Annotated in this window: 52 protein-coding genes, 2 tRNA genes, 1 pseudogene and 1 riboswitch (2 of these 56 running past the window's edge); of the genes and pseudogenes, 36 read left to right on the plus strand and 19 right to left on the minus strand. The window is 69.2% G+C overall.

Annotated features, from left to right (window positions below; genetic code table 11):
* A protein-coding gene (locus ABZ382_RS18880; protein ID WP_357090395.1) for a hypothetical protein crosses the window boundary here: on the minus strand, positions 1 to 124 show its beginning. 248 nt of this gene lie to the left of the window's left edge; 124 of the gene's 372 nt are visible here — the first part of the coding sequence; it begins with the start codon at positions 122 to 124; the stop codon falls past the left edge of the window.
* A 413-nt stretch (positions 125 to 537) separates the two neighbouring features.
* Between ABZ382_RS18880 and ABZ382_RS18885 the strand changes: the two genes are divergently transcribed.
* Entirely contained in the window at positions 538 to 1,143 is a 606-nt protein-coding gene (locus ABZ382_RS18885) for a DUF4254 domain-containing protein (RefSeq protein WP_357090396.1), read from the plus strand.
* Positions 1,144 to 1,152: 9 nt separating this feature from the next.
* Here ABZ382_RS18885 and ABZ382_RS18890 read toward each other — a convergent pair whose 3' ends face one another.
* The 3 genes from ABZ382_RS18890 to ABZ382_RS18900 are packed head-to-tail and all read right to left on the minus strand — an operon-like array spanning position 1,153 to position 3,725.
* Positions 1,153 to 1,500, minus strand: a complete 348-nt coding sequence (locus ABZ382_RS18890) for a hypothetical protein (protein WP_357090397.1) — start codon at positions 1,498 to 1,500, stop codon at positions 1,153 to 1,155.
* The gene (locus ABZ382_RS18895) at positions 1,501 to 2,649 is read right to left on the minus strand and encodes an acyl-CoA desaturase (protein ID WP_357090399.1); all 1,149 of its coding nucleotides are present in this window, start codon (positions 2,647 to 2,649) and stop codon (positions 1,501 to 1,503) included.
* A gap of 11 nt (positions 2,650 to 2,660) precedes the next feature.
* Complete coding sequence (locus ABZ382_RS18900; RefSeq protein ID WP_357090401.1) at positions 2,661 to 3,725, minus strand: FAD-binding oxidoreductase; 1,065 nt, start codon at positions 3,723 to 3,725, stop codon at positions 2,661 to 2,663.
* A gap of 223 nt (positions 3,726 to 3,948) precedes the next feature.
* Between ABZ382_RS18900 and ABZ382_RS18905 the strand changes: the two genes are divergently transcribed.
* Complete coding sequence (locus tag ABZ382_RS18905; RefSeq protein ID WP_357090403.1) at positions 3,949 to 4,557, plus strand: TetR family transcriptional regulator; 609 nt, start codon at positions 3,949 to 3,951, stop codon at positions 4,555 to 4,557.
* A gap of 21 nt (positions 4,558 to 4,578) precedes the next feature.
* On the opposite strand, the gene ABZ382_RS18910 is transcribed toward ABZ382_RS18905, so the two are convergent.
* On the minus strand, positions 4,579 to 5,913 hold the full coding sequence (locus tag ABZ382_RS18910) for an MFS transporter (protein ID WP_357090405.1): 1,335 nt from the start codon (positions 5,911 to 5,913) through the stop codon (positions 4,579 to 4,581).
* Between the two features lie 58 nt (positions 5,914 to 5,971).
* Positions 5,972 to 6,934, minus strand: a complete 963-nt coding sequence (locus ABZ382_RS18915; RefSeq protein WP_357090407.1) for a helix-turn-helix transcriptional regulator — start codon at positions 6,932 to 6,934, stop codon at positions 5,972 to 5,974.
* A gap of 102 nt (positions 6,935 to 7,036) precedes the next feature.
* Here ABZ382_RS18915 and ABZ382_RS18920 point away from each other — a divergent pair, with 102 nt between their 5' ends.
* From ABZ382_RS18920 to ABZ382_RS18935, 4 genes are all read left to right on the plus strand, one after another.
* A complete protein-coding gene (locus ABZ382_RS18920; protein WP_357090409.1) occupies positions 7,037 to 8,467 on the plus strand; it encodes an MFS transporter in 1,431 nt (476 codons plus the stop codon).
* 51 nt (positions 8,468 to 8,518) lie between these two features.
* Complete coding sequence (locus tag ABZ382_RS18925) at positions 8,519 to 9,229, plus strand: GntR family transcriptional regulator (protein WP_357090411.1); 711 nt, start codon at positions 8,519 to 8,521, stop codon at positions 9,227 to 9,229.
* Between the two features lie 7 nt (positions 9,230 to 9,236).
* Positions 9,237 to 10,076 carry a sterol desaturase family protein gene (locus ABZ382_RS18930; RefSeq protein ID WP_357090413.1) on the plus strand — a complete coding sequence of 280 codons (840 nt, stop codon included), beginning with the start codon at positions 9,237 to 9,239 and terminating at the stop codon, positions 10,074 to 10,076.
* A 127-nt stretch (positions 10,077 to 10,203) separates the two neighbouring features.
* Positions 10,204 to 10,641: a flavodoxin family protein gene (locus tag ABZ382_RS18935; protein WP_357090415.1), complete on the plus strand. Its 438-nt coding sequence runs from the start codon at positions 10,204 to 10,206 to the stop codon at positions 10,639 to 10,641.
* A gap of 40 nt (positions 10,642 to 10,681) precedes the next feature.
* On the opposite strand, the gene ABZ382_RS18940 is transcribed toward ABZ382_RS18935, so the two are convergent.
* The 3 genes from ABZ382_RS18940 to ABZ382_RS18950 all read right to left on the minus strand — a co-directional run bounded on the left by ABZ382_RS18940 (position 10,682) and on the right by ABZ382_RS18950 (position 14,527).
* The gene (locus ABZ382_RS18940) at positions 10,682 to 12,973 is read right to left on the minus strand and encodes a caspase family protein (RefSeq protein WP_357090417.1); all 2,292 of its coding nucleotides are present in this window, start codon (positions 12,971 to 12,973) and stop codon (positions 10,682 to 10,684) included.
* Positions 12,974 to 12,979: 6 nt separating this feature from the next.
* On the minus strand, positions 12,980 to 13,393 hold the full coding sequence (locus ABZ382_RS18945; RefSeq protein WP_357090419.1) for a hypothetical protein: 414 nt from the start codon (positions 13,391 to 13,393) through the stop codon (positions 12,980 to 12,982).
* A 189-nt stretch (positions 13,394 to 13,582) separates the two neighbouring features.
* Positions 13,583 to 14,527, minus strand: a complete 945-nt coding sequence (locus tag ABZ382_RS18950) for a hypothetical protein (protein ID WP_357090420.1) — start codon at positions 14,525 to 14,527, stop codon at positions 13,583 to 13,585.
* 173 nt (positions 14,528 to 14,700) lie between these two features.
* Here ABZ382_RS18950 and ABZ382_RS18955 point away from each other — a divergent pair, with 173 nt between their 5' ends.
* From ABZ382_RS18955 to lysA, 7 genes are all read left to right on the plus strand, one after another.
* The gene (locus ABZ382_RS18955) at positions 14,701 to 15,279 is read left to right on the plus strand and encodes a PadR family transcriptional regulator (protein WP_357090422.1); all 579 of its coding nucleotides are present in this window, start codon (positions 14,701 to 14,703) and stop codon (positions 15,277 to 15,279) included.
* Positions 15,276 to 17,303, plus strand: a complete 2,028-nt coding sequence (locus tag ABZ382_RS18960; RefSeq protein ID WP_357090424.1) for an NADPH-dependent 2,4-dienoyl-CoA reductase — start codon at positions 15,276 to 15,278, stop codon at positions 17,301 to 17,303. Before ABZ382_RS18955 ends, ABZ382_RS18960 begins: the two co-directional genes overlap by 4 nt.
* Positions 17,303 to 17,887: a VOC family protein gene (locus tag ABZ382_RS18965; protein ID WP_357090426.1), complete on the plus strand. Its 585-nt coding sequence runs from the start codon at positions 17,303 to 17,305 to the stop codon at positions 17,885 to 17,887. Before ABZ382_RS18960 ends, ABZ382_RS18965 begins: the two co-directional genes overlap by 1 nt.
* Before the next feature lie 137 nt (positions 17,888 to 18,024).
* Positions 18,025 to 18,456, plus strand: a complete 432-nt coding sequence (locus ABZ382_RS18970) for a DUF4189 domain-containing protein (RefSeq protein ID WP_357090428.1) — start codon at positions 18,025 to 18,027, stop codon at positions 18,454 to 18,456.
* 126 nt (positions 18,457 to 18,582) lie between these two features.
* Positions 18,583 to 19,014, plus strand: a complete 432-nt coding sequence (locus ABZ382_RS18975) for a DUF4189 domain-containing protein (RefSeq protein ID WP_357090430.1) — start codon at positions 18,583 to 18,585, stop codon at positions 19,012 to 19,014.
* Between the two features lie 75 nt (positions 19,015 to 19,089).
* A complete protein-coding gene (gene cmrA / locus ABZ382_RS18980) occupies positions 19,090 to 19,884 on the plus strand; it encodes a mycolate reductase (protein ID WP_357090432.1) in 795 nt (264 codons plus the stop codon).
* A 132-nt stretch (positions 19,885 to 20,016) separates the two neighbouring features.
* On the plus strand, positions 20,017 to 21,363 hold the full coding sequence (gene lysA, locus ABZ382_RS18985; RefSeq protein WP_357090434.1) for a diaminopimelate decarboxylase: 1,347 nt from the start codon (positions 20,017 to 20,019) through the stop codon (positions 21,361 to 21,363).
* Between the two features lie 11 nt (positions 21,364 to 21,374).
* Here lysA and ABZ382_RS18990 read toward each other — a convergent pair whose 3' ends face one another.
* Positions 21,375 to 23,120 (minus strand): helicase HerA-like domain-containing protein, encoded by a 1,746-nt coding sequence (locus ABZ382_RS18990; RefSeq protein WP_357090436.1) that lies wholly within the window; start codon positions 23,118 to 23,120, stop codon positions 21,375 to 21,377.
* Positions 23,121 to 23,336: 216 nt separating this feature from the next.
* Here ABZ382_RS18990 and orn point away from each other — a divergent pair, with 216 nt between their 5' ends.
* The 8 genes from orn (at position 23,337) to ABZ382_RS19030 (ending at position 29,904) form a co-directional block, all read left to right on the plus strand.
* Positions 23,337 to 23,963: an oligoribonuclease gene (gene orn, locus ABZ382_RS18995; RefSeq protein ID WP_357090438.1), complete on the plus strand. Its 627-nt coding sequence runs from the start codon at positions 23,337 to 23,339 to the stop codon at positions 23,961 to 23,963.
* 66 nt (positions 23,964 to 24,029) lie between these two features.
* Positions 24,030 to 24,102 (plus strand) — tRNA-His (locus tag ABZ382_RS19000).
* 201 nt (positions 24,103 to 24,303) lie between these two features.
* Entirely contained in the window at positions 24,304 to 25,305 is a 1,002-nt protein-coding gene (locus ABZ382_RS19005; protein WP_357090440.1) for an SGNH/GDSL hydrolase family protein, read from the plus strand.
* A 12-nt stretch (positions 25,306 to 25,317) separates the two neighbouring features.
* Positions 25,318 to 26,877, plus strand: a complete 1,560-nt coding sequence (locus ABZ382_RS19010) for a glycosyltransferase family 39 protein (RefSeq protein ID WP_357090442.1) — start codon at positions 25,318 to 25,320, stop codon at positions 26,875 to 26,877.
* Positions 26,878 to 26,963: 86 nt separating this feature from the next.
* Positions 26,964 to 27,956, plus strand: coding sequence for an SGNH/GDSL hydrolase family protein (locus ABZ382_RS19015; protein WP_357090444.1), 993 nt, complete (start codon positions 26,964 to 26,966; stop codon positions 27,954 to 27,956).
* A 111-nt stretch (positions 27,957 to 28,067) separates the two neighbouring features.
* A riboswitch (cobalamin riboswitch) is annotated at positions 28,068 to 28,221 on the plus strand.
* Positions 28,222 to 28,260: 39 nt separating this feature from the next.
* Positions 28,261 to 28,476: a CbtB-domain containing protein gene (locus tag ABZ382_RS19020; RefSeq protein WP_357090446.1), complete on the plus strand. Its 216-nt coding sequence runs from the start codon at positions 28,261 to 28,263 to the stop codon at positions 28,474 to 28,476.
* 22 nt (positions 28,477 to 28,498) lie between these two features.
* Entirely contained in the window at positions 28,499 to 29,335 is an 837-nt protein-coding gene (locus tag ABZ382_RS19025; RefSeq protein ID WP_357090448.1) for a CbtA family protein, read from the plus strand.
* Entirely contained in the window at positions 29,332 to 29,904 is a 573-nt protein-coding gene (locus ABZ382_RS19030; RefSeq protein WP_357090450.1) for a histidine phosphatase family protein, read from the plus strand. Before ABZ382_RS19025 ends, ABZ382_RS19030 begins: the two co-directional genes overlap by 4 nt.
* 26 nt (positions 29,905 to 29,930) lie before the next feature.
* Here ABZ382_RS19030 and ABZ382_RS19035 read toward each other — a convergent pair whose 3' ends face one another.
* A complete protein-coding gene (locus ABZ382_RS19035; RefSeq protein WP_357090452.1) occupies positions 29,931 to 30,545 on the minus strand; it encodes an LppP/LprE family lipoprotein in 615 nt (204 codons plus the stop codon).
* Positions 30,546 to 30,629: 84 nt separating this feature from the next.
* On the opposite strand from ABZ382_RS19035, the gene ABZ382_RS19040 reads away from it, so the two are divergent.
* From ABZ382_RS19040 to ABZ382_RS19055, 4 genes are all read left to right on the plus strand, one after another.
* Positions 30,630 to 31,115, plus strand: a complete 486-nt coding sequence (locus ABZ382_RS19040; RefSeq protein WP_357090454.1) for an Lrp/AsnC family transcriptional regulator — start codon at positions 30,630 to 30,632, stop codon at positions 31,113 to 31,115.
* Between the two features lie 170 nt (positions 31,116 to 31,285).
* Positions 31,286 to 34,780: an indolepyruvate ferredoxin oxidoreductase family protein gene (locus tag ABZ382_RS19045; protein ID WP_357090456.1), complete on the plus strand. Its 3,495-nt coding sequence runs from the start codon at positions 31,286 to 31,288 to the stop codon at positions 34,778 to 34,780.
* A 181-nt stretch (positions 34,781 to 34,961) separates the two neighbouring features.
* Positions 34,962 to 36,032 (plus strand): Glu/Leu/Phe/Val dehydrogenase dimerization domain-containing protein, encoded by a 1,071-nt coding sequence (locus ABZ382_RS19050; protein WP_357090739.1) that lies wholly within the window; start codon positions 34,962 to 34,964, stop codon positions 36,030 to 36,032.
* A 32-nt stretch (positions 36,033 to 36,064) separates the two neighbouring features.
* Positions 36,065 to 37,573 (plus strand): amino acid permease, encoded by a 1,509-nt coding sequence (locus ABZ382_RS19055; RefSeq protein ID WP_357090458.1) that lies wholly within the window; start codon positions 36,065 to 36,067, stop codon positions 37,571 to 37,573.
* 17 nt (positions 37,574 to 37,590) lie between these two features.
* Here the strand turns inward: ABZ382_RS19055 and fdxA are convergent.
* Positions 37,591 to 37,818 (minus strand): annotated as a pseudogene (gene fdxA / locus ABZ382_RS19060) (ferredoxin); the annotation flags it as partial.
* 71 nt (positions 37,819 to 37,889) lie between these two features.
* Between fdxA and ABZ382_RS19065 the strand changes: the two are divergent.
* The gene (locus ABZ382_RS19065; RefSeq protein WP_357090460.1) at positions 37,890 to 38,819 is read left to right on the plus strand and encodes a LysR family transcriptional regulator; all 930 of its coding nucleotides are present in this window, start codon (positions 37,890 to 37,892) and stop codon (positions 38,817 to 38,819) included.
* Positions 38,820 to 38,896: 77 nt separating this feature from the next.
* Here the strand turns inward: ABZ382_RS19065 and ABZ382_RS19070 are convergent, their stop codons facing one another.
* Positions 38,897 to 39,085: a DUF1508 domain-containing protein gene (locus ABZ382_RS19070; protein ID WP_357090462.1), complete on the minus strand. Its 189-nt coding sequence runs from the start codon at positions 39,083 to 39,085 to the stop codon at positions 38,897 to 38,899.
* A gap of 149 nt (positions 39,086 to 39,234) precedes the next feature.
* On the opposite strand from ABZ382_RS19070, the gene ABZ382_RS19075 reads away from it, so the two are divergent.
* Positions 39,235 to 40,089, plus strand: coding sequence for a thioesterase family protein (locus ABZ382_RS19075; RefSeq protein WP_357090464.1), 855 nt, complete (start codon positions 39,235 to 39,237; stop codon positions 40,087 to 40,089).
* Between the two features lie 36 nt (positions 40,090 to 40,125).
* A complete protein-coding gene (locus ABZ382_RS19080) occupies positions 40,126 to 41,079 on the plus strand; it encodes a LysR substrate-binding domain-containing protein (protein WP_357090466.1) in 954 nt (317 codons plus the stop codon).
* Here ABZ382_RS19080 and ABZ382_RS19085 read toward each other — a convergent pair.
* Positions 41,028 to 41,933 (minus strand): serine hydrolase, encoded by a 906-nt coding sequence (locus ABZ382_RS19085; RefSeq protein ID WP_357090468.1) that lies wholly within the window; start codon positions 41,931 to 41,933, stop codon positions 41,028 to 41,030. The genes ABZ382_RS19080 and ABZ382_RS19085 overlap by 52 nt on opposite strands.
* A gap of 154 nt (positions 41,934 to 42,087) precedes the next feature.
* Here ABZ382_RS19085 and ABZ382_RS19090 point away from each other — a divergent pair, with 154 nt between their 5' ends.
* Together ABZ382_RS19090 and bla are read left to right on the plus strand one after the other, a co-directional pair.
* Positions 42,088 to 43,866, plus strand: a complete 1,779-nt coding sequence (locus ABZ382_RS19090; protein WP_357090470.1) for a penicillin-binding transpeptidase domain-containing protein — start codon at positions 42,088 to 42,090, stop codon at positions 43,864 to 43,866.
* A gap of 47 nt (positions 43,867 to 43,913) precedes the next feature.
* Positions 43,914 to 44,822 (plus strand): class A beta-lactamase, encoded by a 909-nt coding sequence (bla, locus tag ABZ382_RS19095; RefSeq protein ID WP_357090472.1) that lies wholly within the window; start codon positions 43,914 to 43,916, stop codon positions 44,820 to 44,822.
* Between the two features lie 17 nt (positions 44,823 to 44,839).
* On the opposite strand, the gene ABZ382_RS19100 is transcribed toward bla, so the two are convergent.
* A complete protein-coding gene (locus tag ABZ382_RS19100) occupies positions 44,840 to 45,268 on the minus strand; it encodes a helix-turn-helix domain-containing protein (protein ID WP_357090474.1) in 429 nt (142 codons plus the stop codon).
* 84 nt (positions 45,269 to 45,352) lie between these two features.
* Here ABZ382_RS19100 and ABZ382_RS19105 point away from each other — a divergent pair, with 84 nt between their 5' ends.
* The 3 genes from ABZ382_RS19105 to ABZ382_RS19115 all read left to right on the plus strand — a co-directional run bounded on the left by ABZ382_RS19105 (position 45,353) and on the right by ABZ382_RS19115 (position 47,370).
* Complete coding sequence (locus tag ABZ382_RS19105; protein ID WP_357090476.1) at positions 45,353 to 46,189, plus strand: class I SAM-dependent methyltransferase; 837 nt, start codon at positions 45,353 to 45,355, stop codon at positions 46,187 to 46,189.
* A gap of 1 nt (position 46,190) precedes the next feature.
* Entirely contained in the window at positions 46,191 to 46,838 is a 648-nt protein-coding gene (locus ABZ382_RS19110) for a cyclase family protein (protein WP_357090478.1), read from the plus strand.
* A 115-nt stretch (positions 46,839 to 46,953) separates the two neighbouring features.
* Positions 46,954 to 47,370 (plus strand): hypothetical protein, encoded by a 417-nt coding sequence (locus ABZ382_RS19115; RefSeq protein WP_357090480.1) that lies wholly within the window; start codon positions 46,954 to 46,956, stop codon positions 47,368 to 47,370.
* 83 nt (positions 47,371 to 47,453) lie between these two features.
* On the opposite strand, the gene ABZ382_RS19120 is transcribed toward ABZ382_RS19115, so the two are convergent.
* On the minus strand, positions 47,454 to 48,662 hold the full coding sequence (locus tag ABZ382_RS19120) for an Ig-like domain-containing protein (protein WP_357090482.1): 1,209 nt from the start codon (positions 48,660 to 48,662) through the stop codon (positions 47,454 to 47,456).
* A gap of 218 nt (positions 48,663 to 48,880) precedes the next feature.
* On the opposite strand from ABZ382_RS19120, the gene ABZ382_RS19125 reads away from it, so the two are divergent.
* A tRNA-Lys gene (locus tag ABZ382_RS19125) sits at positions 48,881 to 48,953 on the plus strand.
* 53 nt (positions 48,954 to 49,006) lie between these two features.
* Here the strand turns inward: ABZ382_RS19125 and ABZ382_RS19130 are convergent.
* Complete coding sequence (locus ABZ382_RS19130; protein ID WP_357090483.1) at positions 49,007 to 49,234, minus strand: SelT/SelW/SelH family protein; 228 nt, start codon at positions 49,232 to 49,234, stop codon at positions 49,007 to 49,009.
* 42 nt (positions 49,235 to 49,276) lie between these two features.
* Positions 49,277 to 49,762, minus strand: coding sequence for a carboxymuconolactone decarboxylase family protein (locus ABZ382_RS19135; RefSeq protein ID WP_357090485.1), 486 nt, complete (start codon positions 49,760 to 49,762; stop codon positions 49,277 to 49,279).
* A gap of 46 nt (positions 49,763 to 49,808) precedes the next feature.
* Between ABZ382_RS19135 and ABZ382_RS19140 the strand changes: the two genes are divergently transcribed.
* Complete coding sequence (locus tag ABZ382_RS19140) at positions 49,809 to 51,257, plus strand: PLP-dependent aminotransferase family protein (RefSeq protein WP_357090487.1); 1,449 nt, start codon at positions 49,809 to 49,811, stop codon at positions 51,255 to 51,257.
* Between the two features lie 50 nt (positions 51,258 to 51,307).
* Here ABZ382_RS19140 and ABZ382_RS19145 read toward each other — a convergent pair whose 3' ends face one another.
* Positions 51,308 to 51,601 carry a hypothetical protein gene (locus tag ABZ382_RS19145; protein ID WP_357090489.1) on the minus strand — a complete coding sequence of 98 codons (294 nt, stop codon included), beginning with the start codon at positions 51,599 to 51,601 and terminating at the stop codon, positions 51,308 to 51,310.
* A gap of 165 nt (positions 51,602 to 51,766) precedes the next feature.
* Between ABZ382_RS19145 and ABZ382_RS19150 the strand changes: the two genes are divergently transcribed.
* On the plus strand, positions 51,767 to 56,262 hold the 5' portion of the coding sequence (locus ABZ382_RS19150) for a carboxyl transferase domain-containing protein (protein ID WP_357090491.1). It continues 976 nt past the right edge of the window; the window shows 4,496 of its 5,472 coding nt (coding positions 1-4,496); its start codon is at positions 51,767 to 51,769; its stop codon lies beyond the right edge, outside the window.

The following is a 56,262-nucleotide window of genomic DNA, read 5'->3' on the forward strand; positions in this document are numbered from 1 at the left end:
CAATTCGCTCCGGGTCTTCCAGCGCGAACATGAAACCGAACCGCAGCTCCGGCGACGAGGCATAGGCGGGCATGAATATCGAGGCTAACCGACTTCGGCGCGTCGCACCCTCGGCGCGCCGCAAAGTTAGCTATTCATAAGCTTCGGTAACCGAACCGGCCCCGGAAAGCCCCACCCCGGCAGCGACGCGCCCGCCGAGCCGTCCCACACACCGCCCGCGCAGGTGTCGATCAGCCTTCAACCGCAGCGCCCATGTGACCGTCTTGTAATGCTGTATAACGATTTTCAGGCAGCTTCGCCGATCACGCGCCGGATGGTTGCGCCCCTCCGACTATCGCGCTTTCCTGAATATGTCCCGCATTATCGGACAGTCTTCTCATCGCATCGTCGCGGATTTCCCGGTTACTTCACCGTGTCGCTGGTGGTGGGCTGTTGCGTTCCGGGTGCGGGGCTGCGCCGGAGCCGAGGGGAGCCCCTCCCCGAATCCCCCTCGGCCCTGGCGTATCCACACGCATGCGCCGGCCGAGGGTGGGATATATGGCAATCGACTACACCGGAGCGGGTTTCGGCGCCGAACTTCCCTCGCCGGACACGCTCCTGCGCGCCTTCCGAGAACCGATAGACACCGCCCGCCGCGACCGCGACGTCCTGGAATCGGCCCACGAGCTGGTGCGATGCCACGAACGGCGGCAACGCGCCCTCGACTCCGCCCACGCCGCCAACGCCACCCCCGACGATGTCGCCGCCAGCGCCCACCACATCGACCGGATCGACACCCGCCGCGCCGAGCTGGTATCCCGCATCGACGACTGGGTCGCGGTGAACATCCCGCACCGCGCCGGGGCCTCCCTGCACACCGAGACCCTCGGCGCCGTCATCGACCGCATGGCCGCGAAATGGGTTGCCGCACAACAGGCCCTGGGCAACGGTGGGCCTCCGGCCCCGGCCAACGGCGTTCCGAAAGCCGCCGACGGACGAGCCCGGCGCCGCGCCAAGGCGCACCGGGTGAGCGAGGACCGGCCCCACCGCGGGGTGGACACCGAAGCCCACCTGCAGTGGTACCGGCTGGCCGAGCTCGCCGACGGCTATCGGGATCTGATCACGGAAGTCGCCCAGCACCGGCGGCGACTCCCCACCTGGTAGAAACCCCGGCTAGCGGGGGTCGACGACCTCGGCGTCGATGACGTCCGACGGCGTCACGCGCTCGGCGGGAACCGGCTTGGTCGCCGAATCCTCCTGTGCGCGTGGCGGTTCCGGGGTCTCGTCGAGATCGTCGTCGAGGTCGTCGGACAGGTCCGCGGCGCGCTGCGCGGCGGCGTCCTTCTCCGCGGCGGCCGCGGCTTCGCGCATCTCGATGGCGTCGGTGATCCAGTCACCGATCTCGCGGGTCACCTCGGCGACCGTGCCGGTGATGATCGATGCGATATTGCCGACGTGCCGTGCTCCCGACGACGTCAATTCCTGGATCAGATCCTTGTTGCTCTCGAATTTGGAAATCATCTATACGCCCACCTCACTCGCCTGCCCCCGGCGCATCACGATAACACCGGCCTGCTCTGAATTCTTGACCAGGAACGGCGGCAGCGCCAGCTTGAACAGTTTCGCCCACACCGAACCGATCTGCTTGGAGAAGCGGCCGGTGTTGTACGGCAGGCCGTGCTTTTCACACAGCGCCCGCACCTCGGGCGCCAACTCCGGGTAGCGGTTGGCCGGAATGTCCGGGAACAGGTGGTGCTCGATCTGATGCGACAGGTTGCCCGACATCACATGGAACAGCTTGGAGCCCTTGATGTTCGCCGAACCCAGCATCTGGCGCACGTACCACTCGCCCTGGGTCTCCTCGGCGGTCTCATCCTTGGTGAACGTCTGTACGCCGGAGGGGAAGTGCCCGCAGAAGATGATGGAGAACGTCCACAGATTGCGCACGATATTGGCGGTGAAGTTGGCCGCCAGCGTGGACAGGAACAGCGGACCGGTCAGCGCCGGGAACACCACGTAGTCCTTGAGGACCTGCCGACCGGCCTTGCGACCCTGCCCCTGGAGCAGGGCCTTCACGTCCGACCACTTGCGCTTGCCGGTCAGGATGTTCTCGATCTCGAGGTCGTGCAGCATCACGCCCCACTCGAACAGCACCATGAGCGCGAACGCGTAGGCCGGGTTCCCCAGGTAGTAGGGGTTCCACTTCTGCCCCTCGTCGATCCGCAGGATGCCGTAACCGATGTCGCGGTCCATGTCGTGGATGTTGGTGTAGGTGTGGTGCATGTAATTGTGCGAGTGCCGCCACTGGTCGGCCGGGCACACCGTATCCCATTCGAAGACACGGGAATTCAGGGTCGGCTCACGCATCCAGTCCCACTGGCCGTGCATGACGTTGTGGCCGATCTCCATATTGTCGAGGATCTTCGACACGCTCAGCGCGGCCACGCCCGCCAGCCAGAACGGAGGCAGGAAGCCCAGGTAGAGCAGGCCGCGCCCGGCGATCTCGAAGCCGCGCTGGGCCTTGATCACCTTGTAGATGTAGTCGCGGTCGCGCTCGCCCAGGTCGGCGGTGACGCGGGCGCGCAGCGCGTCGAGTTCGCGGCCGATCTCCTCGACCTGTTCGACGCTGAGGACCAGCGGGCCCTCGGGAGTTTCGGTAAGAATCGCCATGATCTCTCCGTTCACAGAGCGAGGTCGACGTCCCCGACGGGGGCGTTGATGCAGATCTGGATGGGCTGATCCGGGTCGCTGTCGAGCTCCCCGGTGCGCAGATTGCGGGTGCAGCCGCTGCGCTTGACGGCGGTGCAGGAGAAACAGATGCCCATGCGGCACCCGTACTCCGGGTTCAGGCCCGCGGCTTCGGCCTGTTCGAGCAGGGTTTCACCGGTGTTCTCGGCGACCACGCCGCTGCCGGAGAAGGTCACCTTGCCCTCGGCGTCGGACGGGTCGACGACCGCGGTGGTGAGGGTGAACTCCTCACTGTGCAGGCGCGGGCCGAGCTGTTCGGCCTCGTAGACGGTGCGCACGGCGTTCATCAGGCCGGGCGGGCCGCACAGGTAGGTCTGCGCGGTCGGGAACCAGGGCGCCAGCGCCTCCAGCTCGTCGTAGCCGAAATGGGCGTGACGCTCGGTCTCCGGGTAGCGGAACTCGACCCGCACATTGCCGTGCTGCATGGCGATCGCCTCCAGCTCCTCGCGGTGCGGGACGAATTCCGGAGAACGGTTGTAATGCAGGAACAGGATCCGGCCGCGGTAGCCCTCGTTGGCGAGGGTGCGCAGCATGGACAGCACCGGGGTGATGCCGCTGCCGCCGCTGATCAGCACGACCGCCTCCGGGCGGGTGGCGGGCAGATGGAACACGCCCGCGGCGGGCTCCAGATCCACCACCGTGCCGGGGATCGCGTTGTCGTGCAGGTAGTTCGAGACCAACCCCTGCGGGTGGGCCTTGACGGTGAGTTCGATGTGCCGGTCCCGACGTCCGTCGGCATTGACCGGGGAATAGCAGCGGGTGTGGCGCACGCCGTCGATCACGACGCCGATCTGCACGTATTGCCCCGCCACGTGCCCGGTCCACTGCCGGGCGGGCTTGAGGGTGAGAGTGACCGAACCGACCGCGCTGCGCCGCACATGGGTGATCTCCGCGCGCATCGAGCGCCGGGTCAGGGTCGGGCGCACCAGCTCGAGGTAGCGATCGAGCGGGTGCGGGGTGGTCATTGTCTTCTGCACCAGGTCGAGTAGTCCGACCATGTGAGCCTCCTGTCGCGTCGCCGGGCTCAGCGACGCCTCTCCACGTTCGACGCGCTGTCCGAGCCGGCGTCGCCGTCCACGCTGACTTCGACGCCATTTCGGTGCACATCTGTACACTGAGATAGTGTGCCCGGTGAAGCCACTCCAGTTCAACCGGCAGTTCGTGTGACCCACGCGACATCTCTCGAATGGAACGAATGTGAACGCATGTATGCTCATCGAGATGAGCGAGCAGGCAGCTACCCGAGGCGAGCGCAAGGAACGCACCCGTGCGGCCCTGCTCGACGGCACCCTCGCCCTGGCCGCCGACCGCGGATTCGCCGCGCTCTCCCTGCGTGAGATCGCCCGCTCCGCCGGCATCGTGCCCACCGCCTTCTACCGGCATTTCGCCTCCCTCGACGAACTCGGCACCACACTGGTCGAGGAAGGCGTGCGGCAATTGCGGCTGGCGCTGCGGGAAATGCGGCGCACCCCCAATCCGACGCTCTCCCACACCGTGCGATTCGTCTTCGAACAGGTCGACGGCAAGCGCGATCTGTGGGGCTTCCTGATTCGCGAACGGCACGGCGGCTCGGCGCCCTTGCGCGGGGCCATCGCGGTCGAGATGCAGCTCATCGAACGGGAACTGGTGGTCGACCTGTCCCGGGTGCGGGCCCTCGACGACTGGTCGCCCGACGATCTGGAGCTGGCGGCCGACCTCATCGTGTCCACCGTCGCCGACCGGATCGCCGACTACCTGATGGCCGAACCCCGTGAGAGCGCGCGCACCATCGACCGCGCGGTGCTCCAGGTGCGCCTCATCGCGCTCGGCATGGGCGCCTGGCGGCCCTGAGACCGGACCGTTACGGCGAATTCACTTGTCGTGCAGGTCATCCCCGCGTACCGGCAGCAACAGCATGAGTCCGACGATCAACACCAGTAGCAGGCCGACGATGCCCGCGCGCTCGGCGTCGAACGCCCACACGAAGAATCCGAAAAGGGTTGGGGCGAGGAAGGATACGGCGCGACCCGTGGTCGCGTAGAGACCGAACATCTGGCCCTCGCGCCCCGGCGGGGACACCCGGGCCAGGAACGAACGGGCCGAAGCCTGTGCGGGACCGACGAATACGGTCAGCAGCAGGCCGAAGATCCAGAACATCAGCGGACCCGACAACACCAGCAGGAACGCGCCGCACACGATCATGCCCAGCAGCGAGGCGACGATCACCGCCTTCGGGCCGGTACGGTCGTCGAACCGGCCGCCGACCAGCGCACCCAGCGCCGCAACCACATTCGCGGCGATACCGAACAACAGCACGTCGGCGTCGGCGATGCCGTACACCTTCACCGCCAGGATCGCGCCGAAGGTGAACACGCCCGCCAGGCCGTCCCGGAAGATGGCGCTCGCCAGCAGGAAACCCACCGTGCGGCGATCGGTGCGCCACAACTCCCGCACATCCCGGAACAGCACCCGGTACGACGACAGGAACGCCCGGCCGCGCACCGCCGCACCGGGATCCGCGTCGGTGCGCGGCACCTCCGGGACGAACAGGAACAGCGGCACCGCGAAACCGGCGAACCACACCGCCGCCAGCACCGCGACCAAACGGATGTTCAGACCGTCCTCGATCGGGACGCCGAGCAGGCCGCGATTGTCGCCCTTACCCGCGATGAACCCGACATAGCTGATGAGCAGCAGGATGATGCCGCCGAAATAGCCCATGGACCAGCCGAATCCGGACACCCGGCCGACGTTCGCGGGCGTGGACACCTGCCGCAGCATGGCGAAATACGGGACATGCGACAACTCGAACGACGCCGAACCGACCGCCAGCAGCACCAGACCCACCCACAGGTAGTGGTAGTCGTCCTTCACGAAGAACATGGCCGCCATCAGCAGCACCGTCACCGAGGTCAGAATGCCCAGGGCCAGTTTGCGTCTCGCGGTGGCGTCGAACCACTGCCCCGCCACCGGCGCGGTCAGCGCGACCACCAGGCCCGCCGCGCCCAGCGCCCACCCCAGCCACGCGCTCGCCGAGATCCCGCCCGGCAGATCCGCACCCACCTTGTCGGTCAGGTACACCGAGAACACGAAGGTCAGGATGACCGCGTTGAACGACGCGCCCGCCCAGTCCCAGAATCCCCACGCCAGTACGGTTCCCCGCCCGGTCGCCTGCCCGACGGTGACTTCACCCGACGCCTCGGTCATCAGCGCAGACTAAGCGACCGAACGCGACTCGCGTGCGACATCCACGCCGGGTGGCGGGTCAGGCCAGCGTGCGGCCGTGCACCTGCTCGACGTGCTCGGCCCACGGGCGGCGGTATTCCTCGGTGGTCATGGCGAGCAGGGCGTGCAGCTGATCCCAGCCCTCGGGGTTGGACGGCGTCCAGACCTGCATCCACGCACCCGCCATAGACGGCAGGGACATGCTGGTCTTGTACATCTCGAGCATGCCGACAGCCAGATTTCGGACCACGCGGGTACGGCCCAGCGGGAGCGCGACATCATTGCGGGCCCACAGTTCGGCGAACTGCGGGCTGTCGGCCACCATGCCGTCGATGAACTCGGACCATTCCGGATCACCCAGATTGCGGGCGTACGCGGCCCGCAGGTAGCCGACCATGCGGGCCAGGTGATCCGGCTCCGAGTCCGCCGGGTACGGGGTGCAGCACTCGTCGGCCAGGAAGACCTTGCGCAGCGCATTGCGGTGGCCGACCACGAACAGCGGAAACATCGCCGCGTACGCCGCATTGTGGGCCAGCACATCGTATTTGGAGCTGAACAGGGTGGCCGGCAGTGGATACAGATGATCGAGAATGGTCTGCACCTCCTCCGGCACCGGCTCCTCGACCACCGTGTCCGGCGCTGTCGGCACATCGGCCAACCGATACAGGTGCGCGTGCTCCGTCCCGTCCAGGCACAACGCCCGGGCGATCGCATCCAGCACCTGCACACTGCAATTGATGTCGCGCCCCTGCTCGAGCCAGGTGTACCAGGTGATCCCCACCCCGGCTAGCTGCGCCACCTCCTCCCGCCGCAGTCCCGGTGTGCGCCGCCGCGGCCCCACCGGCAACCCCACATCCTCCGGCCGAATCCGCGCCCGCCGCGACTTCAGGAACGTCGACAACTCGCCCCGCCGAACCTTGCGCACCGACCGCGGATCACCGGCGCGCGCAGCCGCTCCGGCGGTCCGCTCCACGAGGACGTTGTTTCCCGCTGCTGACACCATCTCTCCATGGTGGCGGTTTTCGCTAGGGGTATCCAGGTGGTGCCAGTACCCGTATAAGCGGACTCCTGTCAGCGGAGTCGGTCGCCGCGCACGCTGAATCCCATGTCTCAGGGCCTCACCCACACCCCACCCGCCGCGCCGCCGACCACGCCCGCTCTCAGCGGCGTTCGACGTCCGATCGCGGTCCTCACCGTCATCCTGCTCGGCCAGTTCATGGCGGTCCTGGACGCGTCCATCGTGAACGTCGCCATCCCGTCGATCCGAATCTCCCTGCACGCCACGGGTTCCGGGCTGCAACTCATCGTCTCCGGCTATGTCATCGCCTACGCGGTGCTGCTGGTCACCGGCGCACGGCTCGGTGATCGGTTCGGGCAGCGCGGGATGTTCGTCGCGGGGCTCACGCTGTTCACCCTCGCCTCCCTCACCTGCGGGCTGGCGTGGAATCCCGCCTCGCTCATCGCGTTCCGCTTCCTCCAAGGCGTCGGGGCCGCGGCGATGGTGCCGCAGGTCATGAGCCTGATCCAGATCACCGCCACCGGGAACACGCGGGCTCGGGCGCTCTCGGTGTACGCCGCCGTCATCTCCGGGGGCATGGTCGCGGGCCAGATCCTCGGCGGGGTCATCGTGAGCAGCGATATCGCCGGAACCGGCTGGCGCGGAGTGTTTCTCGTGAACGTCCCGATCGGGGTCGCACTGCTCGCGGTCGCGCCGCGCGTCCTGCCCGCCGCCACCCCGCGCGGCGAACGCCGACTCGATCTGCCCGGGCTGGCGGTCCTCACCGCCTCGGTCCTCGCACTATCGGTGCCGCTCGTGCTCGGGCACGAACAGCAGTGGCCCGCCTGGACCCGGATCGCGTTGGGCGCGTCCGTCTTCGGCTTCGCCGCCTTCGCCATGGTGGAGCGCTGGGTGCACCGCCGAGGCGGGGAACCGCTCTTCGCCGACCGCGTGGTCCGCGCCCCCGGCCTGCTCGCCGCCGCGGCCACCCTCTTCCTGATCATGTGCACCTTCGGCGGCTGGGTCTTCATCCTCACCATCCACCTGCAATCCACTCTCGGCTACTCCCCCGTCCACGCCGGACTCCTGTTCGTCCCCAACGGCATCACCTTCGGCCTGGTCAGCCTGAACTGGACCCGCATTCCCGCCCGCTTCCACCGCGCGATGATCCCCGGCGGCCTGCTCCTCGCCGCCGCGACCACGATCGCCATGGCCCTGTCCCTGCGCGACGGCCACTCCGTCAACCCACTCGACCTGGCGATCCTGGCTGTCATGGGCATCGGCTACGGGCTGGCCTTCAGCCCGTTGATGACCCGCGCCACCAGCAAGATCCCCGTCACCCTGGCCGCCGACGCCAGCGGCATCCTCGTCACGTGTGTCCAGCTGGGCGTGGTGATCGGCGTCTCCAGCTTCGGCACGCTGTTCCTCGCCCTCGCCACCACCCCGCTCGACGCGGCGCACGCGGTCGGCACCACCGCCATCGCCGAGGGCCTCACCCTGACGGTCGCGGCGGCCCTCGCTGCGAAGGCCACCCGCTGACAACTGGTTGAACCAGTTGATCTGTTGATGACTACATGTCAGTATGGGGGCATGGAGTTCGAGCCTGTTCAGCGGTCCGCGGTGTCGGACATCGTGTTCGCGCAGCTGCTGACGCAGATCCTGGCGGCGGACGTGGCGGCCGGGGAGACGATTCCGTCGGAGCGGGAGTTGTCGGCGGCGTTCCAGGTGAATCGGCATGCGGTGCGCGAAGCGCTCAAGCGGTTGCAGGCGCTGGGGGTCGTGGAGATCAATCAGGGTGGGAAGACCCGGGTGCTGGATTGGCGGGCGCACGCGAATCTGGACGCATTGTCGGCGCTCGCATTGGCCGGAGCGATACCGCCGGTGCACGTGTTGAGCGATGTCATGGTGTTGCGGCGGACAGTCGCCGCCGATGCCGCGCGGCTGTGCGCGGTGAACGCCTCGGAGGAGCAGGTCGCGGCGGTGGCCGCGGCCGCGCGGGCGTACCCGGAGACACCGGATCCGCGGGTGCTGGCCGCCGACGCGGCGTTCTGGACGGCCGTGATCGACGGGTCCGGGAACATCGCGTATCGCTTGGCGCTCAACACGATTCTGTCCGCCATCGGGGCGCTCGGGGCGCGGGTGCTCGCCGCGCAGAACTTCAGCGCCGAACTCCTCGACCGCGACGGTCACCTCGCCCTGGCCGACAGCATCGTCGCCCGCGACGCCGAAACCGCCTACCAGCTCGCCGATACCCTGCTCAGCCGTGTCGTGACCGCGGTCGCGGACGCCGCCTCACGCTAGGAACGCCATGTTCGACCTGATCGCCCATGCCATTCCGGTCTTCCTGATCTGCCTGCTGCTCGAAGCGGCGTCCTACTACTTCCTGCCCGACGACGACCAGCTCGGCTACCAGAGCCGCGACACCCGCACCAGCCTGCTGATGGGACTGGGCAATGTGGGCATCAACCTCGGCTGGAAGCTGGTCGTGGTCGCCGCCTACGCCGGGGTGTACCTGCTCGCGCCGATCCACCTGCCCACGAACAATCCGTGGACCTGGGTGGCGCTGTTCTTCGCCGACGACCTCGCCTACTACTGGTATCACCGCACCCACCACACCATTCGCGTGCTCTGGGCCAGCCACGTGGTGCACCACTCCAGCCAGTTCTACAACCTGTCCACCGCGCTGCGGCAGCCGTGGACGCCGTTCAGTTCACTGCCGTACTGGCTGCCGCTGGCGCTGGTGGGATTCCCGCCCTGGATGATCCTGCTCCAGCAGTCGGTGAACCTGCTGTACCAGTTCTTCATTCACACCGAGCGCATCGGAAAGCTCTGGCGGCCCCTCGAATTCGTCCTCAACACGCCATCACACCATCGAGTTCACCACGGCACCAACGACCAATACCTCGACCGCAACTACGGCGGCATCCTGATCGTGTGGGACCGCCTGTTCCGGACGTTCGAACCCGAAGGCGAACGCGTGCGCTACGGCCTCACCAAGAACATCGAGACCTACAACCCCGCCCGCGTCGCCACCCACGAATTCGCCGCCATCGGGCGAGACCTGCGCACCGCCCGCGACTGGCGCACCCGCGTCGGGCACGTGTTCATGGGCCCGGGCTGGGCTCCCGGCCTCGGAACCGCCGACTAGGCAGATCCGCGCGGACCTGGTCCAGCGACCGGCGTGACCGGGGCCACACGTCGCCGATGTCACGACCCGACCCCCGGGCGGTGTCTACGAGCATGTCCGGGTCCATCGGGGAGCAAGGAGCGTGGCGATGAAAGTTCTGATCGTGTGTGTTTCGGTGTCGCACGGCAATACGCGGCGAGTGGCGGAAGCCATGGGCGAGGTGCTCGGGGCTCGGGTGGTGGAGCCCGAGGAGGTGACCGCGAGCGAACTCGGCGACTACGACCTGGTGGGATTCGGGTCGGGGATCTTCAACCAACGGTTCCACCCCCGGCTCCGCGGATTCGTGAAGTCACTGCCGCGGGAGCCACGCGGCCGGGCCTTCGTCTTCACCACCAGCGGGTTCCCTCCGCAGATCTGGCCGATGACCCGACTGGTCCGGCGCGCCGGATTCGACGTGGCCGACACCTTCTCGGTGCGCGCGTTCGACACCTGGGCTCCGCTGCGATTGGTCGGCGGCATCAACAAGGGGCGGCCCGACGCCGCGGATCTGGCTGCGGCGCGGGCCTTCGCTACGGAACTCGGCTGACTGGCCGACGTGGTGGGTTGCCCGAGATGACTTGGGCCGGTCAGGGGTACCGCTTCTGGAACCAGGCGAGCAGGTCGGATTCGGTGGTAATCGAAGTCGGGGGAGCTCCCACCGCCGCGGCGCAGAATTCGCGCAGAACCGCCCTGTTGTCGAGGATCGCGAGCAAGCAGGGCTGATGGTCCTCGGGGTGGATCGAATCGCCAATGGACGGGTAACAGGCGAAACGTCCCACCGGCTGATTCTGCTGGGTCCAGAGGCCGTCCTGCCCCGGTCTGCCGTCGCACGCATGTCCCCCGTGTTGGTTGATCGTGCGGCGGTACACCGACAGGGCGTCGTCGGCGGTGGGATAACTCAGGAACGTTGCGTCAGGGTAGTTCACCGGTACGTCACAGGAGATTTCCGCCGTCTCCGGTTTCGAAGGATCCGCGTGCCGGCAGTTCACGCGGGTGAAGTCGCGCCCGAGCCCTGACAGCAGTTCCTTGTCAGCGGAGGTGAATACGTCAGGGTCGCTCCTGTCGTCCGGAGCACGAAACGGCCGGTAACCCCGCACCGCGTCGAAGTCGCGCATTTGTTCGGCGAGAGGTGAAGGCCAGTCGGCGGGCTCGTAGAAGAATACGCTGACCGCGAGGTTGGGTTCGTCGGTCACGATCAGCACCGAAATGGCCGGGCTGACTGAACGATTGACGCCACACGCTTTACGGCCCACCGGCTTGTGCTGATTGTCGAAGGCGGGCCCGTCAGGTCCTGGCGGGTCACCCGGGCAGTTGCCCGCGTGCATGAAGTGATTCATATACTGGTAGAAGTCGGCCAATTTGTCGCCATTGGAGAATCGGAAGAACCGCGCAAAAGGCGCACCGGCTGCTTTGTTGGTATAGCAGGCGATATGGGCGGTCTGACCCGGGTCCGGGTCGGCATGGCCGCAAGTGCTGCGGTGTCTGCCGTTCGCTTCGACCCGCCCGAGCAATTCGATGTCGGGCCCAACGAGTGCTTGTGCGTCAGCGACGGCGTGTCCGGCCACACCTCCGGTGGCGAAGTGCCAGCCGCCTACCGCCGCCGCAGTGGCGATCGCCACTGCGGCGACTGTCGCCGGTATCGCCCACTTCCGTTCGCGGAGCCTGCGACGCGCCCAGCCGTAACGGCCTTTGGGTGCAAGGGTTTTCGGCGGGAGCGACGGCTCAGGTTCGCCGAATAGTGCTGCCGGTGCGGTCACACCGTCGTCCTCGGTGGCGGGCCGCTGTGCCGCCTGGTCGCGTGTCGGCGAATCATCACGTTGCACAACATCATTGGTGCGCTCCGGCGCCGTTGCCGGGGTGGTCTCGCCGACCGGGAGGGAGTCTGATTTCGGGGCTGTCGCGTCGCCACTACCGGCGGGCGCCGTTGCCGCGTCGGGAGGGTGGGTGTCGAGCCAGGCGGCGGCCGCGGCGGCGATGGCGCGGCTGTCGTCGTTCACGAGGTGGGTGATGGCGTCGCGGACTCGGGTTCGGACGGTGGCGCCGCCGGTGCGGTAGAGCTGGTCCAGGTCTTCGAGGGCGTTGCGGCGGTCGCGGACGGCTGGGCTGTCGAGGTCGGATCGGATGTGTTGGGGTACCTGCCAATTGCGGTTGCGGGCGAGGATGGTGCGGCCTTCGACGTTGTCCTGTTTCTTGGGGCGCTGGCGGGGGCGTTCGGCGACGACGTGGTCGTGGACGTAGCTGTAGAGCTCGTCGACGGTGATGTCGCCGTCCTGGTCGAGGTCGGCGCAGCCGTCACGCAGGCCGGTGACCAGGTGGCGGGTGAACACCGACTGCGGGGCCTGGCCGTGCGGGGTGTCGCCCTCGAAGGCGAACTGGGTGGCGTCGGAGGCGGTGAGCACAGTGCGGCCGCGGCCACTGAAGCTCTCCAGGGCGTGGACCTGGTCGTCGGCCTTGGCGATGGCGCCGACCGGGAACGCGCCGCTGTAGCAGCAGTCCAGGATCAGCACCTGGTGATTGGAGTGGCAGCCGGTCATGGCGTGGTCGACCTGATCCGCGGCGACCGAGGTGAACAGCGGGTTGAGCGTGCGGGTGTCGGTCATCGCGAGGTAGAGCTTGCCCGCGTCGTCCTTGAGACCGTGGCCGCTGAAGTACAGCAGGGTCAGGTCGTCGCGCCTGCGGTCGATGAAGAAGTCACCGACCGCCGCGCCGACCACGTGGTGCGGCTGGTTGATCAACGTGGTGACCTCGAACCCGCCGATGGCCGGATCGGCCAGCACCTCGGCGAGCGCCTCGGCATCGTGCGCGGGTGCGGTCAGCTGCCGCAGTCCGGAATCGGAGAAGGTGTAGGTCGCCACTACCAGGGCGAATCGGCCGGCCATGACAACTCACCCCGCCACCGCGCCGTGTCGTCGCAGGAAGGCCTCGACCAGCGCGTGCTGCTCGGCGTCACTGGCGGCATCGATTTCGATGCTCTCGCCGTCGATGGTGACCGTCACCCGGCGGGACCCCGGATCGCGATTCAGCCAGTGGTGCACCGTCTCGATCAGGGTGGTGAACACTCCGCCGGAGGTACTCAAGGCCAGCACGATCGCGCCGAGCGTGACCGGGTCGGCCACCTTCGAACCCGGTGCGGCCCCGGCGGTGTCGCGCGCCAGGACCGCCGATTCGACGCCGTCCATCGCGGCCAGCTCCGTCCGTAGGAGGCGGGTCTGCCGGTCCCTGTGCTCGTCGTCGATCCCCGCGGCGGAGATCGATACTCGAACCGTCACGCCGCTGTGGTCGTTCTGTGTGGTAGCCATCGGAGCCTCTTTCCCGAATCGACAAGACCGATTCTCATCGCTCGGATCCGCGGTCTCACGGGTACAGAACTACCCGAACCAGGCAAAACGGTCGATGGCGCGTACGCAGCGCCACCCGGGAGGTGAACTCCACACCGTGGCGTGCGGGTAGTCGACTACCCGCGCGCCGCAACCGCGGAGCAAAGAGACTCAGCTGACGGTGAAGCTCAGGGTGCCCGCCGGTTTCTCGCCCTTGGCGGCGTCGAAGGAGAGGGTGTACGGGCCGGTGCCCGGCGACGGGACCAGGAAGACGATGACATTGCCGGCCTTGTCGATCGTCTGATTGCGGCCCAGCAGTTCGATGACGGCGCCGCGGAAGTCGGCCACCTCGGTGGACCCGGCCGGGGTCTTGGCGCTGAAGTCGGTGTAGGAGATGTTGGTGCCGCCCGCGGCGATGCCCGCGCCGCCGATGAACTTGACGCGCAGCGCCAGCTCCATCTTCCCGGCCTCGTTCTTGGTGTAACTGGGAGTCAGTGTGGCGCCGGTGATCTCGACCGTCGTCTGATCCTGGGTGAGCTTGCCGGTGACGTTGAGCGTGCGCGGGGCGACGCTCTCGACCTTCGCGTCGGTCTTCAGCGGGAACTTGGTCTGGTTCTCCGCGGCGCTGCCGTAGAGGATGGTGATGGTGTCGAGCAGGTGCTCGGGGGTGTCGTACGACTTCACCGAAGCGGTGATATCGCCCGTGGCGGAACCCTTTCCGGGCACCTCGGGGCTGTTCCACCCCGCGCCGGCATCGATCGCGCCGCCGATCTGGACGGCGGGCACGACGGCGAGGGTCTTGTTGGCGGTGGTGGTGTTCTTGTAGGTGATGTCGACGCGGATCTTCGCGCCACCGAAGCCGTCGGCGGTGACGGTGGCCTGGTCGATGGTGATCTCGAAGCCCTCGTACCAACCGGTCTTGCCGATAGTGCGCAGGAACGCCCGGGTGTCGACGCCACCGGGCTTGGTGGCACCCGGCTGCCCGGCCCCCTGCGGCGCGGCGCTGACCGATGTCACCGGCACCGGGGTGCCCGTCTTGTCATTGCACGCGGTCATCAGAACCGCGGATGTCGCGATGAGGACTGCCGCCCCCACCGTGGCGAATGTCGAACGCATATCGGCTCCCCTGAGGTTCATCCCCGCCCGAGTATCTCCCCCGGGGCGAGTGGTTCGCTCAGAAATCAGCCCCGCTACCGGCCGCGTTAACCGACACGCCGACGGCTGCGCGCCACACGCGAGCTCTATGCACTGAATTGCATAGTACGTCTCGTAGCAGTTACCCTGGCGGCATGGCTCTCGAACACGCGCTGCTGGTATCGCTGACCGAACGCGCCAGTTCGGGCTACGACCTGGCCCAGCGGTTCGACAAATCCATCGGCTTCTTCTGGCACGCCACCCACCAGCAGATCTATCGCGTCCTCAAGCGCATGGACGATCAGGGCTGGGTGATCGCCGAGACCGTGCCGCAGGACGGCCGCCCGGACAAGAAGGTCTACACCGTCTCCGACGCCGGCCGCGACGAACTGATCCGCTGGATCGCCGAGCCCGCCGATCTGGAACCGCTGCGCAGCGACCTCGGCGTCAAGCTGCGCGCCGCCTCCCTCGGCGATCCGAGCGTGATCGTCGGCGAAGTGCAGCGCCACCGCGACCAGCACGCCCACCGCCTCGACCTGTACCGCGCCTTCGAGAAGAAGGACTACCCGGCGCCGGATCAACTCACCGGCCCGAAACTGCACCAGTACCTCGTCCTGCGCGGCGGCATCCGCGTCGAGGAGGGGTTCATCGACTGGTGCGACGAAGTACTCGACGCCCTCACCCGCGACCCAGCCCGGTCGCAGGCGTCCGACCCGAAAGGCACTCGCCGATGAGCGCGTACCCGCACCTGTTCGAACCCCTGGACCTCGGCTTCACCACCCTGCGCAACCGGGTGGTCATGGGTTCCATGCACACCGGCCTCGAGGATCGCGCCTGGCACACCAACCGGCTGGCCGCCTACTTCGCCGAACGCGCGAAAGGCGGTGTGGGCCTGATCATCACCGGCGGCTACGCCCCCAACCGCACCGGCTGGCTGCTGCCCTTCGGCGCGAAGCTGACCAACAAGACCGAGGCCTACCGGCACCGCGCCATCACCAAGGCGGTGCACGCCGAGGGCGGCAAGATCGCGCTGCAGATCCTGCACGCGGGCCGCTACTCCTACATGCCGACGAGCGTCTCCGCCTCGGCCATCAAGGCCCCGATCAACCCGTTCAAGCCGCGCGCGCTGTCCGGCAAGGGCGTCGAGAACACCATCGACGATTACGCGCGCACCGCCGCCCTGGCCAAGTTCGCGGGATACGACGGCGTCGAGATCATGGGCGGTGAAGGCTATTTCATCAACCAGTTCCTCGCCGAGCGCACCAACAAGCGCAAGGACAAGTGGGGCGGCTCGCCGGAGAACCGCCGCCGCATCGCCGGGGAGATCGTGCGCCGGGTACGCCAGGCGGTCGGCCCGGACTTCATCATCGTGTTCCGACTCTCCATGGCCGATTTCGTGGAGAAGGGCCAGACCTGGGACGAGATCGCCGCGGTCGCCAAGGATGTGGAGGCCGCCGGGGCCACCATCATCAATACCGACATCGGCTGGCACGAGGCCCGGGTGCCCACCATCGTCACCTCGGTGCCGCGCGCCGCGTTCGTGGAGTGGACCGCGAAGGTCAAAGACCTCGTGGACATTCCGGTGTGCGCGTCCAACCGCATCAATATGCCCGAGACCGCCGAGGAGATCCTCACCCGCGGCGACTCCGACCTGATCTCGCTGGCCCGCCCGCTGCTCGCCGACCCCGACTGGGCCCGCAAGGCGCAGGACGCCCGCACCGACGAGATCAACACCTGCATCGCCTGCAACCAGGCCTGCCTGGATCACGCCTTCCAGGCCAAAACCGTTTCCTGCCTGCTGAATCCGCGCGCCGGACACGAGACCGAGCTGAAGCTGCTGCCCACCCGCCGCACCCGGAAGTTCGCCGTCGTCGGCGCGGGCCCGGCCGGGCTGTCGGCCGCGGTCAGCCTGGCCCAGCGCGGGCACCACGTGGACCTGTTCGAGGCCGACGACAAGGTCGGCGGACAGTTCGACATCGCCCGCCGCATCCCGGGCAAGGAAGAGTTCACCGAGACCATCCGCTACTTCACCCGGCAGCTCGAACTCACCGGCGTGCGCGTGCATCTGGAGACCCGCGCCACCGCCGAGCAGCTCATCGCGGGCGGCTACGACGAAGTCATCCTGGCCACCGGCGTCAAGCCGCGCATCCCCGACATCCCCGGCATCGACCACCCGAAGGTGCTCACCTACGCCGAACTGGTGCGCGACGGCAAGCCGGTCGGCAAGAAGGTGGCCGTGATCGGCGCGGGCGGCATCGGCTTCGACGTCAGCGAATTCCTCACCGTCGACGGGCATCCCAGCCTCAAGCTCGACGAGTGGAAGGAGGAGTGGGGCGTCTCCGACGACCCGGCCGTTCCCGGCTTCGTCACCACCCCCAAGCCCTCCCCCGCCGCCCGCGAAGTGGTGCTGCTGCAGCGCAAGTCGTCGGCCTTCGGCAAGGACCTGGGCAAGACCTCCGGCTGGGTGCACCGGGCCGCGGTGAAGGCCAAGGGGGTCGAGCAGATCGGCGGCGTCAACTACGAGCGCATCGACGACCGCGGCCTGCACGTCAGCTACGGCGAGAAGCGGCAGCGCCCGCAGGTCATCGAATGCGACAACGTGATCCTGTGCGCCGGTCAGGAATCCGTGCGCGACCTGCACGAGCCGCTGCAGAACGCGGGCGTGAAGGTGCACCTCATCGGCGGCGCCGACCTGGCCGCCGAACTCGACGCCAAGCGCGCCATCAACCAGGGCACCCGCCTGGCGGCGAGCCTGTAATGCCGAACCTCACCCGCCTGGGACTGCCCGGCGACGAGCAGTCCTGGGCGGCACTGGGTTTCACCGTCACCGACGGCCGCTTCCGCGTCGGGCAGGTCGAATGCGTTCTGGGCGAAGCGGCCTGGGGCTTCGACGACACCCACGCCGACCCCGCGACCCTCGGTGTGCCCCACCTGGAATCGGCGCAGACCGGGGCCGGGGCGGCGCACCCCAACGGCGTGACGATCGTCGACCACGTCGTCTACTGGGTTCCCGAATTGGACTCCGCCGTCACCGATCTGACCGCCGTCCTCGGGGTGCCGCCGCGCCGCCGCTTCTTCCCCCGCGGCCCGGAGGGGCCCGAGATGGCCTTCTACCGCGTCGGCGAACCCTTCATCGAAGCGGTCACCTCCGGCCTGCCGCCCGCCCTGGTCGGCGTCGCCTTCATGACCGCCGATCTGGACGCCGCCGTCGCCGCCATCCGCGCGGCGGGCGGCCCGATCGGCGACCCCAAACCTGCCGTACAGGGCGGCCGCATCGCGGGAGTCTGGCGCGGACACGTGCAGTGGGGCGTCGCGTTCATGGAGCCCAAACCGCGGTCCTGACCCCCGCGCCCCGGCACCGCCGCCATCCGAACGCGAAATGACCTATTCGGCAACCGATTCGGATGGCGAGCGCTGTCGCACCCCTCTGACATGATCGCGTAGCACGTGATTCGTTCGATCCGGGGGAGAAATTCTCTATGTCCCTTACCCGTAAGGCCGCGCTGAGTGTCGTGGCCTGCACCGCCGGCGCTCTGCTCACCGGCACCATGGGCACCGCCCACGCCGACGGCGACCTCTACGGCGCCTTCGCCATCGCCAACCTCGACGACTCCACCCACATCGTCGGCCGCTGGAACTACCCGGACCAGGCCTCGGCGGACGCCGCCGCCATGTCCGAGTGCGGCTACAGCAACTGCTTCATCAAGCTGCGCTGGGTCAATGGCTGCGCCGCCTACTCGCGCCGCGACAACGACCTGTTCTGGGCTATCGGGGCCACCCGCGCCGAGGCCGAACGCAATGCCCTCGCCGCCGCCGGCCCGGACCCCAACCCGCTGCTGGTGAGCCTGGGCAGCGCCGAGCCGAGCACCGCCAACCTCCGCCACTCGGCCTGCACCGCCAACGCGGGCTGAGCAAACCCCCGGGACCGGATGGGAGATGACCCATCCGGTAACCGATTCAGATGGTCGGCGGTGTCGGATCACCCTGTCATGATCACGGGGCATTTGCTCCAACGATCTTGCGGGAGAAAAACCTCTATGCGTCTCTCTTCGAAGGCCGCCGCCGCTGTGGTGGCCTCGACCGCCGTCGTCCTGTGCTCCGGTGGCATGGGTACGGCCAACGCCGCCGTCGACTACTACGGCGCGCTCGCCGTGTCCTGGGACTCCACCGGCACACCTCACATCGTCACGGCGACCAATTACCCCAGCCAGGCCGAAGCCGACGCCGCGGCCCTGGCCAACTGCGACTTCTCGCCCTGTGACGTCCAGGCGCGTTTCGTCAACGGCTGCATCGCGGTCGCCAACCGCGGCGAGGATTTCTGGTTCGGCACCGGCCGCACCCGTGAGGCCGCCATCAGCAAGGCCGTGGCCGCCACCGGCCAGGACCCGAACCCGCTGCTGGTCAGCCTGGGCAGCGCCGAGCCCAGCCGCGCCGAGGTGATCGGGTCGGACTGCTCCGACGGCAGCTAGCCGCGCCGGGCCGGGTGCGCCGCGCGCGCCCGGCCCGTCCGTCCGGTTCGGGCGAACATCGGTAGGCTCTGCGCCGTGAGCCTGCCTGCACCCACCGCCGACAATCGTGCCGTCGTGACCGGATCCTCCTCCGGGATCGGGGTCGCCCTCGCCGAAGAGCTTGCCTCGCGGGGCTACTCGCTGATCCTCGTCGCCCGGCGCGGCGATCTGCTGGCCGACCTGGCGCAGCGGCTGACCGAGCGGTACGGCATCATCGCCGAGGTGCGCGCGGTGGATCTGTCCGACCGCGACCAGCGGGCCCCGCTGGCCAAGGAGCTGGCCGCCCGCGATATCGCAATCCTGTGCAACAACGCCGGCGTCGCCACCTTCGGCGCGCTCGCCAAGCTCGATCTGGACTACGAGCGCGACATCATGGAACTGAACGCGGTCGCGGTGCACGACCTCACGCTGGCCGTGCTGCCGGGCATGCTGGAGCGCCGCGCGGGCGGCATCCTGATCACCGGTTCCGCGGCCGGCAATATGCCGATTCCGCACAACACCACCTACTCGGCGTCCAAGGCGTTCACCAACACCTTCTCCGAGTCGCTGCGCGGCGAGCTCAAGGGCTCCGGCGTCAATGTCACCCTGCTGGCCCCCGGCCCGGTTCGCACCGACAACCCGGACCAGGAGGAGATGGGCAGCAAGATCCCGGAGTTCATCTGGGTCACCGCCGCCCACACCGCCAAGATCACCATCGACGCGCTCGCCCGCAACAAGATGCGGGTGGTCCCGGGCCTGATCAGCAAGGGCATGAGCATCGCCGGGCAGTTCGGCCCGCGGTCCATCACCTCGGTGGTGGCGGGCGCCGCCTACAAGAAGCTCGGCGGCTGATCAGCAAAACGTCAAGATCGGACCGGGGCTCGTAAAGGGCACGTACCGGACCGGTTCACCCGCATCGATCCGGCGTAGTCCTGGTGACGGCCCCGCAGAAGAGAAAGCGGGGAGCTCTCACCAGGAGACGCCTTGACGCTGCTCGAGATCTTCCCGTCGCTGCGGGACGGGGGCCTGGTCCCCCGTCTCGACCCGGCCGTCTGGCCGCGCGACACGCACTACGACGCCGACGGGCGCATCACCGTCGGCGGGGTCGCGCTGGCCGACATCGCCGACCAGTACGGCACCCCCACCTACGTCCTCGACGAGACCGAGGTGCGGGACCGCTGCCGCGCCTACCGCACCCGATTCCCGGACGCCGAGATCATCTACGCGGGCAAGGCCCTGCTCACCCGCGCGGTCGCCGAATGGATCACCGAGGAGGGCCTGTCCCTGGACGTGTGCTCGGCCGGGGAACTGGCGGTCGCGCTGTCCGGCTGGGCCGATCCGGAGCGAATCGTGCTGCACGGCAACGGGAAACCGTTCGCCGAACTGGAGACCGCCGTGGGCTGCGGGGTCGGGCGCATCGTGGTCGACTCGCTCACCGAGATCACGCTGCTGTCGGCGCTGGCCGTGAAACCGCAGCGGGTGCTGGTGCGCGTCACCCCCGATATCGACATCGACGGGCATCCGGCCGTCCGCACCGGCGTGACCGATCAGAAGTTCGGCTTCCCGATCGGCGGCACGGCGGTCAAGGAGGTGGTGGATCGCATTGTGCGGCAACCCAATCTGGAACTCACCGGCCTGCATTGCCACATCGGTTCACAGATCTACAACACCTTCCCCTACGGCGAGGCGGTGCGGCGGATGGTCGCCGAGATGGCCCGCATCCGCGACGAATTCGGCGTCACCCTCACCGAATTGGATCTCGGCGGCGGGCATGCGGTCGCCTACCGCGGCGGGGACGCGGAACTGAACCTGGCCGAACTGGCCGACATCATCGAGGACGCCCTGGACGCGGCGTGCGCCCGGCACGGGTTCCCGCGCCCGCGCATCGCCCTGGAACCCGGTCGCGCCATCGTCGCGCGCGCGGGCGTCACGCTGTACCGGGTGCTGTCGATCAAGCACGTCGAGAACGGCCACACCTATGTGACCGTGGACGGCGGCATGAGCGACAACCCGCGCGTCGCCCTCTACGGCGCGCGCTACGACGCCGTGGTCGCCAACCGGCATCCCACCGGCCCCCAGATGACCGCCACCATCGCGGGCCGCCACTGCGAGGCGGGCGACATCCTGGCCCGCGACGTCCGGCTGCCCGTCGATCTGCGACCCGGCGAGGTGCTGGCGGTGCCGTGCACCGGCGCGTACCACCACAGCCTGGCCTCGTCCTACAACGGCATCGGGCGGCCGCCGATCGTCGCGGTCCGCGACGGCCAGTCCCGGGAACTGGTCCGCCGCGAGACCATCGACGATCTGCTCAGCCGCGACATCGGGCACTGAGCCCGACCGGCCTACCGCCGCCGGGTGCCGAAGATGCTGCGGCTGATCTCGCGCCCGGCCACGGTGGCCGCCGACCGCAGGAAGTTCTTGAACGCCGGATTGTTGACGATCTTCTCCGCCATCGAATCCTCCTCCGGCGCCGGCTTGGCCGAGCGCGAGCTCTTGGCCGCCGCCTCCTGATCGGCCTGTGCGGCGGCGGCCTCGATCTTCGCGGTCAGGATCTCGTACGCCGATTCCGCGTCGATGGTCTGGCCGTACTTGCCGTACAGCGTGGATTGCTGTGCGCGAGAACGGATCGCGTCGTCGCCGATGGTGTCCATGAGCGAACGCGGCGGCTGCATGCGCGCCCACGCGACCGGGGTCGGCGCGCCCTTCTCCGACAGCACCGTCACCACCGCCTCACCGATGCCCAGCGAGGTGAGCGCCTTCTCCAGGTCGTAGGTCGCGGTCTTCGGGTAGGTGCGCACCGTCTTCGACAGCGCCGCCTGGTCCTCGGGCGTGAAGGCGCGCAGCGCGTGCTGGATGCGCGCACCCAGCTGGGAGAGCACCGCATTGGGGATGTCGGTGGGCAGCTGGGTGCAGAAGAAGACGCCGACGCCCTTGGAGCGGATCAGCTTCACCGTCTGCTCGACCTGGTTCAGGAATGCCTTGGACGCGCCGTTGAACAGCAGGTGCGCCTCGTCGAAGATGAACACCAGCTTGGGTTTGTCCATGTCGCCGACCTCGGGCAGGGTCTGGAACAGGTCGGCCAGCACCCACATGAGGAAGGTCGAGAACATCTGCGGCCGCGCGGCCTGTGCGCCCAGCTCGAACAGGGTGATCACGCCCTGCCCGCCCGCGCTGCGCATGAGGTCGGCCGGATTCAGTTCCGGCTCACCGAAGAAGGTGTCGCCGCCGTCGGCCTCCAGGTTCACCAGCGCACGCAGGATCACGCCCGCGGTCTGCGCGGAGACGCCGCCGATGCCCTTGAGATCTTCCTTGCCCTCCGGGCTGGTGAGGTACTGGATGACCGAACGCAGGTCCTTGAGGTCCAGCAGCGCCAGGCCCTGCTGGTCCGACCAGTGGAAGATCAGGCCGAGGGTCGACTCCTGAGTCTCGTTGAGCCCCAGCGCCTTACTGAGCAGGATCGGCCCGAACGAGGTGATCGTCGCCCGGATGGGCACGCCGATCCCGCCGGTGCCGAGCGAGACGAATTCACACGGGAACCCCTGCGGCTTCCAGTCCGCGTCGCCGGTCTCCTGGGCCCGCGTCAGCAGCTTCTCGTTGGACTGTCCCGGCTGCGCCAGCCCGGACAGGTCGCCCTTGATATCGGCCACCACGACCGGCACGCCGGCCGCCGAGAGCTGCTCGGCGATGCCCTGCACGGTCTTGGTCTTACCGGTACCGGTCGCCCCCGCGATGAGTCCGTGCCGGTTCATGGTCTTCATCGGGATCCGCACCCGCGCGTCGGGATGCACGGTGCCGCCGACGATCACGGTGCCCAGCTCCAGCGCCACCCCCTCCATGGCGTACCCCGCCGCGATCTCCCGGGCGGCGGCCTCGTCCTTGCTCGCCGGATCGGCGTCGGCGGCAGCCACTTTCGCCTTCCCCGCGGCCTTGCCGTCCGAATCCGCCGCAGGCGCAGCCGCGGTGGCAGCTTCCTGCGCGGCGGCCTCCTGTTCGGCGGCTACGGCCGCGGCCGCCGCTTCGGCCGCGATCCGCGCCGCCTCCTCGGCGGCCTTCCGAGCCGCCGCTGCCTTCTCCTGCGGGGTGGTCATCGCGCTTCCTCCGTCTGCCGTGCCGACTGCTCAGAAACTGCCCGACCCACACGCCATCCGCTCGCCGCGCGTGAGATTCGACCGCAACGATACTGCTCGTTCGCACGTCCGAGCGGCCTCGACGCGGGTTGCCTGCGGTTAACCAATCGGGTTCGGGCCGCGCGGACGGTCCGACGCAAACCGGGTGGGGATCCGGCGAAGAGTTAGTGTTTGGCGGTGACCGACAAGTACGTGGTGTGGATGGACTGCGAGATGACCGGGCTGCGGCTCGACAGCGACAAGCTGATCGAGGTGGCCGCGCTCGTCACCGACAGTGACCTCAATATTCTCGGCGAGGGCGTGGACATCGTCATCCACGCCGACGACGCCGCGCTGGCCGCCATGCCGCCGGTGGTGACCGAGATGCACGCCAAGTCGGGGCTCACCGAGGAGGTGCGGCGGTCGGTCGTCACCCTCGAGGAGGCCGAGCAGCAGGTTCTCGACTACATCAAGCAGTACGTGCCGACGCCGCGGACCGTTCCGCTGGCGGGCAATTCGATCGCCACCGATCGCGGGTTCATCGCGCGCGACATGCCCGCGCTGGACGCGCACCTGCACTACCGCATGATCGATGTCAGCTCGATCAAGGAACTGGCCCGGCGCTGGTACCCGCGGATCTACTTCGGTCAGCCCGAGAAGGGGCTCGCGCACCGCGCGCTGGCCGACATCCAGGAGTCCATCCGTGAGCTCCAGTACTACCGCCGCACCGCGTTCGTTGCGGCCCCCGGCCCCTCCACGGCCGAGATCGCCGCTGTCGCCGCCGAATTGACGACCCCCGCGCAGCCGCCCGTAAACCCGTCCTGAACAGCCGATTAGGTACTCACAGCGGCGACACGTTAAGCTCTAGCGCGCCGGAAGTTACCGGCAATGGTGGCTGTAGTTCAGCTGGTAGAGCACCAGGTTGTGATCCTGGGTGTCGCGGGTTCGAGTCCCGTCAGCCACCCTTATCGGCCCAGGCCAGAGAATATTCTCTCGCCTGGGCCGAACTGCGTTGTGGGGTAGGTGACGCCCCTTCGCCAGGTGCGAATCGCTTGCTTGCCAACCAAGTGAAATGCAGTTACTTTGCTTTATCTGTCAGTTGCTGTGGGCTGCATCATAATCGTGCCCCGTTCGGCATGGCTGTGGCTCGATGAGGATTTTGCACTTGACCAGTTCCTGGACAACCGGCCGGGCCGTACTCCTACCCCGGCTGGCCGTCGCCATGGGCGTCCTGGCCGCCGCGGTATCCGCCGGCGCCGCCGAGGCCGAACCCGCCCCGGCACCCGGCCGCCCGCTCGTGGTGCTCGGCGACTCCTACAGCGCGAACCCGTCCTGCGACGTGGTGCTGACCAAATGCGAGAACCCGGACAGCACCGGGCTGCGAGCCTGCCTGCACGGCCCCTCCTCGTGGCCCGTCCAGCTGAGCGCCCTGATGGGCGTCGAGGCCGCGGACGTCGTGAACAACTCGTGCTCGAGCGCGTCCATCGACACCGGCCCGGTCACCTCCACCGGCGAGCAGGTGCCCGGCCGCGGCGGCTACACCCTGGCGCAGCTGGCCCTCGACGCCGCGCAGAACGGCGCGTTCGGGCCGCGAACCCGGGTGGTGACCATCCAGCTCGGGTTCAACGACTCCTGGCCCAAGGACGCGACCCTCTCCGCGGATGTGAACAAGGTGTTCACGTGTGTGACCGACCTCGTGCACGGCTGTGACGACGCCGCCGTGGCCGAGGGCCGATGGCCGGACTACACGGCCATCACCGGGACGGCCTACGCCGACCGCGTCCGCAAGGTCGTCGACTACGTGAAGTACTACGCCCCGAACGCGAAGATCGAACTGATCGGTTATCCCGAGATCGCGCCCGAGGGCGCGACCGAGTGGTGCGCGGACATCCTCGGCTTCGTGCACTGGGTCCAGCCGCGGGCCGGAGCCATGGTCGCGTACTGGAACCGGCTGCAGACCGCGCAGCGCGAGGCCGCCGGAATCCTGGGCGTCGACTTCATCGACCTGAAGCCCGCGACCGCCGGACACGGCCTGTGCGCCGCCGACCCGTGGTTCAGCAACTTCCTCGATCCCCGGCAGAGCCCGTCCGCCTTGCCTTTCCACCCGTCGCCGCGCGGCGACACGGCCGTGGCCGCCACCATCCACAGCCACCTCGCGTCGCACTGACCCGGAGAAGCAATGACGCTCACCATCACCCCTGAATCCGAGGCGACGGCCGCGCCGCCGCAATTCGCGTGGCGCGGTGTCCTGTTGGTCTCCGGCCTGATCACACTGGTCTGGTCGGTCTCGGCGTTCCGGTTCCAATTGGCGGGCGACGAGCTGTACTACCTGGCGTGCGGTCGCCGCCTCGCGGTCAGCTATGTCGACAACGGCCCGCTGATCCCGTTGATCGCGCGGCTGGCCGACGTGCTCGCGCCCGGATCGGTGATCGCGCTGCGGATCCCCGGATTGCTGCTGCTGATCGCGGTGTCGGTGCTGACCGCCGCGGTCGCCTACGAATGCGGTGCGCGGGAACGGTTCCAGCTCCTCGCCGCCGCGGGCTACGCCGCCTCGCCGTTCATCTTCGCCTACACCGTGCTCGACAGCGTCGCCATCGATGTGGCGTTCCAGGCGTTGATCATCTGGCTGCTGGTCCGCTGGGTGCGCACCCGCCGCGACCGCCTGCTCGTCGCCGCGGGCGTGGCGGCGGCGATCGACGTGCAGGACAAGTGGCTGGTGCTGATGCTCGGCGCCTGCGTCGGCGCCGCGATGCTGATGGCGGGTCCGCGCGAGATCCTGCGCCGCCCGGCCCTGTGGCTGGGTCTGCTGATCATGGCGGCGGCCATGACCCCGGCCCTGCTGTGGCAGGCCTCCCACGACTGGCCGCAGCTGGCCACCAATGCCGCGATCGCGCACGAGACCGCGCAGAGCGACGGCGGCCAGTGGGGAACGGTGATCGCGATCCTGGTGGTCACCGGCTTCCTCGGCGGCGGTCTGGGCGTGCTGGGACTGTACGGCCTGGCCCGGGATCCGAAGCTGCGGCCGTACCGCTTCGTGCTCGTCGCGGCGCTGCTGATGGTGGTGCTGGTGGTCGCGAGCCACGGCCGGTCCTATTACGTAGCCGGGATCATTCCCGCCATCTTCGGTGCGGGCGCGATGGTTCTGTCGGGATTGTTCGACACCGCGGGTCCGCGTCCGGCGGCCGTCCTGCGGCGCGTGTTCACCGGATTGACCGTTCTCACCGCGATTTTGATGGCCGCCCTGGCCACCCTCCCCTACCCGAAGAGCTGGATCGACGTCCCCAACACCAGCAAACTGGGCTTCCTGCAGCACTACGGCAATGACGACTGGGCGGATCTGGCCGACGCCGTGGAGAAGGTGGCGGCCGGTCTGCCGCCCGCGGAGCGGGCCACGACCGCGGTGGTCGCGGAGGCCTACAACGAGGCCGGCGCGCTCGACCACTACGGCAAGTTCCAATCGATCCCGCCGACCTACAGCCCCAATCGTGGTTTCGCCGTGTGGGGTCCGCCGCCGGACTCGGCCACCACCATCCTGTGGGTCGGCTACAACGACAGTCCGGAGCAGCGGGCGTTCCTCGCGAACTTCGGGCAGAAAACCCAAGCGCTGCAGATGATCGACGAGCTCGGCATCGCGGGCCAGAACCATCACGTGAACATCTGGATCCTGCGCGAGCCGCTGGTCCCGCTGTCGGCGGCCTGGCCGAAGCTGACCTACATGATCGTCCCTCCGGCCTCGTGAGGACTCTGTCGGCCTGGTGAGAACACTGTCGGTCTCATGAGCAACACTGTCGGTCTAGCGCAACGTTTCCGCTGGGGAGGATTTGCATGTTGAGTTTCACGACCAAGGGCGCGTCGCTGCGGCTGGCCGCCGTCGCCGCGGTGCTCGCCGCCGCGGGTTCGGTGGGCGTCGCCGGGGCCGACGAACCGGCCCCCGCGCAGGGTCGCACCCTTGTCGTACTCGGTGATTCGTTCGCCGCGAACCCGGCCTGCGACGGGGTCCTGGTCAAATGCGACGGCAACAACGACGCCGCGGCGCACGAGTGCCTGCACCGCGACACCTCGTGGCCGGTCCAGCTCAGCGCGCTGATGGGCGTCCCCGCAGCCGATTTCGAGAACGCGACCTGCACCAACGCCTCCATCGACAGCGGCCCGGTCACCTCGACCGGCAAGGAGATCCCCGGCCGCGACGGTTACACCCTGTCGCAGCTGGCGATCAAGGCGAGCAAGAACGGCGCGTTCGGCCCGCGCACCCAGGTGGTCGCGATCCAGCTGGGCGCCAACGACTCCTGGCCACGCGACTCCACCAATGTCGCCGACGCCCCCAGCCAGCTGCGCTGCGCGCTGAACATGAGCCAGGGCTGCGACGCCGACGCCGTCGACAAGGAGCACTGGCCCGAGCTCGACACCATCACCGGCGCGGCCTACGCCGACCGCATCCGCAAGGTCGTCGAGTACGTGAAGTACTACGCCCCCAACGCGAAGATCCAGCTCGTCGGCTATCCCGAACTGGCCCCGGCCAATTCGAACACCTGGTGCCTCGACGTCCTGGGCACCTTCCGCTACATCCAGCCCCGCGGCGGCGCCGTCAACGCCTTCTGGAACCGGCTCGACGACGCCGAACGCGATGCGGCCCAGCTCCTCTCGATCGACTTCGTCGACGCCCGCGTCCCCACCGCCGGACACGGCCTGTGCGCCCCCGACCCGTGGGTCCTGGCCGCCCTCGACCCGAAGGTCAACCTGGTCGGTCTCCCCTTCCACCCGACGCCGCGCGGCGACACCGCCGTGGCCGCCGAGGTCTACAGCCACCTCGGCCGCTGACCCCGGTAACGGACGGTTTCAGCCCGCCACTACCGGTCCCGCCACGACGCCACCAGCAGGTCGGGCTGCGCGGACGCGGCGTCATCCCATCAGGTGGTCGACCCGGGCAGGCGGATTGACCAGCGGCGATGCGTTTTCGTATGGTTGATCGACGATGCCATGAGGAATCCGGTGCAATGCCGGAACGGTCGCGCCACTGTGAGCAACCCGGTCTCCCCGCGAGACGGATGCGAGTCAGACCCTCACATCGTCGGTTCGATCGGCAACGGGGACGCGGAATCCCCCTGACTCAAAGGAGTCCTTCGTGGCTACCTCTTTCGCTCCCCGCTCCGGCCTCGGCAGCGGCGCGCTCTCGATTCCCACCACCGCCCTGTGGCTGGTCGGCACCACCCTGATGGCACTGCTGGCCATCTACTTCATCGGCATCGACCAGGGTGCGGTGTCGGTGTTCGGCAGCGATATGCACGTGCACGAGTTCGTGCACGACGGCCGCCATTTCCTCGGGTTCCCCTGCCACTAGCACCGGGAATCGAGTAACCACAATGGAAAAGCGAATCATCGGCCGAGGGGTCCTGCTGGGAGCCCTCGGCGGATCGCTGGCGTTCGTCTTCGCCCGGATCCTGTCCGAGCCGATCATCGACCGCGCCATCGACTACGAAGAGGGCCGCGACCACGCGCAGATGGCGCTGGATCAGGCCGCCGGCAAGTCCATGGACATGGACCACGGGGTCGAACTGTTCACCCGCGCGCAGCAGCAGAACGTCGGACTGGGCTTCGGCATGATCGTGTTCGGGGCCGCGCTGGGCGCGCTGTTCGCGGTCGTCTACTTCCTGGCGCTGCGCAAGGCGGGCAAGATCTCGCCGCGCAATCTGGCGCTGCTGGTCTCCGGCGGCATGTTCCTGGCGCTGTACGCGGTGCCGTTCCTGAAGTACCCGGCCAATCCGCCGTCGGTCGGGAATCCGGAGACGATCGAGGAACGCACGGCCCTGTACCTGGGGTTGATCGTGATCAGCGCGGTCGTGCTGGTCGCCGCGATCTGGCTGGGGCGTAAGCTGACCGCGCGCCTGGACAACTGGACCGCATCGGTCGCCGCGGCGGCCGGATTCGTCGTGGTGATGGGCGCGGTGCTGGCGCTGCTGCCGTCGGCGGGACAGCTCGCGGCCAACAAGGAGTTCGGCACCGAAACGCCGCAACCGCTGAAGGACGCCGCGGGCACGATCGTGTTCCCGGGCTTCCCGGCCGACGATCTGTACCACTTCCGGTTGTACGCGTTCGCCGCCCAGCTGCTGGTGTGGGCGGTCATCGGGGTCGGATTCGCCTGGCTGGCGCCGCGCCTGCTCGGCGACCGCTCCCCGGCCGCGCCCGCCGTGGCGGCATGAGCGCGGTCACCCGTCTCACCCTGGTGACGCATGCGATCACCGAGGCCGTGCAGTCCGCCCGCTTCCCCGCCGACGAACCGCTGAACCCGCTCGGGTCGCGGTCGGTCGAGCGAGCGGGCGGGCTGCCCGGCCCGGAGCCCGCGACGGTGCTGTGCGCGCCGGAGCTGCGGGCCGAACAGACCTGCCGGGCACTGGGATTGACCGGGACCCCGGAACCCGCGCTGCGCGACGTGGACCACGGCGACTGGACCGGTAAGGCGATGGACGACCTCGCGCCCGAGCAGCTCATGGGCTGGCTCACCGATCCGGGCTTCCGCGAGCACGGCGGCGAATCGATCACCGGGTTGATCGACCGCGTCGGCGACTGGCTGCACGGCCTGGCCGGGCGCGGCGACCGGATCGTCGCGGTGACGCATCCCGCGATCGTCCGGGCCGCGGTCCTGCGCACCCTCGACGCTCCCCCGCAGTCGTTCTGGCGCCTCGACATTCCACCGTTGAGCGCCACCACCCTGCATCACCGCGGCCCGGCGTGGACGCTGCGCGCGACCGCGCACGAGCTCGCGGACTGAGCTACCGGACGTCCGGCCCGAATCGCTCAGGAGTGCGGCGGGAACTGCCCGTCCGCCTTCACCTTGGTGCCGTTGAGCGTGAACGTCACGACGCTGGGACCACCCTGTGGACAACACATCGGATCGTTGTTGTTCAGCCACCGGTAGGTCAGCGAGAGCGAGTTCCGCGTCTTGCCGGTGACCTGCGTGTACATGTACGGATCGGAGGTGGCCGTGCCCAGATACGTGCCGCCGGTGAAGAACAGCACGTGCGTGTACGGATGATTGGTGTCGGAGTTCACCATCATCCACGACAGCACCCCGTCGCAGCCCGAGTCCAGCGCCACCTCCCCCGCCTGCCCGGTCTTCCAGCCGCCGACCGGCGGCGGATTCAGCTTGGCGATGGCGGCGCGCGCCAGATCGGAGTTGATGTCGAAGCACAGCCCGTGCCCACTCCCCGCGGGAGCGGTGCCCGGCGGCTGTGAGCCGGTCGTCGGGGCGGGACTGCCCGCCGCGGTGGTGGCCGGGCCGCCGGGGACGGTCGCCGCCGGACCGGCGGGACTGGTCGTCACCGGGCCCGTCGACGACCCCGGATCGCACGCGGTGGTCACTGCCACCACGGCGGCCGCCATCGCGAACAGAGCCGCTGACCTGGTCTTCATGAGTCCTCCCCGAGCACGTTTCACGCCTCATCATCGCCCATGTGAGCAGCGGCGTTATCGAGAACCGCTGTGCGAGAATGCGGCATGAGCATCAAGATCGACGCGCTCGATTCCGCGCTGCTCCGGGAACTGGCGGCCGACCCGCGGGTGCCGATCCTGGAATTGGCGCAGCGGCTCGGGATCGCGCGGAACACCGTGCAGGCGCGGATGAAACGGCTGGAGGCGGCCGGGGTGGTCCGGGGGTATCCGCCGGATGTGGATCTCGAGGCCATCGGGTTCGCGGTGCACGCCTTCCTCGGCATCGAACTGGACCAGAACAAGATGAACGACATCGTGGAGTCGTTGCGCGCGTTCCCGAACGTGCTCGAGGTGCACGCCACCACCGGTCGCGGGGACCTGCTGGTCCGGGTGGCGGCCCGGTCGCAGCCGGATCTGCTCGGCGTCATCCAGCGGGTGCACGCCATCACCGGGGTCAAGCACACCGAGACCATGCTGGCGCTGGCGACGCCGATCGAATACCGGTCACTGCCGCTCGTCGAGCATCTGACCAGTCATCCCGGCCCCGACTGACCAGAATGCTGCGCACGTCACAGTGTTCCAGATCACTTTTGAGCAGTCTGATCAACTTTTCGCCCGACTGTTGACACAGATCACCCTTCACGGCAGATTTCGCAGCACCGATCGCTTGGTCCCTTCGTTGCAGCTCACAATCTGAGCTGTGGAGAGTGTGGTGACTGTTCATGACCGACGTTGCCTGCGCGCCTGCACCACAGGCCGAACCGGCTACGCCCTACGACCTCGCCGACCGCTACCGGTCGGGTGCGGGTCCGGTCCTCCTCACCGGCGTGCAGGCCATCGCCCGCCTGCTGGTGGAACAGCATGTGCGCGATATGCGCGCCGGGCACCGGGTGGGCACCTTCGTCTCCGGATATCAGGGCAGCCCGCTGGGCGGGGTCGACAAGATGCTGCTGGGCATGCCGACCGTACTGACCGAACACGACATCGTCTTCGTGCCCGGCTTCAACGAGGAGCTCGCGGCCACCGCGGTCTGGGGTAGCCAGGCCGATCTGCCCGCCGGGACGCCGACCCACGACGGCGTGGTCGGCGTCTGGTACGGCAAGGGCCCCGGCGTGGACCGGGCCACCGACGCCATCCGGCACGCGAACATGTACGGGGTGAATCCGCGCGGCGGCGTCCTGCTGCTGGTCGGCGACGACCCGGCCTCGAAATCCTCGACCGTGCCCGCGGTCAGCGAACGGTCGCTGGCCGCCATGGGTGTGCCGGTGCTGTTCCCGCGCAATGCTCGCGAGGTCATCACCATGGGGATGCAGGGCATCGCGCTGTCGCGGGCCTCGGGGTGCGTGGTGGCGCTGAAGATCGTCGCCGATGTCGCCGACGGGGCCTGGACGGTGGACGGCTCGGTCGCGAACCTGCCCATCGCGGTGCCCGAAGTACAGTGGGAGGGTAAGACTTTCGCCTACCTGCAGCGCCCCATGGCGGCCCCCGCCGACAGCGTGCTCGCCGAGGCCGATCTGTACGGGCCGCGCTGGGCCACCGTGCGCGCCTTCGGCGCCGCCAATGACCTCGATGTCATCGAGGTCGATCCGGTCCACGCGCGGATCGGGATCGCGGCCACCGGCACCACCTTCGACGCGGTCCGGCAGGGCCTGCACGATCTCGGCGTCGACGAGGCGGCCATGCACCGGTCCGGGATCCGCCTGCTGCGCATCGGCATGCCGTATCCCGTTGGCGCGCAGCGGGTCACGGAGTTCGCGCGCGGCCTGGAACAGATCATCGTGGTGGAGGACAAGACCGCCTTCGTCGAGACCCAGATCCGCGAGATCCTCTACGGCACCGCCGACGCCCCGCGCATCCTCGGCAAGCTGGACGGAAACGGACTGCCGCTCATGCCGTTCGACGGCGAGCTCACCGCCGGCCGCCTGCTCGGCCCGCTGCGCCGGGTGCTGCGCGAACACGTCGAGCTGAAGCAGGCTCCGCTGCCGGCGTTGTCGCTGGAGGTGCTGTCCGCCAAGCGCACCCCGTACTTCTGCAGCGGCTGCCCGCACAACCGCTCCACCGCCCTGCCCGAGGGGTCCATCGGCGGCGGCGGCATCGGCTGCCACACCCTGGTCACCCTGTCCGGGCGCAGCGACAGCGCGGTCACCGGCCTCACCCAGATGGGCGGCGAGGGCAGCCAGTGGATCGGGCAGGCCCCGTTCACCGATGTGCCGCACCTGTTCCAGAACATCGGCGACGGCACCTTCTTCCACTCCGGGCAACTGGCCGTGCAGGCATGCGTGGCGGCGGGGGTGAACATCACCTACAAGCTGCTCTACAACGAGGTCGTCGCCATGACCGGCGCGCAGGACGTGGAGGGCGGCCTGACGGTCGCCGAGCTGACCCACAAGCTGACCATGGAGGGCGTCGAGCGGATCATCATCTGCGCCGATGATCCCCAGCGGCACAACAGGAAAGCGCTGGCCAAGGGCACCCTGCTGTGGCATCGCGATCGGCTCGACGAGGCGCAGAAGGTGCTGCGCGAGGTCAAGGGCGTGACGGTGCTGATCTACGACCAGCACTGCGCGGCCGACGCCCGGCGGCAGCGCAAGCGCGGCACACTGCCGGTGCGCAATACCCGCGTGGTGATCAACGAGGCGGTGTGCGAGGGCTGCGGCGACTGCGGCACCAAGTCCAACTGCCTGTCGGTGCAGCCGGTGGAGACCGAGTTCGGGCGCAAGACGCGCATCGACCAGACCTCGTGCAATACCGACTACAGCTGCCTGGACGGGGACTGCCCGTCATTCGTCACCGTGGAACTGCGGCCGGATGCCAAGGGCGGCAAGGGCTCGAAGCGCGTCCGCGGCTTGCGGCGCAAGCCCACCGAACCGCCCGCCGTGGCCGATCCGGGCCTCGGCGCTCCGCTCGGCACGCAGAACGTGCTCATCGCGGGCATCGGCGGCACCGGCATCGTGACGGTCAACCAGGTGCTGGCCACGGCCGCGCTGCGCGCCGGGTACGCGGTCGAAAGCCTCGATCAGATCGGGTTGAGTCAGAAAGCCGGGCCGGTGCTGTCGCATCTGCGGTTCTCCGCCACGGAATTGGAGCCGTCGAACCGGCTCACCCCCGGCAGCGCGGACTGCATCATGGCCATCGACCTGCTGACCGCCGCCGATCCCAAGAACCTCCGGTACGGCAACCCGGACGGAACCGTCGTCGTCGCCTCGACCAGCAAGACCCCGACCGGTGACATGGTCTACGACAAGTCGGTCGCCTACCCGGAGACCGGGCCGCTGCTGGATCGGCTGGCGGCGGTATCGGATTCGCAGGTCGACTTCGACGCCCTGGCCGCCGCGCAGCAGCTGTTCGGCACGACCGCCGCCGCCAACTTCCTGATGGTCGGCGCGGCCTTCCAGACCGGTGGCCTGCGGCTGCCCGCGGCGGCGATCGAGGAGGCGATCGGCATCAACGGTGTCGCGGTGTCGGCCAATATCGCGGCCTTCCGCTGGGGCCGCGTGGCCATCGCCGATCCGGCCGCGTTCGCGGCGGCCACCGATTCCGGTGCGGCACAGCGTGCCCCGCGGGTCGCGCCCGCCGAACTGCTGGCGGGCACCGGGTTCGACGGCGAGGTCCGGCGACTGGTGGAACTACGCGCCGCCGAACTGATCGACTACCAGAACCTGAAGGTCGCCCGCCGCTACATCGACACCGTCCAGGCCGCCTGGACCGCCGAGCGCGCGATCACCGACCGCACCGAGTTCACCGAGGCCGTCGCGCGCGGGCTGTTCAAGTTCACCGCCTACAAGGACGAGTACGAGGTCGCGCGACTGCTGGTCGATCCCGCGTTCCTGGCCGACGTCGAGGCGCAGGTCCCCGGTGGGGAGAACCTCACCTACAAGCTGCACCCGCCGGTGCTGCGCGCGCTGGGCCGCAAAAAGAAGATCGGCCTCGCCCCGAAATCCCATGTGGCCCTGAAGCTGCTCGCCAAGGGCAAGGCGCTGCGCGGCACCAAGCTCGACCCCTTCGGCTACGCCCATGTCCGCAAGGTGGAGCGGGAACTGCTGTCCCACTACACCGGCATGGTGCGACGGCTCGCGGCCGGTCTCACCGTCGACGGGTACGCCACCGCCGTCGAGGCCGCCTCCCTGCCCGACCTGGTCCGGGGCTACGAGGACGTGAAGCTCGGCAACGTCGAGCGATACCGCACCCGCCTGCGCGAACTCGGCCTCGACGGCTGACCTCGGGTCCGACAACTCACCACTCAATTCCACACCTACCCACCGTGTTCCGGCAGCGACCTGATCCTGCCGCCGGAGCTGGGTGACGCGCGCCGCCGAGGCGCGCCCCGGCCGCCCACCCCGCGGCCACCCACCCCGCCGCCACGAGCGGCGTCCACGAAAGGAATCGACCGTGACCGCAATGCACACCGAAGCAGGGGTTTTCGGCCGCTCGCACGAACTGAGCGCCCGGCGACACGAGCAGGTGGTGTTCTGCGAGGACGACCGCAGCGGACTCAAGGCGATCATCGCGATCCACTCGACCGCGCTCGGCCCGGCGCTCGGCGGCACCCGGATGTACCCGTACGCCTCCGAGGCGGCCGCGCTGGACGATGTGCTGCGGCTGTCGTGGGGCATGACCTACAAGGCCGCGGCATCGGGTGTGGATCTGGGCGGCGGCAAGGCCGTCATCATCGGCGATCCGGCGCGGGACAAGAGCGAGGAGCTGTTCGCCGCCTACGCGCGCTTCGTGGAATCCCTCGGCGGGCGGTACATCACGGCCGGTGACGTGGGCACCAATACCGACGATCTGGACGCCATCGGCCGCCACACCGGCTACGTGACCGGGCGCAGCACTGCGGCGGGCGGGTCCGGCGACAGCGCCCGGCTCACCGCCCTCGGCGTCTTCAACGCCATGCGCGCCGGAGCCGAATCCGTGTGGGGCGCACCGACACTGGCGGGCCGCACGGTCGGCGTCGAGGGCGTCGGCAAGGTCGGCCGCGAACTGATCCAGCTGCTGCTGGCCGACGGCGCGGAGGTCTGCGCGACCGACGTCAACACCGCAGCGCTGGAACGCATTTCGACCGATCATCCCTCGGTTCGACTGTTGAGCGCCGTGTCCACGGCTCCGGTCGACGTCTACGCCCCCTGCGCCCTCGGCGGCACGCTCACCGCGTCGAGCGCCGAGGCCATCGAGGCGAAACTCGTCTGCGGGGCGGCCAACAACCAGTTGGCCACGCCCGCGGTGGAATACGCCCTGAACGAGCGCGGCATCACCTGGGTCCCGGATTTCGTGGCCAATGCGGGTGGGCTGGTTCAGGTGGCCGGTGAGCTGCGGCACGCGGCGCCGGCCGAGGTCGAAGACGCGGTGAGGGGCATCTTCGACCGCTGCCGCGACATCATCGCGGAGTCCAGGGCCGAGGGCATCGGCACCGGCGCGGCGGCGAACAGGTTCGCGGAACGGCGGCTCGACGCCATCCCGCGAGTTCGCTGACGCCGCACCGAATTTCGGAAAGGAGACGCATCGTGGCGTTCGTGAGCGGAGTGTTCCGCACCAAATCGGTCGAGCAATCGATCCGGGATACCGATGAACCGGATTCCAAACTGCGCAAGGATCTGACCGCGCGGGATCTGACCATCTTCGGTGTCGCCGTGGTCATCGGGGCGGGCATCTTCACGCTCACCGCCCGGACCGCGGGCACGGTGGCGGGACCGTCGGTCTCGCTGGCCTTCGTGTTCGCGGCCATCGCGTGCGGGCTGACGGCATTGTGCTACGCCGAATTCGCCTCGACCGTGCCGGTGGCGGGCAGTGCGTACACGTTCGCGTACGCCACGTTCGGTGAGGTCATCGCCTGGATCATCGGCTGGGATCTGATCCTGGAGTTCGCGCTCGCGGTGTCGGTGGTCGCCAAGGGCTGGTCGCAGTATCTCGGCGAGGTGCTGCACGGGGTGGTGAGCCCGGTCGCGCACATCGGGTCCATCACCTTCGACTGGGGCGCGGTGGTGATCATCGCCGTGGTCGGCACGCTGCTGGCGACCGGCACCAAGCTGTCCTCGCGGGTCTCGGCGGTGGCGGTGGCCATCAAGCTGGCCGTGATCGCGCTGGTGCTGGTGGTCGGCGCGACCTACTTCAAGGCCTCCAACCTGACCCCCTACATTCCCCCGGCCCAGCCCTCGGAGCAGGCGGGCGGCGTGCACCAGTCGCTGTTCTCCTTCCTGACCGGTTCCGGCGGAACCAGTTTCGGCTGGTACGGCCTGCTGGCCGCGGCCTCGCTGGTGTTCTTCGCGTTCGTCGGCTTCGACGTGGTGGCCACCACCGCCGAGGAGACCCGCAATCCGCAGCGTGACGTCCCGCGCGGCATCTTCGCCTCGCTGGCCATCGTGACCGTGCTCTACGTGGCGGTCTCGCTGATCCTGACCGGCATGGTCCCCTACACCGAGCTCGCGAGCGGAAACGCCACCTTGGCAACCGCTTTCGCCATCCACGGCGCGACCTGGGTGAAGAACATCATCTCCATCGGCGCGCTGGCGGGCCTGTCGACCGTCGTCATGGTCATGTTCCTGGGCCAGACCCGGGTCCTGTTCGCCATGGCCCGCGACGGCCTGCTCCCCCGCGGTCTGGCCCACACCGGCAAGCACGGCACCCCGGTCCGGCTGACCGTCCTGGTCGGCGTGATCTGCGCTCTCCTGGCCGGTTTCGTCGACTTCGGCACGCTCGAGGAAATGGTCAATATCGGCACCCTGGTCGCGTTCGTCCTGGTCTCGCTGGGCGTCCCGATCCTGCGCCGCACCCGCCCCGACCTGAAGCGCGGCTTCCGCGTCCCGCTGGTCCCGTTCATCCCCATCCTGGCCGCCCTGGCCTGCCTGTGGCTGATGCTCAACCTGTCCATCGAGACCTGGATCCGGTTCGTCATCTGGATGGCCCTGGGCATCGTCATCTACTTCGCCTACAGCCGCTCCCATTCCGTCCTCGGCAGACAGAAAACCCCTGCCGCGGAAGCCATCCCGGACCGAGAACCGGACCCGGTCCCCTAGATCTGCACCCCGTCGGCGAAGAACCGGCTGTTCACGAGGACGAACTGCTCCTGCTCCGGGGGCAGGTCGTCCTCGTAGTGGATCGCGTCGACAGGGCAGACCGGTTCACAGGCCCCGCAGTCGATGCACTCGTCGGGGTTGATGTAGGCCATCCGCGCACCGACCACGATGCAGTCGATCGGGCATTCCTCGATGCAGGCCTTGTCCAGAACGTCCACGCAGTCCGCGCCGATCACGAAAGTCATGGTGCTGATCCTGCGGCCGTTTCCGGTGGTCAGGTAGCGCCCGAATGCCGATCACCTCATAAGCTGTCCTGATGATCCTGCCGCCCGGTACGCCCGACCTGGACGTGCTGGCTCTGCTGGTCTCGGTCGCGGAACTGGGCAGTCTCGGCGCGGCCGCGCGGCGGCACGGCATCAGCCAGCCCGCCGCCAGTATGCGGATCAGCGCGCTGGAGCGGCGGCTCGGGTTGCGGCTGCTGGATCGCGGGCGCACGGGATCGGTGCTCACCGATGCCGGGCAGGCGGTGGTCGAGCTGGGCCGGCCGGTGCTCGCGGCCGCGTTGGCGCTGACCGATGGCATCACCGCCCTGCACCGCGCGGAGCGGCCGAGCCTGCGCCTCATGGCCTCGACGACCATTGCCGACCACCGGATTCCGCACTGGCTGACCGCGCTGCGAAAGATCCATCCGGAGCTGGCGGTGGTCCTGGACGTGGCCAATTCGCGGCAGGTGACGGCGGCGGTCGGCGACCGCGAGGCCGAGCTCGGATTCGTCGAAGGACCGCATCCGCCACCGGGATTGGGCAGCCGGGTGCTCGCCGCGGACGAGCTGGTGGTGGTCGTCGCGCCGGATCACCGGTGGGCCACCCGCCGACGGCCGCTGACCGCACGCGAACTCGCCGACACCCCGCTGCTGTGGCGCGAACGCGGCTCGGGCACCCGGGACACGGTGTGGGAGACCCTCGAGATTCACGGCACACCGGCCCCACCGGCCGCCGAACTCGGTTCCGCCGCAGCGATTCTCGCTACCGCCCGCAGCGGGGCGGCACCGGCGGTGGTGAGCCGGCTGATCGTGGCGCACGAACTGCGGGCGGGCACGCTGCGCGCCGTTCCGCTGGCCGAATCGACGCCGTTGACGAGGAAGTTCCGGGCCATCTGGCATCGGCGCACGCCGCCGACCGGCGCGGCCGCCGACCTGGTCGATCTGGCCGCCCGTATCGAAGCGGCTCGGACGCAACGGCATTGAACGCATAGCGGCCCGGCCACGAGACGACGCAGGTCCCGCCGCGGAATCCGTTGCGGCGGGGCCCGGTTCGGGTCGGGCTACTTGGAGTCGGTGAGGTCCGCGACCGCCGCGCCCGCGGCATTGGTCTGGACCGAGGCGATGCCCTTCTTCGCCGCGTCCTTGCTCGCGTACGCCTGGCTCTGGGCGATAACCTCGCCGTTGCCCGCCTTGAGCCGCCACCGGAACTTGTCGGCCGCATCAGCGAAAAGCTCGAACTTGCCTGACATGACTACCTCGTTCCACGCCTGGAAAGTGCATCTGACACGCATCAGGGTATGGGCTCGAATGCCGAACGGTCGGAATGGACATGCGGAGGGTTTGTCGTACACCGTCTAATGGGTCGGACGTGGGCTGATACGTTGACGGGGTGACCCGAATGCAGGATGCGACAGCGGCAGATCAGGCGACCTCGGGCGACGAGGCCGGGACCAGGGCGTACTTCGTCGCAGTGGAGCCCCAGCGCGACGGATACGAGCGCTACCGAGCCACCGCGTCCACCGTGAGCGTATGGGCGGCAACCATGCAGCACGGCGCACCGCCCTCGGCGCTGCTGGCCCGCGCGGTGGAACGCTGCGCGCCCCGGGAAGGCGCCCGCATCGCCCGGCTGACCATGGAGATCCTCGGCCCGATTCCGGTGGGGGAGATCGAGGTTCGCGCCTGGATCGAGCGGCCCGGCAAGCGGGTCGAGCTGGTGGCGGCCGAACTCGTCGCGCCGCAGCCGGACGGCAGCGCCCGCGTGGTGGCCAAGGCGGCGGCCTGGCGGATCGCCACCACGGACACCTCCGAGGTCGGCCACACCGCCGATGCCCCGCTGCCGCCCGTGCCGGACCAGGGCAAGGTCAGCTGGCGCCTGCCCGAGGGGTGGGACGGCGGCTACGTGAAGTCGGTGGACCTGCGGGGCGTGGACAGCGATGCCATCACCCGGCGAGTGTGGGTCAAGCCCATCGTCGAGGTGGTCGAGAGCGAGGAGATCTCACCCCTGGTGCGCGTGTTCTCGGTCGCGGACGTCGCCAATGGCGTTGGCGCACGGCTGGATCCGCGCCACTTCACCTTCCTCAACACCGACCTGACCATCGACCTGTTCCGGCTGCCGGTCGGCGAGTGGATCGGCCTGGCCGTGGAGACCTCGATCGGACCCGACGGGGTCGGCCTGTGCTCGACCGTGCTGCACGACCAGCAGGGCCCGATCGGCCGCTGCCTGCAGATCCTCGAGGTGCGGGCCCGGGCCTGACCACCCGGCGATAAGGAAACCTATATCGTCGACGGGATGGACCCGCTGCGTCAGCTGCGCTACTTCATCGCCGTCGCCGAGGAGTTGCACTTCGGCCGCGCGGCCGAGCGGCTGCGGATCGCCCAGCCCGCGCTGAGCCAGCGGATCCGCAAGCTGGAGAGCGAACTCGGCGCGCGGCTGCTCGACCGCGACAGCCGCCGCGTGGAGCTCACCGAGGCCGGGCAGATCCTGCTGGTCGAGGCGCGGGACCTGATCGCCCGCTGGGAACGCGCGAAATCGCTGGTCGACAAGGCCCACCGTGGCGAGGTCGACGCGCTGCGGGTGGGCGTGCCGCCCGAACTGGCGGGCCGGGTGCTGGCCGCCATGCTGACCGCGTTCGAGAACCGCCAGGTGCGGGTGGACCTGCAGGAGCTGACCACCGCCGAACAGGTCCGGCTGCTCGGCGAACGGGAACTGGACGCGGGCCTGCTGCAATATCCGGCGGAGACGCCCGGCCTCGAATCCGGCCCGGTGGTGGAGACCCCGCTCGGCGTGGTGCTGCCCCGGGATTCCCCACTGGCCCAGCGGACTTCGCTCACCCTGGCCGACCTGAGCGGGCACGGCCTGGTGATCTTCCCGCGCGCCGCCGCCCCCGGCCTCTACGACGCCACCCTGCGCACCTGCTGGGAGCACGGCTTCCATCCCGTCTCGGTGCAGCACGCGGTCAATCCGGAGTTCGTGCTCGGCATGGTGCTGTCGGGCCGCGGCGTCGCCTTCGACACCGGCCTGGTCGCGCAGAAGGAGCCCCGGGTGGTCTGGCGGCCGCTGCCCGAGGGCACGCTGAGCTGGCGGCTCGCCCTGACCTGGCCCGCCGCCGCCCCGCATCCGCTGGTGCGGGAGTTCGCCGAGCTCATCGTGTCGGTGGTGCGGGGCGACGGCGCCGCGCCCCCGGCCCCGCTTCAGGACGCGCCGCAGCGCCGCCCGTGGGATGTTGTCTCGGGCAGGCAGTGATCGACGCGCTCGATGGCCGTCAGCGCGGCCGTCCCGATCGCCCGGTCCACCACCGGCTGCCGCCCGGCCAGATTGTGTGACACGGTGAAAACCGCTACGGCGTACCGACTTCCGTCCGGATACTGGACGACGCCGATCTCATTTCGGATGCCCGGCAGCGTCCCGGTCTTGGACCAGATGTCGGTCCCGGGCGGGAACGCCGAGACCAGCCGGTGCGCGTACACCTGCTGGCGCATGAGATCTCGCACGAACCGGCACGCCTCCGGCGGGCCCGCCAGGTCGCGGGCGATGAGCGCCAGCAGGCGCGTCATGTCCCGGGCGGTCCCGGCGGTGGTCCGCAGCGGATCCACCGCCCGGCTGCCGAACACCTCCTCCGGACTGGATTCGGGATAGCGCCGGGCGAATTCGAGCAGGTCCCGCGCGCCGATGTCCTCGGCCATCAGATACAGGATGTCGCGGATCGACCCCATCACCCGGGTGTCGGCGAGCCCGAGCTCGCGGACCAGTGACCGCACATTGTCGACGCCGACGCGGTCGAACAGCAGGTCCGCGGCGGTGTTGTCGCTGACGGTGAGCGCGAAGTAGGCGGCGTCGCGCAGGCTGTACTCGACATCGTCGTGGCAGCCGGCCGACCCCACTCCGCCCAGCCGGTCCGCGGTCGTGGCGCGCACCCGGTCGGCGGGATCGAGCTGCCCGGCCGCGACCTGCCGCGCGAACTCCAGCACCAGCGGCACCTTCACCACCGAGGACAGCACCACCGGTTCGTCGGCGGCCCAGCCGAATTCGCCATCGCAGTCGAGACAGCGGGCGTGCACGCGGCCTTCGACACCGGCCGTCCCGAAGATCGCTTCCACTCCCCCAGCATTCCCGGCGCCCCGATCGGGTCGTCAACCGCCCGCGACTTCGCGAGCCCGTGCGCCGTGCGCTGCGACGATAATGAAACACTTATCGGTTCTCACCCGTGTTGGTCTTGGACACCGGGTGGTGATCCGTGTTGGGGTGGCTGTCATGGCAGCTTTCAGCAGGAGGGCAAGCACCGGTATCTGTGTCGCGGCCGTACTGGTGGCGGCGACCGCGTGCTCGGCATCGGATCCCACCTCCGGATTGTCCAAGACCGTCGACGCCTTCGCCGACGCGCTGACCCGCGACGACGTCCCGGCCGCCGCGACCGCCACCAGCGACCCGGCCGCCGCCTCGACCACCCTGGGAACGCTGTACGACAACCTCGGCAAACAGGTGCGTTTCGCGGCGAGCAAGGTCGAGAAGACCGACGACGGCGGCACCTTCACCCTCGCCGCCACCTGGAAGCTGGGCAAGGACGGCAAGAACGAGTGGACCTACACCACCGCGGGCCGCGCCGAACGCTCCGGCGGTGACTGGAAGATCCGCTGGGACCCGGCCACCATCGCGCCCGGCCTGAACATCGGCCCGCTGTCCTACGCCGTCGCCTACCCCGATCCGGCCAAGATCCTCGACAGCACCGGCAGCCCGTTGCTCATCCAGCAGGTGGTGACGCTGGTGAACGTCGCGTCCGGCGCGGACCCCGCCGCCGTCGCGGCGGCACTGCAACCGGTCGCGCCCGACATCACGACCGCGAGCCTGCAAGCGGATCTGGCCGCGGCGCAAGGGAAGCCGATCACCGCGGTCACCCTCCGCGAATCCGATTACGCCACCGTCCAATCCGCGCTCACCACGCTGGCGAATGTGACGACCGCGCAGCAGACCCGGCTCCTGGCCGTCGACAAGGCACTCGCCTCACCGACCTTCTCGGGCCTGTCGGACCTGTGGCAGCAGCAGGCCGACGCGGCCGCCGGATGGGCGGTCCGCGCCCAGGGCAGCGACGGCACCCAGCGGGTCGGCGGGCCGGATCCCCACCCGGTCACCGATATTCGCACCACCCTCGATGTCGGCCTGCAACGCGCGGCCGAAGCGGCGCTGGCCCCGATCACCACCCCGGCGGCCATCGTGGCGCTGCGGCCCTCCACCGGTGACGTGCTGGCCATGGCGCAGAACGCGCCCGCCGACGCGCAGGGCCCGATCGGATTGACCGGGCTGTATCCGCCGGGCTCCACCTTCAAGACCGTGACCGTGTCGGCCGCCCTCCAGGCCGGTCAGGTCACCCCGGACAGCACCGTCGCCTGCCCCGGCAAGGAGAACATCGAGGGCCGGGAGATCCCCAACGACAACAACTTCGACCTCGGCCAGGTGCCGCTGCACACCGCCTTCGCGCGGTCCTGCAACACCACCATGGGACGGCTGGCCGTACAGCTGCCGCCCGGCGGGCTGACCGATGCCGCCGCCCAGCTCGGACTCGGCATCGACTATGTGACACCGGGATTGACCACCGTCACCGGCAAGGTGCCCACCGCCGACACGCCCGCCCTGCGGGTGGAGGAGGGCATCGGGCAGGGCAAGGTGACCGCGTCGCCGTTCGGCATGGCCCTGCTGGCCGCGTCCCTCGCGCAGGGGTCGGTCAAGCCGCCGACCATCGTGCGAGGTCAGCCCGGCAAGCCCGACCGGCAGCCCCCGGCCCTGCCGCCCGGCATCGCCGACCAGGTGAAATCCATGATGCGCGAGACCATCACCGGCGGCACCGCCACCGCCCTGCGCGATATCCCCGGCCTGCTCGGCAAGACCGGCACCGCCGAATACATCGACGACAAGCACGCGCACGGCTGGTTCGTCGGCATCGACGGCGACCTCGCCTTCGCCGTCTTCATCAGCGACGCGGGCAGTTCCGACCCGGCCGTGCAGGCCGCCGGCCGCATGCTGCGCGCACCACGCTGACCAGCAGCGACACTCCACACCGCTCGAAACCGATTGAGAGGCTTGTTTTGCCGACCCTGAAATACCGCGCCCTGGCATCGCTACTCGTGCTCACCCCGCTGTTCGCGGCGTGCGGCACCGACTCGACCAGCGAAGCCACCCACGACGAGCCGTCGACCACGGCCGCACCGAGCGACGACGCCCTGCGGGCGCTCGAAGAGCAGCACGGCGCGCGAGCGGGCGTCTTCGCGATCGACACCGGCACCGGCAAGACCGTCGGCTACCGGCAGAACGAGCGCTTCACCTTCAACTCCACGTTCAAGGGCCTGGCCTGCGGCGCGCTGCTGAAGCTACATCCCCTGGACAGCGGATTCTTCGACCAGGTCATCCATTTCGGCGCGGACAAGGTGGTGACGGGCTCGCCGGTCACCAGCACCCGGGTCGACACGGGGATGACGGTCAGCGAACTCTGTGACGCCGCCATCACCCGCAGCGACAACACCGCGGGCAATCAGCTGCTCGAATTGCTCGGCGGCCCGCAGGGATTGACCCAGTTCCTGCGGCTGCTCGGCGACGAGAAGACGCGCAGCGACCGATGGGAACCGGAGCTCAATACCGATATCCCGGGCGACGAGCGCGACACCACGACCCCGGAGGCCCTGGCCAGGGACTATCGGAAGCTGGTCGTCGGCAATACCCTGGCCGACCCCGAACGCAAGCAGTTGACCGCGTGGCTGCTCGCCAACACCACCGGCGACGCCCGCATCCGCGCCGGACTGCCCCCGGACTGGAAGACCGGCGACAAGACCGGTTCCGGCGACTACGGCACCGCCAACGACGCCGCCGTCACCTGGCCCGCCGACGGGTCCGCGCCGCTGGTCATCGTGGTACTCACCGCCAAGCCGGACAAGGACGCGACCTACGACAATGCGCTGGTGGCCGCGCTCGCCAAGGAAGCCGTGCACGCCGTGCGTTGAAATGACCTGTCACGCAGTCATTTCGGTCCGCTCATCGCCTCGGTGACGTCGACCTCGCCCGCCATTACGCCCAGCAGGATGCGCCGGAAGCTCGGGCATTCGGCGTGACTCGGGGCGGGGCAGGCGGCGGCGTGGCGCAGACCGTCACGGACCGCGGTCATTTGCGTGATGGTGCGGTCCAGTTCGTCGGCCTTGCGGGTGAGCAGGTCCCGATCCACCCGGAGTTCGCCCTGCGGGCCGAAGACCAGCACGATGTCGTCGAGGGAGAATCCGGCGGTGCGGCCCAGCGCGATGAGGGCCAGCTGTTCGAGCACCGAGCTGTCGAACTGGCGGCGCAGGCCGCGGCGGCCGGTGGAGGCGATCAGGCCGCGTTCCTCGTAGTAGCGCAGGGTCGAGGCGGGCACGCCGGTGCGGCGCACCACGTCGGCGATATCCAGGCTGGTCATGCGGTTACCTCGGACTTGACCTCGAGTCGGCTTGAATTGAGACAGTGTAGTTCTCCGGCCGTTCCCCGATGAAGGACAGCGATCATGACGACACCGCTCGACAAGGATCAATCCGACCGCTGGGCCACCTCCGGCAGTGCCTGGGTCGACTTCCAGGACCTGATCGGCCGGGTGCTGCGGCCGCTCGAGGACGTGCTGGTCGAGACCGCGCGCGCCGACGGCGCCCGGCGGGTGCTGGATGTCGGCTGCGGCACCGGCGGCACCACCCTGGCCGTGGCCCGCGCGACGGGCGCGCGCTGCACCGGCGTCGATATCGCCGAGCCGATGCTCCAGGCGGCCCGCGCCAATGCCGAACGGGCCGGTCTCCCGGTGGATTTCGTGTGCGCCGACGCCCAGACCCACGCCTTCGACCCGGTCCACGACCTCGTCATGTCCCGCTTCGGGGTGATGTTCTTCGCCGACCCGGTGGCCGCGTTCGCCAACCTGCGCCATGCCACCCGGCCCGGCGGACGGCTGGCCTGCGTCGTGTGGCGGGCCGCCGCCGACAATCCGTTCTTCACCACCGCGGAAGACGCGGCCGCCCCGCTGCTCCCCGATCTCGGGCCCCGAATTCCGGACGCCCCAGGGCAATTCGGGTTCGCCGACCGCGACCGGGTGGCCGGGATCCTGGCCGACGCCGGCTGGACCGATATCGACATCTCCCCGATCGACGCCGACTGCGCGCTGCCCGAATCCGAACTCACCGGCTACGTCTCCCGATTGGGACCGGTCGGCTTGGCGCTGCTCGAGGCCGACGAGGCGACCCGCGCGAAGGTCGTCGAAGTCGTCCGCGCCGCCTTCGAGCCCTTCGTCCGCGACGGCGCGGCCCACTTCACCGCCGCCTGCTGGCTGCTGCGCGCCACCGCCCCGGAGCACGGCTGACATGCGCATCCTCGATCTCTCCGTGCCGATCCGATCCGGCATGCCCGTCTACCCGGGCGACCCGGAGGTGACCGTGCGGCCCGCGCTGACCGTGGCCGCCGACGGCGTCAATGTGCTGCACCTGGACCTGGGTTCGCAGACGGGCACGCACGTGGACGCGCCGCGGCACATCGACGACGCCCTGCCCGCCCTCGACGAGCTGCCGCTGGAACGGTTCACCGGACCGGCCGTGGTGGTGGACGCGCGGGCCGTGGGCGCGGGCGGGGCGATCGGGCGCGAGTACTTCGAGGGGCGGGTGGCGGCGGGCGTGATCGTGCTGGTGGCGACCGGATGGTCGGAGCACTGGGGCACGCACGAGTACCTGAACCATCCGCATCTGACCGTGTCGGCCGCCGAGTATCTGGTCGCGGCCGGGGTGCGCACGGTCGGCATCGACGCGCTCGGCGTGGACCCGACCCCGGCCGAGGAGATTCCGGTGCATCGGATCCTGTGCGGGGCGCACGCCGTGATCGCCGAGAATCTGACCGGTCTGGCGGCGGTGCTGGCGGAACAGGAGGCCGGTCAGCGGGTGGAAGTGTCGCTGTTCCCCCTGCGGCTGCCCGGGGCGGACGGGGCTCCGGTGCGGGCGGTGGCGCGCGTCGGAATGTGAGAGAAACGTCAGTGTGTCGCATTTTGCGGCGCAGGTCACGCGATCTTCGTAGACTGCTCAGGACCATCTGGGGAGTCGGGGCCCCGACCACGCTCGATCCGAAGGATTTTCGCACGTGAACCGTTACGCCGTAACCACTTTGCTAGCCGTTGCGGCACTGCTGCCCGCCGCGCCCGCCGCCATGGCGGAGATCGCCCTCATCGACTCCACCACGACGACTCCGTCGACCACGTCGCCGACCACGACGACACCGACCACCACTCCGGGCACCACGCCGGGCTGCACCGTCACCGCGGGCCCCACCACGGCCACGACCACCACCCCCTGCCCCACCAATACCGACCCGGCGCCGAAGAGCCCGATCGAGGCCTTGGTCACCGGTTCCTCCGGCTTCAAGCTGGGCGGGGCGCTCGGTTCGTCGAACACCAACTCCGCCGAACCCGGCACCTGCACGGTCCTGGGCACCGCCTCCGCGCTGTCCGGCATGGCGGCCCTGGGCTGCGGCCCCAACGGCCCGGGCCAGATCGGCTGAGTCCGACCCCCGCGGTCGAGCATGGTCGAAGGGGCATCAGCGCAATGCTGATGCCCCTTCTGCCGTGTCCGTGAGTCCCGCGGTCAGCCGCGGTCGGCGTTGCCCGCCCTCCACTGCTCCCACGGAATGTTCCAGTCGCCCAGCCCGTCCAGGCCGGACAGGGTGCCGCCGACGGTGTTCTTCACGATGGTGATGTCACCGCGCTTGACGTTGTCGTAGACCCATTTGGCGTCGGCCGGGCTGAGGTTGAGGCAGCCGTGGCTGGTGTTCGAGTAGCCCTGCGCGCCCACCGACCACGGGGCCGAGTGGAAGAAGATGCCCGAGTATGAGATTCGGGTCGCCCAGTCCACGGGCGTCTTGTAGCCGTTGGGCGAGTTCACCGCGACGCCGTAGGTGGAGGAATCCATGATGATGCGGTCGAATTTGTCGCCCACGATGTAGACGCCGTTGTCGGTCGGGGTGGAGTCCTTGCCCATGGAGGTGGGCATGGTCTTGATCACCTGGCCGTTGCGTTCGACGGTGACGATCTTGGTGTTGTCGTCGGAGGTGAAGACGGTGGCGTCGCCGATGGTGAAGCTGGAGTGGATGTCGCTGTCGCCGACCAGTCCGCCGCCCAGGTCGTGGCCGTAGGCGTTGACCGCGATGTCGACCTTGGTGCCCGGGGTCCAGAAGTTCTGCGGCCGCCAGCGCACCTCACGATTGTTGACCCAGTAGAACGCGCCCTCGACCGCCGGCGTCGTGGTGATCTTGATCGCGTTCTGGGCGGCCTTGCGGTCCGGAATGTTCTCGTCGAACTGCACGGCCACCGGCTGACCGATGCCCACCACGTCGTTCTCGGCGGGCAGCAGATACGGGTGGGTGCGGTTGTTCGGGGAGATCGTGGTGAAACTCATCACCGAGGTGGTCGCCCCGCCCAGGCCGATGGCCTCGACCGCCAGCTTGTAGGTGCGCCCGAATCCCAGCTGCTCGGCCAACTTCCACGAGCGGCCGTCGGCGGCGAGCTCACCCGGCACCTGCTTGCCGTCCGGACTGCTCAGCACGACAGCGGTGAACTTGCCGTCCTCCACCTTCAGGTTCAGCTCGCCCGGCGCCACGCCCTTGTCGCCGTCCTTCACCGGGGAGATCAGCTTCGGCTTCATCAGTTCGCTGATCGGGTTGGAATCGATTGCCACCGAAGACTTCTGGCCGCTGCCACCGGAGGAACATCCGACCAGGGCCAACGCCACCACGGACAACACCACCCCGGCCCCCAGTAGCTTGCCGGTCCGCCGTCCGCCTTGCCTCACACCCATCGCAACCCCACTTCACGTCTCGGCGCGCGGCCGGCCACCCTCCAAAGGCTTCTCCCACAACATCCGAGATCGCCCCCGCCGTGTTAACAACCCTCAACAACTCGAACAACCACCAGCTCAGAGGGGCGATTTCACTTTCCGCAACCATCCCTGTTAATGTTCTATCCGCACCGCAGAGAGCCCGGAGCGCAAGACCGAGGCCCCCGGCGGAGTAACACGCGCCATTAGCTCAATTGGCAGAGCAGCTGACTCTTAATCAGCGGGTTCGGGGTTCGAGTCCCTGATGGCGCACAATACGAAGCCCCTGACCAGGCAATCCGGTCGGGGGCTTCGTTCGTTCTCGGCTACTTCCCGTGCTCGGCAACGGCTTTGACGATGTCCTCCGGGGTGGGGAAACCCTGGCGGGTCTTGGTGGCCACGGTCCGGCCGTCCACCGTGACGCGGTACACACCGCCCGAACCCGGGACCAGTTCCGGTGCGATACCGAGCTCGGTGTCGAGGGCGTCGGCGGCGGCGCGGGCGCGCTTCAGGTAGCCGCAGGGCTTGCAGTAGGTGATGACGACGGCGGGCATGCTCGGGCTCCTCACGGTGCGGGTGTCGGATGGGGTTGGGGTTCAGTCGTTCTCGTCGCCGGGCAGGGTCCAGGCGTGGGTGGTCGCGCCCAGCCGGGTCCAGGTGTTGATGATCGCGATGTGCCAGACCAGTTCGGCGAGTTCCGATTCGGAGAATCGGGCCGCGGCTTCCTGCCAGACGGCGTCACCGACCTCGCTGTCGGCGATCCGGGTCATGGCCTCGGCGAGGTCGAAGGCGGCACGCTCGCGCGGGGTGAAGAAGGGGGCCTCGCGCCACACCGCGACGAGGTTCACCCGGCGCGCGGTGTCCCCGGCGGCCACCGCGTCGCGGGAGTGCATGTCGACGCAGTAGACGCAGCCGTTGATCTGGGCGACGCGCAGCTTCACCAGTTCGCGTAGCGGCTTCTCCAGGGACGACCGTTGCGCGGCACGCTCGAGGCCGTTCATGGCCTTGGCGATCTCGGGGGTCAGGTCGTCGATGGCGAGGCGGATGGTCGGCTGGACGTAAGCGCTGGTTTTCGTTGTCATGCTTCGACGGTAGGCCGATAATGGACCAATGTTAGGAGCCAATCCTATGGCGAATTCCTGGTCCAATTCCGGTGTGGATCTGCATCTGCTCGTCGAGCCCGGATCGGGGCGGCGGGTCGGCGTGGAGCAGGCGTTGCGCGAGGCGATCCGGGACGGCCGTCTCGCCGCCGGGGAGCGCCTGCCGCCGAGCCGAACCCTGGCCGTCGAACTCGGGCTCTCGCGCGGGACGGTCAGCGCGGCCTATGACCAGCTGATCGCGGAGGGGCTGTTGATCGCGCGTCAGGGCTCCGGCACGCGCGTCGCCGACGCTGTCGCCACCCCCGGCCCGGCCGGTCCGCCCGTCGTAAGCAGCCCGGAACCCGCTGCGCCACGGCACAATCTGCGCGCCGGCAGTCCCGATGTCAGCCGTTTCCCCACCACCGCCTGGCTGGGCGCGGCCCGGAAGGCCCTCGGCGCGGCGCCCACGGACGCGTTCGGGTACGGCGATCCGTGCGGGCGGATCGAACTGCGATCCGCGCTGGCCGACTACCTGGGCCGCACCCGCGGCGTGCTGGCCACCCCGGACCGGATCATCGTCACCACCGGCGTCCAGCAGGCCCTGGCCCTGCTCAGCACGGTGCTGACCGCATCCGGGACCACCGCGATCGCCATGGAGGACCCCTACATTCCGTCGTTCCGCGACACGGTGCGGGCGGCCGGTCCCGTGGTGCGGCCGCTGCCGGTCGACGGCGACGGCGCGCGCGTGGACCTGCTCGGCACGGGCGAATTCGACGGCGTCACAGCTGCGGTCGTGACTCCGAGTCACCAGTTCCCGATCGGTTCGACGCTGAGCCCGGCGCGACGGCAGCGTCTCGCCGACTGGGCCCGGGCCGGACGGCTGGTCATCGAGGACGACTACGACGGCGAATTCCGCTACGACCGGCAACCGGTCGGCGCGATCCAGGGCATCGCGCCCGACCACGTCGTATACCTCGGCACCGCGTCCAAGACGCTCGGCCCGGGACTGCGCCTGGCCTGGATGGTGCTCCCGCCGCACCTGATCGGCCCGGTCGCCGAGGCCAAGCGACTGGCCGACCACCACTCCGAGACGCTCGGGCAGCTGACGCTGGCCGAACTGATCACCTCGCACGCCTACGACCGGCACATCCGCGCCGCGCGGCTGCGGTATCGCCGCCGCCGCGACCTGCTCGCGGATCGCCTGAAACCCCGGGCGGGGCGACCGCTGACAGGTTTCGCCCTGTCCGGGATCGCCGCCGGACTGCACGCGCTGATCCGGCTCGAGCCCGCCGGCCTGACCGAGGCCGAAGTCCTGTCCCGCGCCCGCGAGCACGGCCTGGCACTCGAGGGCCTGTCCGGGATGTGGCTCTCCCACGAGCCGCGACCCGACCGGCCGCAGGGCCTCGTCGTGGGATTCGCGGCGCCGTCCGAGAGCGCCTACCCGGCCGCGCTCGACGCCCTGGTGCGCGCACTGTCCTGGGGCTCGACCCCGCGATGACCGCCGCGGCGCACGACCTCACCACACCGGTTCGGGATCCCGGCTCCGGTTCAGGCCACGTCCCGATCGCGGCCCGCCAGGGTTTCGGCGGCGTGCCGCGCGATGCTGGCGGCTTGGCGAGCCTGGGCTTCGGGGTGCGCGGTGCGCTGGTCCAGCGCCGCGCGAATTCGTTCGAAGGACGCGGCGGCGCCGTCGACCGCGTGCCGCAGGGCCGCGAATTGGGCGATCAGGTCAACCACCTCGTGGGTGGTGAGGGTCAGGGTCGGGTGTTCCTGGCCGGTCAGGATGGCCTCCGCCGCGGATTCCGCCCAACGCGAGTGCAGTACGTCGAGGATGTCGGCCACTCTGATCGCCTCCCACAGTCACGGCCCCGGATGACGCTTTGCCCACGATACGTACGAGTAACCCCCTACCGCGGTGGTATCGAGAGCAGCAGACGTGCACACTACCGGTGACCGGCAGTCCAAACGCTGCCCGACCGGGCCTTCGCAACATAAAGGAGCTGACGGGTGTTCAGCCGTATTGCCATTGTGAACCGCGGTGAAGCCGCGGTACGCCTCATTCACGCTGTGCGGGATCTGGCGGCCGAGACCGGCCTGCAGATCCAGACGATCGCGCTGCACACCGATGTGGATCGCAACGCGACCTTCGTCCGTGAAGCCGACGTCGCCTACGACCTCGGGCCCGCCTCGGCGCGCCCGTACCTGGATCTGAAGGCGCTCGAGCAGGCGCTCAAGGCGACCAACGCCGATTCGGCGTGGGTCGGCTGGGGTTTCGTGGCCGAGGATCCGGCCTTCGCCGAACTGTGCGAGCAGATCGGGGTGACCTTCATCGGTCCCAGCCCCGAGGCCATGCGCAAGCTCGGTGACAAGATCGGCGCGAAGCTGATCGCCGAGGAGGTCGGCGTGCCCGTCGCGCCGTGGAGCCGCGGCGGCGTCGACACCGTGGAGGCCGCGCTGGCCGCGGCCGAGGACATCGGCTACCCGCTGATGTTGAAGGCCACCGCCGGTGGTGGTGGTCGCGGTATCCGCATGATCACCAATGCCGACGAGCTGGTCGACGCCTACGAGCGCACCCGGCAGGAGGCCGCGCGCGCCTTCGGCAGCGGCGTGGTGTTCCTGGAGCGTCTGGTCACCGGCGCCCGCCACGTCGAGGTGCAGGTGATCGCCGACGGTCAGGGCACCGCGTGGGCGCTGGGCGTGCGCGACTGCTCGGTGCAGCGGCGCAACCAGAAGGTCATCGAGGAGTCGGCCTCGCCGGTGCTGCGTCCCGAGCAGGCCGCCGAGCTGAAGGCTTCCGCCGAGCGGCTGGCGATCGCGGTGGGTTACCGCGGCGCGGCGACGGTCGAGTTCCTGTACCACCCGGGCGACGAGCTGTTCGCGTTCCTCGAGGTCAATACCCGGCTGCAGGTCGAGCACCCGATCACCGAGTCCACCACCGGATTCGACCTGGTGCGCGCGCAGCTGCACGTGGCCTCCGGCGGCAAGCTCGTGGGTGAGCCGCCCGCCGAGCGCGGCCACGCCATCGAGGCCCGGCTCAATGCCGAGGACCCCGACCGCGACTTCGCGCCCGCCCCGGGCCGGATCGCCCGCCTGGATCTGCCCGCCGGTCCCGGCATTCGCGTGGACACCGGTGTCAGCGAGGGCGATACGATCCCCGCCGACTTCGACTCCATGATCGCGAAGATCATCGCCTACGGCCGCGACCGCGACGAGGCGCTGGGCCGCCTGCGCCGCGCCATGTCGCAGACCCGCGTGGTCATCGAAGGCGGTTCCACCAACAAGAGTTTCGTGCTCGACCTGCTCGAGCAGCCCGAGGTGATCGACGGCAGCGCCGACACCGGCTGGATCGACCGCGTGCGCGCGCAGGGCCGCCTGGTCTCGCACCGGCACTCGGCGATCGCGGTGGCCGTGGCCGCCATCGACGCCTACGAGGAGGAAGAGCGGGCCGAGCGCGAGCGCCTGCTGTCCACCGCGGCCGGTGGCCGTCCGCAGGTGCAGCACGAGAGCGGCCGCCCGCACGACCTGAAGCTGCGCGGCGCCGCCTACCGGGTGCGGGTCGCGCGCATCGGCGCGCACCGCTTCCGGATCGGGATCGAAGCCGGCGGCGATATGCGTTCGGCCGATGTGGATCTGGAGCGTTTCGACCGGCACACCGGCCAGATCGTGGTGAACGGCAGCCGTTTCCGGGTCGTCACCGGCACCCACGGACCGGTGACCCTGGTCGACATCGAGGGCGTGACGCACCGGATCAGCCGCGACGAGGGCGGCGTGGTCCGCTCCCCCGCACCGGCGCTGGTGGTCGCCACCCCGCTGGCCGTCGGCGACGAGGTCGAGGCGGGCGCGCCCGTGCTGGTGCTGGAGTCCATGAAGATGGAAACCGTGCTGCGCGCGCCGTTCCGGGCCCGGCTCAAGGAGAGCGCGGTCGCGGTCGGCTCCCAGGTGGAGACCGGCGCGCCGCTGCTGCGGCTGGAGCCGATCGCCGATGACTCCGAGACCGAGGACGCCGCTCCGGCGGCCACCGTCGAGCTGGATCTGCCGGGTGCGCCCGCGCCGGTCCTGCCGCACGAGGGCCTGACCCGCAGCCTGCAGGATCTGCGCAGCCTGCTGCTGGGCTTCGACGTGGACCCGCACGACGAGCAGCGGGTGCTCGACGACTACTTGGCCGTGCGCCGGGCGGCCGTCGCCGACAACCGCCGGCCGCTGGCCGAGGAAGTCGAACTGGTGCAGGTCTTCGCGGATCTGGCCGAGCTGAGCCACAACCGGTCCTGGGAGGACAACGGCTCGCAGGGCCATGTGCACAGCGCCCGCGAGTTCTTCCACACCTATATGCAGAGCCTCGATGTGGAGCGGGCCGGTCTGCCCGAGTCGTATCGGGCGGATCTGAGCGCGGCGTTCGCGCACTACGGTGTCGCCGAGCTGGATCGCTCGTCCGACCTGGAGGCGGCGGTCTTCCGCATCTTCCTGGCCCAGCAGCGGCCGGCCGGAACGGTCACCGTCATCACCGCGCTGCTGCGCGAGTGGCTGAGCGAGCCGGTGCCGGACCGCGCGCTGCGCGAGCCCGCCGGTCTGGCGCTGGAACGCCTGGTGACCGCGACGCAGTTCCGGTTCCCGGGTCTGGCCGACCTCGCGCGTGGTGTGGCGTACGCCTGGTACGCCCATCCGCTGCTGCGCCGCAACCGCGCCCGGGTGTACACCACCGTGCGCAAGCACCTGAGTTTCCTCGACGCCCAGCCGGATACGGCCGAGCGCACCGACCGCATCGCGGACATGGTGCGGGCGACCGAGCCGCTGGTGCGTCTGCTGGGTCAGCGTCTGGTGCGCGGCAGCACCGACAACACCGCCATGCTCGAGGTGCTGACGCGGCGCTACTACGGCAACAAGGACCTCACCGATGTGCGGACCGAGGAGTCGAACGGGCAGCGTTTCGTCATCGCCGAGCGCCGGGGCGTGAACCTGGTGTCGTCGGCGGTGAGCTTCGACGCGCTCGACACCGTGCTGCGCGGGCTGGCCGAGGTGGCGCGTGACTCCACGTCCGTCGAGGCCGACATCTACCTCAGCTGGGAGAAGCAGCCGGAGGACTTCGAGGCGATGGCGGTGGCGCTGCAGGAAGCGCTTGCCGGACAGCCGCTTCCGAGCCAGGTCCACCGGATCACCTGCACGGTGGCGGGCAGCGGTGGCGCGGTCATGCACCACCACTTCACCTTCCGGCCCGCGACCACGGGGATGTCGGAGGAGCGGTTGATCCGCGGTCTGCACCCGTACATCGCCCAGCGCATGCAGATGCGCCGGCTGCGCAAGTTCGACCTCACCCGTCTGCCGTCCTCGGACGACGAAGAGGTGTACCTGTTCCGCGCGGTGGCCAAGGAGAACCCGGCCGACGACCGTCTGATCGCGTTCGCGCAGGTGCGCGACCTGGCCGCGCTGCGCGAGCACGACGGCCGCCTGCTGGTGCTGCCCACCGCGGAGAGCACCATCGCCACCTGCCTCGACTCCATCCGCCGCGCGCAGTCGCGGCGGCCGTCGAACAAGCGGTTCAACACCAACCGGATCGTCATGTACATCTGGCCGGTGGTGGATGTGACCCGCAGCGAGCTGGAGACGGTGATCGCCGGGCACGTGCTGCCGATGACGGCGGGCGCGGGCCTCGAGGAGATCCTGCTCATCGCCCGCCAGCGTGATCCGCAGACCGGTCAGCTGGAGAAGATCGCGGTGCGCGTCTCCTTCGACGCGACCGGCGGTGTCCAGGTGAGCGTCGGTGAGCGCACCGACGACGCGGTCGAGCCGCTCGACGAGTACCGGCAGAAGGTGCTGCGCGCGGGTAGCCGCAACACCGTCTACCCGTACGAATTGACCGGTCTGCTGGGTGATTTCACCGAGTACGACCTCGACGACTCGCACACCCTGGTGCCGGTGGACCGGCCCAAGGGCCGCAACAGCGCGGCGCTGGTGGCCGGTGTGGTCACCACCCCGACCCCGCAGCATCCGGCCGGTGTCATGCGTGTCGCCCTGCTGGGCGACCCGACGAAGTCGCTGGGCGCGCTGTCGGAGCCGGAGTGCCGCCGGGTGATCGCGGCCATCGATCTGGCCGAGTCGCTGCGGGTGCCGCTGGAGTGGTACGCGCTGTCCTCGGGCGCCCGCATCTCCATGAAGTCGGGCACCGAGAACATGGACTGGGTGGCGGCCGCGCTCAAGCGGATCGTCGAGTTCACCCAGGTCGGCGGCGAGATCAATATCGTGGTCAACGGCATCAATGTCGGTGCGCAGCCGTACTGGAACGCCGAGGCTACCATGCTCATGCACACCAAGGGCATCCTGGTGATGACGCCGGAGTCGGCGATGGTGCTGACCGGCAAGCAGGCGCTGGACTTCTCCGGCGCGGTCTCGGCCGAGGACAACTTCGGCATCGGCGGCTACGACCGCGTGATGGGCCCCAACGGCCAGGCCCAGTACTGGGCGCCGAATCTGCTTGCCGCGCGGGACATCCTGATGGCGCACTACGACTT

Source organism: Nocardia sp. NPDC005825, from assembly GCF_040630175.1.
Taxonomy (GTDB): domain Bacteria; phylum Actinomycetota; class Actinomycetes; order Mycobacteriales; family Mycobacteriaceae; genus Nocardia.

Excerpts from the sequence above, each read along its gene's own strand:
- ABZ382_RS18885 (WP_357090396.1), top strand. The coding sequence starts at position 538 with ATGGCAATCGACTACACCGGAGCGGGTTTCGGCGCCGAACTTCCCTCG.
- ABZ382_RS18890 (WP_357090397.1), bottom strand. The coding sequence starts at position 1,500 with ATGATTTCCAAATTCGAGAGCAACAAGGATCTGATCCAGGAATTGACG.
- ABZ382_RS18895 (WP_357090399.1), bottom strand. The coding sequence starts at position 2,649 with ATGGCGATTCTTACCGAAACTCCCGAGGGCCCGCTGGTCCTCAGCGTC.
- ABZ382_RS18900 (WP_357090401.1), bottom strand. The coding sequence starts at position 3,725 with ATGGTCGGACTACTCGACCTGGTGCAGAAGACAATGACCACCCCGCAC.
- ABZ382_RS18905 (WP_357090403.1), top strand. The coding sequence starts at position 3,949 with ATGAGCGAGCAGGCAGCTACCCGAGGCGAGCGCAAGGAACGCACCCGT.
- ABZ382_RS18910 (WP_357090405.1), bottom strand. The coding sequence starts at position 5,913 with ATGACCGAGGCGTCGGGTGAAGTCACCGTCGGGCAGGCGACCGGGCGG.
- ABZ382_RS18915 (WP_357090407.1), bottom strand. The coding sequence starts at position 6,934 with ATGGTGTCAGCAGCGGGAAACAACGTCCTCGTGGAGCGGACCGCCGGA.
- ABZ382_RS18920 (WP_357090409.1), top strand. The coding sequence starts at position 7,037 with ATGTCTCAGGGCCTCACCCACACCCCACCCGCCGCGCCGCCGACCACG.
- ABZ382_RS18925 (WP_357090411.1), top strand. The coding sequence starts at position 8,519 with ATGGAGTTCGAGCCTGTTCAGCGGTCCGCGGTGTCGGACATCGTGTTC.
- ABZ382_RS18930 (WP_357090413.1), top strand. The coding sequence starts at position 9,237 with ATGTTCGACCTGATCGCCCATGCCATTCCGGTCTTCCTGATCTGCCTG.
- ABZ382_RS18935 (WP_357090415.1), top strand. The coding sequence starts at position 10,204 with ATGAAAGTTCTGATCGTGTGTGTTTCGGTGTCGCACGGCAATACGCGG.
- ABZ382_RS18940 (WP_357090417.1), bottom strand. The coding sequence starts at position 12,973 with ATGGCCGGCCGATTCGCCCTGGTAGTGGCGACCTACACCTTCTCCGAT.
- ABZ382_RS18945 (WP_357090419.1), bottom strand. The coding sequence starts at position 13,393 with ATGGCTACCACACAGAACGACCACAGCGGCGTGACGGTTCGAGTATCG.
- ABZ382_RS18950 (WP_357090420.1), bottom strand. The coding sequence starts at position 14,527 with ATGCGTTCGACATTCGCCACGGTGGGGGCGGCAGTCCTCATCGCGACA.
- ABZ382_RS18955 (WP_357090422.1), top strand. The coding sequence starts at position 14,701 with ATGGCTCTCGAACACGCGCTGCTGGTATCGCTGACCGAACGCGCCAGT.
- ABZ382_RS18960 (WP_357090424.1), top strand. The coding sequence starts at position 15,276 with ATGAGCGCGTACCCGCACCTGTTCGAACCCCTGGACCTCGGCTTCACC.
- ABZ382_RS18965 (WP_357090426.1), top strand. The coding sequence starts at position 17,303 with ATGCCGAACCTCACCCGCCTGGGACTGCCCGGCGACGAGCAGTCCTGG.
- ABZ382_RS18970 (WP_357090428.1), top strand. The coding sequence starts at position 18,025 with ATGTCCCTTACCCGTAAGGCCGCGCTGAGTGTCGTGGCCTGCACCGCC.
- ABZ382_RS18975 (WP_357090430.1), top strand. The coding sequence starts at position 18,583 with ATGCGTCTCTCTTCGAAGGCCGCCGCCGCTGTGGTGGCCTCGACCGCC.
- ABZ382_RS18990 (WP_357090436.1), bottom strand. The coding sequence starts at position 23,120 with ATGACCACCCCGCAGGAGAAGGCAGCGGCGGCTCGGAAGGCCGCCGAG.
- ABZ382_RS19010 (WP_357090442.1), top strand. The coding sequence starts at position 25,318 with ATGACGCTCACCATCACCCCTGAATCCGAGGCGACGGCCGCGCCGCCG.
- ABZ382_RS19015 (WP_357090444.1), top strand. The coding sequence starts at position 26,964 with ATGTTGAGTTTCACGACCAAGGGCGCGTCGCTGCGGCTGGCCGCCGTC.
- ABZ382_RS19025 (WP_357090448.1), top strand. The coding sequence starts at position 28,499 with ATGGAAAAGCGAATCATCGGCCGAGGGGTCCTGCTGGGAGCCCTCGGC.
- ABZ382_RS19030 (WP_357090450.1), top strand. The coding sequence starts at position 29,332 with ATGAGCGCGGTCACCCGTCTCACCCTGGTGACGCATGCGATCACCGAG.
- ABZ382_RS19035 (WP_357090452.1), bottom strand. The coding sequence starts at position 30,545 with ATGAAGACCAGGTCAGCGGCTCTGTTCGCGATGGCGGCCGCCGTGGTG.
- ABZ382_RS19040 (WP_357090454.1), top strand. The coding sequence starts at position 30,630 with ATGAGCATCAAGATCGACGCGCTCGATTCCGCGCTGCTCCGGGAACTG.
- ABZ382_RS19045 (WP_357090456.1), top strand. The coding sequence starts at position 31,286 with ATGACCGACGTTGCCTGCGCGCCTGCACCACAGGCCGAACCGGCTACG.
- ABZ382_RS19050 (WP_357090739.1), top strand. The coding sequence starts at position 34,962 with ATGCACACCGAAGCAGGGGTTTTCGGCCGCTCGCACGAACTGAGCGCC.
- ABZ382_RS19065 (WP_357090460.1), top strand. The coding sequence starts at position 37,890 with ATGATCCTGCCGCCCGGTACGCCCGACCTGGACGTGCTGGCTCTGCTG.
- ABZ382_RS19070 (WP_357090462.1), bottom strand. The coding sequence starts at position 39,085 with ATGTCAGGCAAGTTCGAGCTTTTCGCTGATGCGGCCGACAAGTTCCGG.
- ABZ382_RS19075 (WP_357090464.1), top strand. The coding sequence starts at position 39,235 with ATGCAGGATGCGACAGCGGCAGATCAGGCGACCTCGGGCGACGAGGCC.
- ABZ382_RS19080 (WP_357090466.1), top strand. The coding sequence starts at position 40,126 with ATGGACCCGCTGCGTCAGCTGCGCTACTTCATCGCCGTCGCCGAGGAG.
- ABZ382_RS19090 (WP_357090470.1), top strand. The coding sequence starts at position 42,088 with ATGGCAGCTTTCAGCAGGAGGGCAAGCACCGGTATCTGTGTCGCGGCC.
- ABZ382_RS19100 (WP_357090474.1), bottom strand. The coding sequence starts at position 45,268 with ATGACCAGCCTGGATATCGCCGACGTGGTGCGCCGCACCGGCGTGCCC.
- ABZ382_RS19105 (WP_357090476.1), top strand. The coding sequence starts at position 45,353 with ATGACGACACCGCTCGACAAGGATCAATCCGACCGCTGGGCCACCTCC.
- ABZ382_RS19110 (WP_357090478.1), top strand. The coding sequence starts at position 46,191 with ATGCGCATCCTCGATCTCTCCGTGCCGATCCGATCCGGCATGCCCGTC.
- ABZ382_RS19120 (WP_357090482.1), bottom strand. The coding sequence starts at position 48,662 with ATGGGTGTGAGGCAAGGCGGACGGCGGACCGGCAAGCTACTGGGGGCC.
- ABZ382_RS19130 (WP_357090483.1), bottom strand. The coding sequence starts at position 49,234 with ATGCCCGCCGTCGTCATCACCTACTGCAAGCCCTGCGGCTACCTGAAG.
- ABZ382_RS19135 (WP_357090485.1), bottom strand. The coding sequence starts at position 49,762 with ATGACAACGAAAACCAGCGCTTACGTCCAGCCGACCATCCGCCTCGCC.
- ABZ382_RS19140 (WP_357090487.1), top strand. The coding sequence starts at position 49,809 with ATGGCGAATTCCTGGTCCAATTCCGGTGTGGATCTGCATCTGCTCGTC.